The organism is Paenibacillus sp. HWE-109 (assembly GCF_022163125.1).
In the GTDB taxonomy this organism is placed as follows: Bacteria; Bacillota; Bacilli; order Paenibacillales; family NBRC-103111; genus Paenibacillus_E.
Genome location: NZ_CP091881.1, coordinates 2,249,190 through 2,306,860, shown reverse-complemented (window position 1 = coordinate 2,306,860; position 57,671 = coordinate 2,249,190). Strand labels below are relative to the sequence as shown.

Genomic DNA, 57,671 nt, shown 5'->3' with positions numbered 1-57,671 from the left:
TAGAACTCATCCGTTGTATCCACACTATGACGAATTCTCGCAATAGACTCCATAGAATCCAATTCACTGCGCAGATGAACGATTGCTTCCATCGCTTGATCTTGGTCGGCAAACGAAGAAGCTTGTTTAAATTGTTCCAAGAGTCCTTTGAATTTGGCTTCAAAAGCTTGAAAGTCAGGCCTTTCATACTTAAAATCTTGAAATTTCATGCGAATCTCTCCTTCGTCCTTGACTATTTACTCCACTTACATGACAGCGATGCTGTACGGATACAATTCACTAGTCATCAGTTGATTGGCGACAGCTGGATCCTGCTCCATGATCAATCTGGCTTCTAATTCATTATCTACGCGCAAGATCACGATGCCAAATGTTTTCTCGTCAGACGTTTGCGTTCGTCCTGCTAAAATAAGCTCTCCCGCTTCTTTTAATTGCAAAAGATACTGAAAATGCTCTTCTATAATATTGTTTTCTTTATCCGTCCAAATGCTTCGATCTAGATAAGCAGGCTGCAATCGTATGACATATATAAATTCTTGCTTATCACTCATCCTTCCTGCTCCTTCCTGTTCAAGTTTGGCAATTGCCAATCGATTTCTTCCCTGTTTTGTTCTATCAAATAAGCATTCACCTTGGAAAAAGGTTTACTGCCAAAAAATCCGCGATACGAAGACAGCGGACTAGGATGTACCGATTTGATTATATAATGCTTTGTTGTATCGATAAGCCGTTCCTTCGCTTGGGCATGACTTCCCCACAGCACGAAGATGACGGGTTGTTCACGATCGCTTAGCGTTCGGATGATGTTATCCGTAAACATTTCCCAGCCTTTTCCCTTATGGGAGTTCGGAGTATCCTCACGTACAGTCAACACCGTGTTCAGCAGAAGAACGCCTTGATCAGCCCATTTCTTGAGGTAGCCGTTATCCGGGATGAAACAGCCAAGATCGTTCTGTAATTCTTTGTATATATTTTGCAAGGATGGCGGTGGTGTTATACCTGGTTTAACGGAAAAACTGAGGCCATGCGCTTGGCCTCTTCCATGATAGGGATCCTGTCCCAAGATAACAACTCTGGTATCTTTGTATGAAGTGAACTGAAGGGCCGCATAAATCTCATTTTGTTCAGGAAAAATGGTTTGCGTCTGATATTCAATTTCCAGAAAAGCACACAGGCTTTGGAAATAGGGCTTCTCAAATTCGAATCTCAGGCAGGAAGCCCAATCGTTCGTTAAGTGTGATAAGTCACTCACGGCATGTCTCCTTTATTCCGTTTCGACTCCCAGTTCCCCGGTATCGATGTTTTTCAAAACAATCCGACCATCCGCTGCTGTCCCGTCAGCCAGAACGAGCTTGAGCTTCGTCGTTTTCCCTTTATTGACTAACGCTTGAACTTGCGCATCTGTTAAATTCCGCCCAAAGCTTTCTTTCCAAATCACGAATTTGCAGCCTTCCTTATAGTGTGAGCAGCCATAGCCTTTGCGGCCCATGAATAAAGTGCCTCCGCAGCCTGGTCTAGGACAAGTCGCCAGGAAAGTGCTTGCGCCATCCGTTTGTTTCGCTGCGGCTGTCTTCTTGGGGGCTGCCGCTTTCTTGGCACTACTTTCGGAGGACGTGGAAGATGATCTTGCTGCTCCCCGTTTAGCTCCTCCTGCCGGAGGCGTCTCCCCTTCAAAAGCATCTTTGGAAGCTTTGGTCTGCACACGAACCTTGTTCACAATCAAGGTTGCAAACTTCTTCACATTGAGCATGAACTGCTCGTCCGATGCCGTACCACGGGAAATTTCATTCAATCTGCGTTCCCATTGCCCCGTCATCTCTGGCGATGTCAGCAGCTCAATACCTGCGCCGCGGATAAGCTCTACAACCGTCCGTCCCTTTTGCGTCAGCACAATTTTCTTGCCTTGCATATCAATGTACCCGACCTTTTTGAGTCGTTCGATCGTTGCAGCTCGCGTTGCAGGTGTGCCCAGGCCGGAATCTTTCATCGCATCGCGAAGTTCTTCATCCTCTATCTGCTTGCCCGCGCTTTCCATCGCTTTCAACAGGGTTCCTTCGTTAAAATGCTTAGGGGGTTGCGTGTCCTTCTCTTTCACAATTGCATCATGACAAATGACATTGCCCTGAGGATCTACAGTAAATGGTTCGCTAACCTCCACTTCCTCATCCTCTTCGTCGTCTTTGTCCTTGCCTTTCGAAGCTTTAGGTTTTTCCTTCTTCTGATCGGCATAAATGACCTTCCAGCCCAAATCGAGCAGTTCTTTCACTGTCGTCTTGAACATCTCTTGCTCCACTTCCGTCATCACGGTGTGAACCTTGTACTCGGCTGGCGGATAAAACTGAGATAAAAAACGTCGGACAATTAAGTCATATAGCTTCTGCTCATCTGGACTAAGCCCCGAAGCTTTGCGATTCGTCGGAAGGATGGCATGATGATCTTCTACCTTCGTCGGATTGCAAATAAATTTGTTATTTTTATGCACCAGATTGCGGTTAGCCCCTTGCACTAAATCGTTATACGCAGTCCCTTGCAAAGCAGACAACGATTTATGCATTTCGGGAATATTTTGTTCCGTCACATAGTTCGAATTCGTTCTTGGGTATGAAATTACCTTGTGCTTCTCATACAGTGCTTGTGCCGTATCCAGGGTCTTCTTAGCAGAGAAAGCGTATTTGCCGTTCGCCTCACGCTGAAGAAGCGTCAAATCATATAATTTGAACGGATATTCCTTTGTATCCTTCACTTCATACGAAATGATGCGTGCTGGCTTCCCTTTGACCTTGGCCGCGAGAGCTTCAACTTTGGGTTGATCTGTCAATCGCTCGCCTTGCCACATGCCGCGATAAGTCGTTTCGCCTTGGGTAAAATGTCCTTCCAATTCATAAAATTTGAGGGACGAGAAAGCTTCAATCTGCTTCTGGCGATCATAAATAAGCGCGAGCACCGGCGTCTGAACACGGCCTACAGAGAGCAGGACATTATGCTTCGTTGTAAATGCGCGTGAGCCATTCATACCAATCAACCAGTCTGCTTCACTGCGAGAGCGGGCAGCGCGAGTCAAGTTTTCGTATTCTGCGCCGTCTTTCAGTGTAGCAAAGCCATGTCGAATAGTTTCCGACGTTAAATCGGAGATCCATAGGCGTTTCACAGGCTGCTTCAGTCCCAAATGCCGCTGAATCAGTGAAAAAATGTGCTGTCCTTCCCGCCCCGCATCACAAGCATTGACGAGCTGATCACACTTCTTAGCCAGTTCTGCGATCACTTTCAGTTGATCATAAGTCCTTGGATTGGGAATCAGCTTGAATTCATCCGGAATGATGGGCAAGTGATTGATGTTCCATTTTTTATATTTATCATCATATTTATCCGGTTCAGCCAGCTCAATTAAATGCCCGATCGCCCAGGTGATGATATATTGTTCACCTTCCAGATAGGACCTGAGATTCTTGGCTTTAGGTTCTATTGCGGCGGCTATATTTCGCCCCATATCAGGTTTTTCCGCAATAATTAAAGTCTTCAAAAGAGTATCGCTCCTTATAAAATCTATCTAGATAAACGGGAATCTGTTGACTCAGTTTATCCCACTTTATAGCCTGCTGCAATATGAATACAGGTGAAAATTTTAGCCGGCTTATTTTTTTTGAAGAATTTCGCATATCACAAGGGCGTTTCGTAGGTTCGACGATGAGCCATTTCCAGACGTCAGAAATCCTATTAAGGGAACTGTAAGCCGCTATTTAGACGAACATCAGGGATGCTAGGGTAGTAGCGGAACTACAGGGCCTTATTTCCACGAAATGAGCTAAATTTCACAGCAAACAGCAAAATAGCGCCCTGTAGTTCCCTCAGACACCCTATAATGCCACTTTTCTCCAAAATAGCGAACCGTAGTTCCTTCATCTCTACGCGTGGCAGCCTGGGCTAACTCTGTGATTACTGCAAACCATTTATGGCTGTCACAGTGTACGTCCTATTGATGTTTATTAACACTGTAGATTCATAAAAATACCGTCTAACTTAGTCGGATAATGTTAATCGTGGCACCAGGCGGAGCTAGCCTGTTTTTTCGAACAACTATTTTAAAACTAGAATTTTCCGGTTTGTTCTAAATACCTTTTATTGTGAAGGATAGAAGGATGTGTGGGGTTATATGAAAAAGCAATATCATGATGGAATTTCACTTTGTCCAGATTTCCGACACGGTCATAGCATAGACACAGCTGTACGTGAGGCAGCCAGGTCCAAGAAGAATGATCAAAAGTCCCCATTACTTCAGTTGGTTTCGTGGATTTCGCCGCTTGCTCATACCAATAAATCGCTTGATGATAATCAAGTTCACTTAGGTAAACCGCTCCAATTCGGCAGCAGCAATCCGCACGAGGCAAGTCATATTCAAATGTTCGAAATAACGCGAGCAACTGCTCCTCTCTCTGGCCCAAATGACTGTAACACTCACCTAAATGTAAGGAAGCTGCTATTTTATCTTCTTGCCAACCTTCTTCCTCCAAGAAGAGTTCATAGTACGTAATGGCTTCCTCAAAGCATCTATGTTCACGCAATTCATTGGCGAAATAATAATGATCACGTGGCGTAAAGAGTTGGCCATCTTCTATGCGCTTCCTATAAATTTGCAAATTGCGGTCCGTATGCGCTTTGTCTTTGCGATGGGTGATGGCAACTTCACTATGATAAACAGAACCGCTCGCAGCCAAATATTCATGAACAGCACCGATCCACTGAAATTGGCATGCTCGACGCACCAATCGATTTCGCCTCAAGCTATGTGTCACATTATGATTCTCATCGAAGCTTAAATGGTACGCCATCGTCACACGATCAACTTCCGAATCCAGACCGCCTATTAACGACAAAAAGAGTCCGCGATCTTTTTCCGTGAGCGTATCATCGGCATCGAGCCACAAAACATACTGCTGCGTTGCTTTGGAAAAAGCAAAATTTCGAGCTGCAGCAAAATCGTCAATCCACGGAAAATCATAGACATGATCTGTGTATGTAGCGGCTACTTCTTTGGTCCGATCCGTTGACCCTGTATCCACAATGATAATTTCATCGGGAATACCTCTTACGCTATGCAGACAAATGGGAAGGGCTTGCTGTTCATTTTTTACGATGATGCATAAGCTGATGGTGATTTTCCGGTCACTGGCCGTCAGTTCCTGATAACTTTGCCGAAATGCATCAACGCCGGCCAGATCAGCCGCACGATAGATATGATAAGCAGGATAATGGGTGTCCACATGAAGTGTGAACCCTAATGCGCGTGCCCGGATACAGAAGTGTCTGTCTTCTCCCCAGAAGGACAAATTGGGTATTTCAGCGAAACGAACGCCCGCCTGTAAGGCTTTACTGCTTATTAGGGTACAAGCTCCAAGTCCTCCTACTTCATAGATGCCCGGCACTCGCAATTGATGTAGAAACTCCCACATGCGGATAGCCGATTCTTGATCTGTTAATGTCTCTTTTCTTTCTTTTCGGTACAACGTATATTGGTCGCTTATCCACACCTGAGGCATCTCACATGTATCTGGCTGCCACTTCGTCCAGTAAATATTTGCGATAATATCTTTATCTGCAAGCAAGATTTGTTCTAAGGTATGTGGATGCAAAACCAAATCAGAATCGATCAGAAACAAATAATCAAACTGATGTTCCAAGGCGTATTCGATGATCGTATCTTTCATCCGCGCTACTTTCCATATCGCATCTTCTTGCCAATAATGCGTAATTTCATCTTTCACATATACATGGTCGTGATTCGCTTCATGCTGGATCTCTGTACTGCCTTGCTCGATTTGAAATTGACAAAGCAATTGGCTCGCAGGGTCATCCACATTATCATCAATGAACAAATAACTTACCTCAACGGTCATTTTCTCCAGGTCTGCGAGAGAACGTAAAAAAGGCGAAAGAATGTCCGCTGTTTGTCGGACAGGGCTGCTAATCAATACTCGTTTAAGCGAACTCATATCGATCGCTCCTCTCGCCTGATCGAGGCAAAATAAGCTTGATTGTGCACAATACTCGGATGAGTAGGATTGTAAACAGCCGCAATTTCATTGTGGAGTTGTGCTCTTGAGGTATCTCCCAATCGGTCGTAGCACAAACAGAGCTGCAAATGCGGCAGCCATGTCCATGCTGAATAATCAACAACGCCAGCGTATCCCTTGGGTTCTCCTAACGTTGTGGCTGAATGAAACCAATGCACCGCCAAATCCAAGCGCTGCTCTTCCAGGAACAAAGCGCCTAACCGACAACACATTTCCGCTCTCGGTTTACCATACAGAAGCGTCTTTAACAAGGATCGGATTTGCAGCTTACGATTCTCCAGCTTGGCGTAGCAGTCCCCCATTTTCAAACAAGCCGCGAAACAATCCTCACTCCACCCAAGCTTCGTAGCAAGAAAACGTTCATAATAGTCAATCGCTTCTTCCTTACAGTCATGATCTTTCAGTTCATTGGCGAAATAATATAAATCACGCGGTGTGAATGATTCATTAGCCGCAGCGCGCTGCCGATATATTCTCAGATTGCGGTCTGTATAGGGTTTATCTTTTTTATGCGTAATGGCGATGTCGGAATGTATGATGTTCCCGCTCACCAGCAAAACCTCATGCACAGGGCCTTCCCAACGAAAGCCGCAGGCACGTCGAACTAACCGGTTGCGCTTGAGACTGGTCGTCACCTGATTGTCAGCATTAAACCCTAGATAATAGTGCATCATGACGCTGTCTACCGAGCTTTCCAAGGTTCGTTTTAGTTCCATAAACTTCAAACGGTCCTCTTCCACTACCTCATCATCCGCATCCAGCCAAAGAATATAGTCCATATTTGCTTTCGAAAAAGCGAAATTCCGGGCTTCACCGAAATTATCATTCCATGCCAAATCAAAGATTAGTGCACCGAAAGCGGCGGCTGTCTCCTTGGTCCGATCTGTGGAACCGGTATCGACAATGATGATTTCATCGGCAATATCTCGAATGGATTGCAAACAACGGGCAAGAGATTGCTCTTCATTCTTGACGATCATACAGAGGCTTATCGTTATCAACGGGCTATTCCTCCCATTTCACAAGTTGGGGATAGACATCGAGAATGGATTCATATTGTTCTTTCCATCCATACTGAGCGTCTGGATCAAGTTTCATATATCGTTCATACTTCGATTTCCGGTCCTCCGGCTTCGCCCAGCCGTAATGCTTGACTCTCGCCGCATGACATAGGTAAGTGAACATTTGGATCGTTGCTGGGAATCGTCCGCAATGCTGAGGCGTTTCCCGCCATAAATAAGCGAAGTTCGGTTTATATCGCAGAAGGAAGGGCCGATAAGTATGATGTGCACTCCAATAGGCATCTTCCCGGTAGCTGCTCTCATTCCACATATCGTACAGGCGAAAATAAATCGCATCCTGTTCACAATGATCGATTAAAGGCCTTACTTGATTAGCAAATTGATCGTCCATGATCTCATCTGCATCCAAGTTGAGAATCCACTCCGGATTGCTCTGAATCGTGGCCTCCCATTGCTGTTTGCGCAGCTGCACTTCATTAGAGAAGCGGGATTCGGTATTTTGTATCACATGCAGCGGAATCCCGGAGAGCAGTTCCTGACATATCGCTACCGTGTCGTCTGTACTGCCATCATCAATAATAACCGCCTCATCAATCCAGTCCCGGTGTTTGCTCAGAGCATGGACGAGATAGCGTTGACTTTCGTTTTTCACAATCATCGACAAGGTCAATTTACTCATGGCGGTGCCCTGCAACGCCAAAAATTTCATGTCCATGCCACCCAGACTGAAGACTAATCATCATTTTAATTTTATTCGTTTCCTTCATATTGGCGAGATGGCTTTGAATTAGTGGATTTAGCTTCAAATCTCGTTCAAGCCGAGAAGGCTCTTCTCGGGAGAACAAAGAAATGAGCTCATAATCACACTGGCTCAGAAGCAGTTCCAGATGCTCTTTTCCATAGTGAAATAAATGATCAACTTCCATCAACAGCGGGGAGGAAGTCCCCAGCATCGCGTTGGTTAACGAATGCTGGTTAGGCACGCTAAACAACACTTTTCCGCCAGCATTAAGCCTTTCTTTCACTTGTTTCAGAAAGCTTTTGGGATTCGAGATGTGTTCAAGCACATGCCAGAAAACAATCGCGTCGAACGTTTCTCCCTGTTCCAAAAGGGATTGCGTCCAGAGCTCATTCCGCAGATTTAAATCATAACGTTCTTTGGCATACTCACAGGCGACCCCAGATGGCTCGATACCCGTCACCTGCCAGCCCGCATCGCGAGCTAACCATAGAAATTCACCAGTTCCTGATCCAATTTCGAGCAGTTTCCCCTTTTGACGTGAAAACATATCCAGCAGCAGTACACCGAAAGAAGCATGCTCTCGCAAGGTATCAATCGCATATCGATCCCTCATGGCTACCCAATCGGCATCATAGATCTCGCGAATTAACTGCTCTGTCTGAATACTAGAAAGCTGCTTCCGGTAAATCAAATCACATTCGCTGCACCTAATAAGCGTAAAGTTGGGATAACTATGATACGGCACACTTTTGGGGGCTTCGCATAAAGGACATGACTCCATCTACAATCCCTTCTTTCATGTTATTGCTCTTGGCTGCATATCTATGGCACTAAGTCCCTGCACCTAACCTGCACGAACAAGGGATAACCGGAGGTGATCTCGAATGAACCAACCGACGATTTCGCTTTGTATGATCGTGAAAGATGAAGAAGCGCAGCTTGCATCCTGTCTCCAAAGCGTGAAGGATTGGGTTACGGAAATGATCATTGTAGATACTGGTTCTACAGATCGCACCAAAGAAATATGCGAATCGTTTGGTGCCAAAGTATTTGACTATACATGGAACAACCATTTTGCTGAAGCTCGCAACTTCGGTCTTGCCCAAGCCAAAGGAGATTGGATACTCTATCTGGACGCAGATGAAGAGTTCGAACCTCTTCATGACTTTGCGCTGTTTGCGCTGTTCACACAGCTCACCCAAGAACAAGCAGCTATTCTTACTGTGCATTTAATTAATTATATTGGCGATCATCCAAATGAAGACGAAGCATTTCATATTGCTCATCCACGTTTTTTCCGCAATCATCTTGGCCTGCGGTTTCAATATCCCATTCATGAGACACTCAATGCGGAGCAAATCTTCCCTCAGCAGCACTTATCCGAGATTATGGGCCATATTCCCTTAAAACTGCTCCATCGCGGCTACATGCCTGCCATAACTGCTCAGAAGAATAAATATCAACGCAATATGGCACTGCTGAATCAAGAAGCGAATCAAGCATCTTCCAACCCCTGGGTTGAATATCACATCGCAAGCGAGTATTACAGAGTTCAGCAGTACGACAAAGCTTTCGAGTATGTGAATTTGTCTATTGTACGATTCATTCAGAGCGGCTTGATGCCGCCTTCTCTCCTGTACAAATTAAAGTATGCCATCCTCTTCAGCACAGGAAGCATAGATGGCGCGTGGCCAGGGATCGATAAAGCCATTGCGCTTTACCCTGATTATGTTGATCTTCATTTCTATAAAGGGGTCATTTTTTACTTGAAAAAGTGGGCTTCTAGCGCATTGGATGTATTCAATCATTGTTTATCAATCGGGGAACCAACGGGACAGCATTTGACCTTAAAGGGTGCCGGAAGTTTTCATGCTTGGTACTACATAGGTTTGTGCTGGGAGAGTCTGGAAAACAATCAAAAGGCTGTTCAAGCCTACCAAGCTGCCTTGGAGTTGTCACCAACCTATACATTGGCAGCGGAGGCTATCCAACATATACAAAAAAAGCAAAGCTTATGAGGGAATCCCCTTAAACTTTGCTCTCATAATAGAAATGTTCGGCATGTATCGTCTCACTTAGTTCGAGTATGCCGTACGAGTACTTGGGCTGTCTCCTTTTGTCCGTTGGAGAACCGGGATTAAACATCAAGATACCGTCGATGGTTTGCTTATAAGGAATATGGGAATGCCCGAAAATAACCGCATCCGGCCGCTCGGTTTGGAAGGCTTCTCTTGCTCGCTCTTCGGTTGTTTTGCGAAATCCATCTCCGTGAATGAGTCCTATTCGATACCGGCCAAGCGTCAATATCTTCCTCAACCCATAACGATCGATGATGTCTGGACCATCATTATTTCCTGCCACAGATTCACAAGGTGCTATCGCTTCAACTAAATCAATGACATGGTCACTCACCCAATCCCCTGCATGAATAATCAAATCTACACCCTGTAAACCACGTATAAGTTCATCTGGCAGCTTGGGGACCCTCGCTGATAAATGGGTGTCTGAAATAACGCCAATCCGCATGATGATCGCTCCTTTATATAAATACTCGCCTCTATTGTAGCATATTCGAAGTTTACGCGGCAGTTTGGTACAATGAAACATACGTACTTAACTACGCCAAGGGGGACAACAATGATGAAAGAACCCATCGTTATACAGAACAAACTAAGGGAAGCAATGGGACATCTCGAAAAAAGGTTTATGGAACGCGAAGAGCTTATCCGTGTCTTGCTCTTGGCTATTATGAGCGGAGAACATCTTCTGTTGGTAGGACCTCCGGGCTCAGCCAAATCACAATTAGCACGCGCCGCGGCAGAGCTGTTTGGGCAAGAGCCTTATTTCGATTATTTGTTGACGCGCTTCACAACGCCGGATGAACTATTCGGTCCTGTTTCCTTGCAAAAGTTGAAAAATGACGAATATATTCGACTTACCGAAGGTTATTTGCCAAGTGCTCGCTTCGCTTTCTTGGATGAAATATTCAAAGCCAACAGCGCCATCCTCAACTCGCTGCTGTCGGTCTTGAATGAACGAATCTTCTTCAATGGCCGTCACAAGCAAATCTCCCCTCTGCTCTTCTTAATGGCCGCCTCCAATGAATTGCCAGAAGATAACGAACAGTTAGCCGCTTTGTATGATCGCTTTCTGTTTCGCTTCGAAGTCGAATACGTCAAGCAAATATCCAGCTTCGAGCTGATGTTTCAAGCTCCTACCACACCGGTACCGGCCTTGTTAGCGACCGACATGGTCAAGCAGGTCAACCAGCAAGCGGCTGATGTCCAATTGCCGGAATCGCTCATTTATATGCTGTTCCAATTGAAAACGGCTCTAGAAGAAAAAGAATACGTGCTTTCAGATCGTCGCTGGCATAAGATTGGCCACACCTGGAAAATTTCAGCAGCCATACACGGACGTTCTGCCGTCAACGTTTGGGATACGGTGCTGACCCCTCATCTGCTTTGGGATTTCCCAGAAGATTTGGTTGACATCAGAGCGATCTTCGATACGTTGTTTCAGGACATGCTGAAACGAGAAATGGAGCAGGAACTCCCGCTTCTTACGTACAATTTAACTGTTAAAAAGTGGTTGGACAAAGAAGACGAGCTGCATGCCTTCCAATTCAAAAAAGAGATTGGCGGCGCTCTAAACAAAGATGCCGCAGAGCGTTTGAAGGCTACGACAGAAGAATGTCGAACGGAACTCGAAGAAACCGCACGGAGTCTTCGCGGCAGACTGGTTTCCTGGCAGGAAAAAGAGAAAAAATTACCGGAATGGATAGCGTCACAGTCCATTTTCCTGCAGCATCCTGATCAATATGCCGTGAAGTTCACTCATTTGCGGATTCAAGGCGAACGTATATTACAAACTATTCAAGGCTTATATCGCACCCTTTTTGACCGTGAGATACCAGGTATTGTTTACGACTATACGCTATAAGAGGTTACTCCTATGATCATTCGCTGTACACGAGTAGACAGATATGTGTTCGATGGCTATGTTCATTCATCGCGAGTTGCCCAAGAATGGATGCGTGAAGCCTTACGCCAAGCACCTTGGTTTACGTTGGAGTTGTTTGCCGACTTCTTTATGTGCTTTTATCTAACGAAGCCTGACATCGATGGCACCGCAGAGGAAACGTCCTTTCATCGCTGGATGATTCTGACGCTGCGCAAGCAGTATTTCTATGTATCCATCCATCCACGCACCATCGGACAGGTAAATGCTTCTTTCAAAACTGCGCTAAAGGCGCTGATGTGGCTGACAGAGTCCTACGAAAAAGAAGTGAAAAAACGTCAAAAAGAACAAAAAGACAGCGGCATTGGCCTGGAGAAAAAACAGCAGCAAAGCGGACAGGACGAAAACAACGTCAGCGAGCGGCTATCTGAGAAGCAGATCGAGAAGCTGCGTCTAGTCGGCTACACACTGCAGCAAGGCAAGCGCGCTGTCGAAGATAAGCAAGAAGCCGTTGATTCGCGGCCGCTGCTTGCGGAGGAGATTCGCGCGTTGAAGCAGCGGATTGCCGCGCTGCAAGACGAAATGCGCACCGAGTTCATGAAGCGCGACAAGCTGAAAGCCAAGCTGCGCAAGGCGGAAGAGGAACTCGACCGCCGAGAGCGGCAGCTGGACCGCATGAGCGCGCGCGAGCTCGCCGCCATGAAGCAGATCGAGGACGAGCTGGGCGAATGGCTCGGTCGAGCTTTGAAAGAGACGCTGTCCCTCGAAGAGACAGACAGCTTCAACGTCCACGAGCTCGTGCAAGCGAGTCAGCGGCTCGCGAACCGGCGCTGGGGCAGCGAGCTTGGCAAGCTGCGTCGACAGACGTTCGAGCAGTACGTGCAGTGGATCGAGAAGCTCAAGCGGAGCAAGGATTTGGTCGCCTTCCTGCAGGAAGTGGGACGCAATGTCCACCACCTGCGCGTGCAGCGCAAGAAGATGCGCTCCCCCTTCGTGCCGGAATCATACGATGATCTGCGCCAATCCGGCGATATCGCGCATTTGCTTCCAAGTGAAGCAAGTTTGCTGGCCGACGATGATTTCGAGCCTTATTTTCTATTCAAATGGATGGAAAACAAGCTTATGACTTACAACTACACGGGCTCGATTACGGAACCGCAGAAAGGCCCGGTCATCTGCATGCTCGATACCTCGCATTCCATGCGCGGCAACAAGCTGCGGCTGGCGCAGCTGTTCACGGCGACCTTCGCCTCCTTCGCGCTTCTTGAGCGGCGGGATTTCGTTCTGCTCCTATTCGGAGCGAAGGGCGAACTCATTGAGCATGTGCTGTCTTACAAACGTCCCGATTGGGAACGTTTCTATGGACTTGCTCAACTAGCCTTCGGCGGCGGCACGAATTTCGACGCTCCCTTAGAACGTGGCATGGCTATCATCCAGCACCAGCCGCAGTTCCGAGACGCCGACTTCGTGATGGTCACCGACGGTGTCGGCCAAATCTCCAAGCCGATTCAACATAGACTTGGTGTTCTCGGCCAAAAGAAACAGCTTCGCCTGCATTCACTCATCATTGGATCAGCCAGGCAGCATCTGGTTCAGACCTATGAAATCGTCGGCGTTTCCCATCAAGTGCGCTTCGCAACCGCTTGGGATCTTCAGGATCCTGTGAAGGATGAACTTTTACTGGATGTTTTTGCAAATCGTTCCTTGAAGGTACGCCGCTAACGCAAAGAGGTCTATTTCCAAAGTAGATAAAACTACTTTCGAGACAGACCTCTTTGCCCATGCTATTCGTAGGCATACCCTTATGCCCTTATTAATTCTTTGATCGTCTTCAACGAGACGCCTGTTTGGTGATATACCTCAATCAAGGTAGCTCGTGGATGATTTCGCATGAAATCCTTCACTTTGTGCGACTCAGCTATTTGCAACTGAAAGCAACTGTTACAGCGTTTCTGGTAACTCGTTATGAAAACTTGACCGCATTGTTCGCAATTGCAAAGTGTCATTCGTCCACACCTTCCTAGGCATCTACCAGCTTGCTGTATCTACAGATACAGCATTCGCAACGCCTTTCTCACTTGTGGGGGTCGCATACATTAGGCCACATCACGCCATCCTGCCAACCGAGGACAAATGCCTCCCACCGACGATTTTCCGGGAAGTTTGCCAGATCTCCGAATGATTTCTCAATCGCGATATGCTGCGTCGCATGCGCTTTTAGTGCGGCTGCTTTCATCGTCCACCAACGTTCCGTATCCACGCGAATGGAGGGTGTATGACCGCTCGCTATCAGCGAAGCTGAAGCTGTATAGTAAAGTTTGCGCACGCTCGGACATTCGCCGCTTAGCACAGCGGCCGTCGTGGCTTTGGAAATCGTCACATGATCAGGATGACCATTCCCGCCGTCCTCAGAGAATGTAAACAGGTACGCCAGTTCATGCTTCTGAATAAAAGCAATAACACCAGCGACTAATGCCTCAAAATCAATTGTTGCCAGTTGACCATCCGGCCACCCCAAATGCTCAATATGAGCAATGCCCAGTATCCCTGCAGCTACTTTCATTTCTTCCTCACGCAGCCGCGCTAATTCCGTGCGATCTTTGGCCCGCTCCAAGCCTTGTCGGCCTGCGTCGCCACGAGTTGCCAGCAATAAGGCAGGAGCTTCCCCCTTGTCTGCAAGTTCGCGAATAAGAGCAGCGCTAAGAAAAGTTTCATCATCCGGATGTGCATAGATAAATCCATATCGAGTCCCCATATGTTCACACTACTTTTCATTGAATTTGGTAAAATCATTAGATTATGTAAAATCAGCTGGCGGATATCTTTTTTCTATCCGATAAATAGCCTGATCCAGCGGTATAAGAGACTGTTCTTGTTCTTCACTATCCCATAAATACACGAGGTTTGTCCACGGCTCGGCACTGCCAACTTCCAGAACAAAACAAATCCCCTGTTGCTCAGCTACTTGTTTCCAGTCCTCATCCCTGCCGTTAGCCGTTTGAAGTTGAATGTCTGCCAATCTCAGTTCTTCAATAATAGCAAGCAAGGCTTCAGACCTATCCGAAAAAGGAGTTACAAGGAGTACCACAGCCGATTCATTTCCCATGGAACTAAAGTGTGTTAATTCCTCTTCCCAGTTTCTTTGGTTTTGACGTTCATTTTGCATCTTCGCACCTTCCCCTTCTCAACGAGATAAAAAAACGCGCCGGACCTATGGTCCTGCGCGAATTGTATCCCGCAGGGAGGCCAACGCGAAATGCGTTAGCCCACCCTGATCATTCCAGGTATGTGCTAACGCCTATCAAAATAATGAAATTGTACGAACCGAATACGAGTTGTCATATGATTCGACTCCTTCATGTCATAATTAACCTGATTATAACGAGCAACCTGTCTAGATGCAACTATCTTTTTGGCCTAAGCCAACAAAGCCTCAATATCCGGGGTAATTTCAGCCGGTTCTGTCCGTGCTCCGTACTGTTTAACAACGTTGCCATTCGCATCAATTAAGAATTTGACGAAATTCCACTCAATTTCCCCTGTACGATAAGGCTCTGGGGTATGGCTTAGCAAATAGGTATACAAAGGATGTGCGTTCTCACCTTTGACATCCAATTTAGCAAACAGCGGAAAAGTTACGTTATAGTTGAGCTCGCAGAAGCTTTGAATTTCTTCATTCGTACCTGGCTCTTGACCAGCAAATTGATTGCAGGGGAATCCAAGTACAACCAAACCCTTATCTTCGAACTGCTCGTACAAACTTTGCAAGCCTTTGTAATGAGGAGTCAGTCCACAAGCACTCGCCGTATTCACAACAAGCAGTACCTTGCCTTTATAAGCAGAAAGCGACTTCTTCTCACCGTTAATCGTCTCAACCTCGATATCATATAGGGACATATTCTCTACTCCTTTATACATAATAACTACAAGTCCCAGTATACCATTGTTTGCCACTGACACCCAAATGTCGTGAGGACGGTTTAGCTTCCCATATACTGACAGGTATGATATATTGTTTACCTGTTTATTTCGAAAATCATTCGTTCATAAACAACATCTGATCTTAGGAGGTAACTGATCTTGGACACAAAGACTCAAAGTGCCTATCAAGAAGAATTGCAGCGTCTTGAGCAAACGAATACCGAAATCGATAAACAACTTGCACGGCTTCGAAGCACACCTGTTTATTATGGACCGGATTTAACGGAACAAGCTTTGGAGGTTGCTCGGGAGAATGGCCGCCATAACTTGACCAAGGCGATAGACGAACCGTATTTCGGACGTCTTGATTTCCAGGAGAATGGCATGGCTGAGGCGAATCCACTCTACATTGGCAAATCCGGCGTCGAAGACGAACGCAATGGTCAACTGCTCGTCATCGATTGGCGTGCGCCCGTTGCAAGCCTATTCTATTCATTTACTGGCGGACTCGATGCCGCATCGTATGATTCCCCGGATGGCCTCATTGAAGGCCTCGTTTATTTGAAACGAAACCTCGTTGTCCGCAAACAAATTTTGCAGCGGGTCGTGGACACGTATGATCGCACAGAGGACTCTCTATCTGTTGGTGATGAGTTCCTGCTTTATCGATTAGGTGAAAATAAGGATAACAAGCTGCGTGATATCGTTTCCACGATTCAAGCAGAGCAAGATCGTATTATACGTGCCGTCAAAAATACGGCATTAATCATTCAAGGAGTTGCCGGAAGCGGTAAAACAACCGTTGCTCTTCATCGCCTTGCCTTCCTCCTTTATCAATACCGGGAACAAGTGCGCGCGGAGCGGATGATTATTTTTGCGCCTAACTCCATGTTCCTTGATTATATTTCCGGTGTACTGCCAGAATTGGGTGTGGGAAATATTCAACAAAGCACTTTCACGGATTGGGCGCTTGATGTGCTGGATCACGAAGTCACGATGGCTGATCAGGCGTTGACCCTGCAAACTTGGTTCTCCCTAGGAAGCAAAAGGCCCCCAGTTGACGACCAGGCGCCCGGCAGATTCAAAGGATCTATGGCATTCAAAATGTACTTGGAAGATTGTCTGACCAAATTCGAAGCCTCTTACGTGCCTACGGTGGATTTCAGCCCCTGGGACGGAGCCAAGCTGCCGATTGCCTCTATTCGCGAGTGGTTTTTCGTTGAAAACAAACACTATCCACTTGTCAAACGACGTGAACGGGTCGTTGCCCGTATCAAACGGTGGATGGACATGCAGCTTGATAAGATTTGGGAGCAAAGCAAGAAAAAAGAACTCAAAAAGAAATCAAGTCAAAAGCTGCGTACCTATTTGACGGGTTGGCCTGAGCATTCTGCCTTTACCTTCTATAAAATGCTATTTTCAGACAAAAGCCGTCCAGATAGCCTTCCCGTTGATTTGCTAGCACAGATACCAGCGTCGATTATCACTGCATCCCTGAAAAACTTCAAGAAAAAAGAAGTGCAGTTGGAAGATCTTGCTCCACTCCTTCATATCCATACACGCTTGTACGGCATCCCCTCTGATCGGCTATTCGACCATGTTGTTATTGATGAAGCACAGGACTTCTCACCTTTCCAGGTTGCCGTGCTTGATAGTTATACTAGAAATAGCTCCTTTACAATCCTTGGCGATTTATCACAAGGGATTCATGCCTATCAAGGCATTACCGACTGGAAGGAATTTTCCAGTTTATTTCCGGCAGATGCAACCGCATATTTCGAACTTGAACGCAGTTATCGTTCTACGATGGAAATTATCCAGTTTGCCAATACTGTCTTGCAACGCGGGGTCGAACATCCGCTCCTTGCCGTACCGGTTTTCCGCAGCGGCAACAAGGTTCACGTCTTGCAGACGGATCTCAAAGGTAGGCTTCCGCTGCTTCTACGTGCGATTGCTACACTGAAACAAGGCAGCTCAAGTACCATAGCTGTTGTTGCCCGTACCGAGAAGCACGCGCTGGAGCTGCATGAGGCATTGACCGAAGCCGGTATCGAAACGAATCTCATTACTTCCAAACAGCGTGTCTATCGCGGCGGCATATCCGTCCTCCCTGTCTACCTCACCAAGGGATTGGAATTCGATGCTGTTCTGCTGATGGATGTTACGGCTGGGCATTACGAAACGAGCTTGATGGATGCCAAGCTGCTGTACGTCGGCTGTACTCGGGCCCTGCACGAACTGTGGTTGATGGCTCCAGGCGAGCTGTCTCCACTCGTTTCTATCGAAGACGAGGAGATCGTAACGACAAAGGCTCCTGCTTAATCTAATGTGTGACTAAACGCATACAAAGAAATATGGATTTACCTCTTTACAACTAACAAGCTGACGCTGGAACTTATCCGGCGTCAGCTTGTTTCGTTTTTCGACACTTAAACTGGTTTCATATACCGTAATAAAACACACCGAATGCGTAGCACCGTGCATTGAGTTCAAGATGCAGGGCCCCTACAATTAAGTAATTACTGGAAGTAATCCCTTAGTTTTACTGATCGAAAGGAGGTGATTTGAGCAACAGGTTGGTTCTCGAGTTAAGCAGTTCGATATGAACAATTTGAGGAGGAATGAATGTTGAATGGAAAGCAATTTATGAGTTCAAACAAAACAGCCAAATGGTGTTGTATGGTCATTCTAGTTCTGGCCATACTGCCACTCTATGCCAGCTTCAGTTCCGCTGCTACCAATCTGGCGGCGGGCAAGGTTATGAGCGCCAGCAGCTATAATCAAACGTATGCGGCAGGCAACACGAATGACGGAAATCCTTCAACGTACTGGGAAAGCGCCAATAATGCTTTCCCTCAGTGGCTTAAGGTTGATTTAGGCAGCGCGGCCTCGGTCAACCAAGTGACCCTCAAGCTGCCAGCAAGCTGGGGAAGTCGCAATCAAACGGTATCCCTCTTGGGAAGCAGCGATGATGTGACTTATACAACTTTGAAAGCATCGCAAACGTATACATTTGATGTCAATAGTGCCAACACCGTGACAATCGTGTTTAACGCTGCGAGTGTTCGATATCTCAAACTCAATTTTACCGCCAATACCGCCTGGCCAGCCGCCCAACTCGCTGAATTTGAAGTGTACGGCGACGCGGTAACTCCCAATCCTACACCTACGCCTACGCCATCTCCTGGCACAACCACCACTTATCAAGCAGAAAACGCAGTATTAAGCGGCAGCGCAGCCGTTACGACGAATCATACCGGTTACCAGGGTACAGGGTTTGTTGAGGGCTACTGGGCACAAGGCGCAGCCACCACCTTCAACGTGAACGCAGCCTCAGCCGGCTATATGGATGTAGCCCTGCGTTACGGCAATGGATTTGCCGCTTCCAGCATATCGCTGTATGTCAATGGCACGAAGGTTACACAGAGTACCCTGCCTACTACTAACAGTTGGGATACTTGGCTGACCAAAACAGAAACCGTATATGTAACGGCTGGCAGCAATACGATCGCCTACAAATATGATGCAGGAGATGGGGCCAATATTAACCTGGATCAAATCACCGTTAGCGCTTCCAGCGCTCAGAAACCGGATCTCACGGTAACGAATATAGGCTGGGCGCCAAGCGGAACCCTTACAGAGGGGGCGAATGTGACTTTTCAAGCAGAAGTAACGAATTCGGGTACAGCCGCTACCGCCAATGTGCCACACAAAGTTTCATTCCGTATCAATGGCAATGAAATTGCAAGCGGTACAGCCTCTACGAGTATCGCCATCAATGGGAAAACGACAATAACGGCATCAAGCCCTTGGCTATCCTCTTCGGGGTCGTACGCCATCGTTGCTGTTGTCGATTCGGATAACACGATCAATGAATGGAATGAAACCAATAATTCCTATACCAAATCTTTAACAATCGCGCCACTGCCAGGACCTGATTTAATTGTGCAAAATGTGAGTTGGTCGCCAAGCAATCCGCAGCCTGGCAATGCGGTAAGCTTCACGGTAACCGTGAAAAACCAAGGAGCCGATCCAGCGAATGGCGCTATTGCCGCTCGCGCAGTCATTGGTTCAACCACGCTGAACGGCAGCTTATCTGGCGGGCTTGCAGCAGGAGCTGTAGGTACTGTCAGCTTATCAGGATCTTGGACGGCTGTGAATGGATCAACACCGGTCACAGCAACCGTCGACCCGGCTAATACCATAGCTGAAGTAAAAGAAACGAACAATACCTTCAGTAGTTCGATCGGAGTTTCCACCGCAGGGCCTGCGCTGCCATACGCAGAAGTTCAAGCCGAAGATGCGGTCACCAATGGCACCATCATCGGACCTGATCGCTCCTATCCTAGCTTGGCTGGCGAAGCATCGGGACGCAAAGCGGTAACGCTAAGCGCTCAAGGACAATATGTAGAATTTACAGTCCCCCAAAATGCGAATTCAATCGTGATGCGCTACAGCATCCCTGACAACGCAGCCGGTACGGGCATTACAGCACCACTTGCCTTATACATCAATGGCGTGAAACAATCCGATTTAACGCTTACGTCCAAGTATGGCTGGATCTACGGCGGTTATCCGTTTAATAATAATCCTGTCGATGTCCGCCCCCATCATTTCTATGATGAAGTAAACCGTTTGGTCAGCCAAATGACGCCAGGAACCAAAGTCAAAGTACAAGTGGACTCTGGCAACAATGCCGGATCGTATACAATTGACTTGATGGATTTCGAACAAGTTGCACCAGCAGCGACTCAACCAACAGGCTCCTTATCCTTAACAGCAGATTTTGGCGCAGATCCGACAGGCGCTGTCGATGCAACAGCCGCAACACAAAATGCGGTAAACACCGCTTCCGCCCAAGGCAAAGTTCTATGGGTGCCGCCTGGCACCTATACCATCAACACGCAAATTCTTGTTAATAACGTAACGATTCGCGGTGCAGGTATCTGGTACACTAAATTCCATTTCACAAGCTCAACAGGGAATAGCGAAGGATTCTATGGTAACTATGCGCCAAATCCGAGCACGAACGTCCATCTCTCCGATTTTGCTATTTTCGGTGAGGTCATGACGCGGATTGACAATGATCAAATTAATGGCATCGGCGGAGCTTTAACGAATTCCACGATCAGCAATCTTTGGATTGAGCATACCAAGTGCGGAATGTGGCTGGACGGACCGTTCGATAATTTGAAAATCAGCGGCGTACGCATTCGCAATCAGAATGCAGATGGAATTAACTTCCACAAAGGTGTCACGAACTCATCTGTCACCCAATCCTTTTTCCGCAATACGGGCGATGACGCTCTGGCCATGTGGAGCGATTCAAGCGGCAACGCCATCCCTAATGCCAACAATGCTTTCACTTTCAATCGTGTAGAGTTGCCCGTTCTCGCTAATGGCATCGCCTTGTATGGCGGTACCAACAATGATGTTACCGACAATTATGTTGCTGATCAGCAAGCGGAAGGCGGCGGCATTCATGTCGGAAATCGATTCTCTCCGGTTACGCCTGTCAGCGGCATCACCCACATATCGCGCAACACCATCATTCGGAGCGGTTCGAGAGACTACTACAATGGTTGGAATTTCGGCACAGGCGCGCTCTGGTTCTTCGCGTTGGATCAGCCTTTGAATGGAACCATTCTTGTGGAAGACAACAAAATCATCGACAGCAATTATGAAGCGATTCACTTCATAGGCTCAAACATCAGCAATATTACTTTCAATCGCGATCAAATTATCGGAACTGGCACTTATGCGATTGAGAATAGAGCTAACGGAGGCTCCGTCACCTTCAACAACGTGACAGCTACGGGCTTGGGCAGAGGCAGCTATTTTGGCAATGCCAATGGCTTTACCATTGTTCAAGGACCTGGCAATTCAGGATGGAGTGCAACTCCTGTCCTGATCGATCCTTATCCTACACCTGTTTATTCACCTGTTGTCTATCCATAGCGCAAAAAGCAGCTGCCAAAGGATCTAATTCCTTTGAGCAGCTGCTCTTTTGGCTTCTTTTAATAAGCGATCAACACGCCACCTTCGCCTGCATAGGTACCGATCACAGTTCCCATGTTTGAGAACAGCACCGTGCGGAACGGATACTTCTCCAGCAGTTGACCTAACACTTCGCGCGCCCGCTCCTCGCAATTGCTATGAGCAACTGCAATCACATCTTTCTCGAAATCATGAACAGATTCGCCTACTTTGGAAATCATACGCTTCAGCGCCTGCTGGGTACCACGAATCTTCTCGATGACTTCAACGGAGCCTTCCTCGCTAGCTTTCATGAGCAGTTTAATGTTCAAAACAGAGGCTACCGCCCCGCGAACACGATCTAGCCTGCCACCTTTAATCACATTTTCCAATGTATCCAAAAAGAAATAAGTGCCGGAAGTTGCAATAGAACATTTAATTTTTTCGACAATTTCTGCAAAAGGGACGTGCGCTTCTGCCATTTTAGCCGCTTTGTACACCAAGACACCTAAGCCCAGCGAAGCCGTCCTTGAATCGATTACCTCAATCTGGCCTTTGTAGCCTGCTTCCAGCAAAAGCTCCTTGCCCATAAGCGCATGATGATACGTGCTGCTAAGCGCAGAAGAAAGACTAATAACAAGAATATCCTGACCAACATCGGCTGTCTCATAATTCGCAAAGAAATGAAGCGGAGATGGGCTTGATGTCTTAGGCAAGACACTCTCTACCTTCATTCTTGCATAAAAGTCGCAGAGTTCCATCTGCGGGGACATGCACTCCTCTCCAAAGTGCACAGATAGTGGAACGACATTAATCCCGTGCTCCTCTATGATCATTCTTGGGAGGTCGCAACTGCTGTCAGTGATAATCTTGATTGTCGTCATGATGTGTCCACTCATTTCTTAGTTTTTGGCGAATACAATGCCAACTGTACGTGGGCCGCAATGACTCGATACAACACAGCCTGTATCCGTAATAAACACTTGCTTCACCCTTGTATGTCGTTCAATCTGTTGTTTGACGTAAGCCGCTTCATCCGCTGCCGAAGAATGTGTAACGAACAGGAAATCCGTGTTCATGTTGTCTTTGTGCTTCAATGCATTATTCAAAAGCTGATCTAGCGCTTTCTCTCGTTTGCCCCTTACTTTATCCGTCGAGGTCATGGCTCCGTCAATCACTTTCACAAGAGGTCTGATTTTCAGCAGACTTCCCAAAAAATGCTGAACACTTGAACACCTTCCGCCTTTATGCAAATATTCTAACGTATCGATAATGAATTCCACTTCGATTTTGGCGGTTAAGGACATAACCATTTCCGTGATTTCCTTACTGCTTTGGCCATCTCTAGCGGCTTGAGCCGCTTTCAACACTAGCAGACCGATTCCCGTTGATAGATTTCTAGAATCAATCACGGTTACTTTTCCATCCGGATAATTGGCAGCCGCAATAGCTGCATTTTGAACCGTGGAGGAAAGCTCCGAGGAAAGTCCGATATACACAATCTCATCACCGCTGCCAATAATTGGCGCAAAAGCTCGTTCAAAATCAGCCGGTGAAGGTGCTGCCGTTTTGGGCAGTTTTCCCGTTTGTTCTACAAGCTCATACAATCTATCAGCTTTAATCGAAACCCCATCCTGATAGGATTGGTCTTCAAAAATAACATAAAGAGGCACGCTCACAATTTGGTAGCCTTGCAGCAGCTCATCACTTAAATCACATGTGCTATCTGTACATATACGTACTCGAGTCAATTAGGTTTCAACCACCTTATCTATCCATTAATTCATTCACTGGAAAACTCATTCCTCCAAAATGAAGGATAAAGCATTGTTGCGACGTCCAATCTATAAGGTAACAAGAAATTGCTTGCAGAAAGAAGGAATAACATGGAATACTCCATTCAAGAAGAGCGCGCTAACGCCATCAGTCATGGTGTAGGGGTCTTGTTAAGCATCGTAGCCCTAGTCATGCTTATCCTGCAAGCCTGTCTACATGGCAATGTATGGCATATTGTAAGCTTTAGCATTTTCGGAACAGCGCTAGTCACTTTATACACATGCTCCACCTTGCTGCACAGCATTTCGCAACCTCGATGGAAAGATCTTTTCGAGATTTTTGACCATTCGGCCATTTATTTGCTAATCGCCGGCAGTTATACGCCCTATCTCCTCGTAACGTTGAGGGGCCCGCTTGGCTGGTCCTTTTTAGGCGTCATTTGGGGCTTGGCGCTTGTTGGCATTGTGCTGAAAATTTTTTATGTGAAGCGGTTCATCCTCGTTTCAACACTTTGCTACATTCTCATGGGATGGCTGATTGTGCTTGCCTTCAAGCCTTTATACGTCCATCTGCCGTTTGGCGGAATTGTATGGCTGGTCATCGGCGGACTGCTGTATACGTTTGGTTCGATCTTCTATGTATGGCGGCGCATCCCTTATCACCATGCAATCTGGCATGTGTTCGTGTTAGCTGGTAGCGCCTGTCACTTCTTCTCCGTCTTTGGGTATGTCATCGCATCTTAATTAGACGATTAGCTGCTGCAGTTGGTCTAGAGAAAAGGCTTTCTCAACCTGCTGCGCCAGCGCATCATACCCCTGTTCATTAGGATGAATGGCATCCTCAGATAAATAGGTCCCGTCTCGCCCCACGAAGGCATCGTACACTTGCACGATGCGAACATGCGGCTGCTCTAGTTTACGCAAAAATAAATTAAACCGCTGCACCCAATATGCAGCATCAGGGATCTGAGGCAATGGGTTGTATAACCCAATTAATGCGATATAGCAAGGTGTCTCGATGCCTTTACGCAGTGCTTTGATTTGACCCATTAATTTCTTATAGTTGGCTTCATACGTTTGCAAAGCTGTCTTCAACAACATGGGGTCGTTCTGATAAAAAAACGGAATAGCGGCTTGAATCAAATCATTCCCGCCTGCCGTAATTGTTATAATATCCGCTTCCTGAACGTCCTTCTGAATAGTTGGGTTGGACCCCAGCGCCTCAAGCAGCTCGGTGGTCGTGGCTCCGTTCTTGCCAGCGTGATGCAAGTGAACAGGAACGTTCAGCAATCTCTCTACCTTCTGCCGATAGATCGATACGAACCCAAGACCTTCCGGTGCTCCGAATCCCACGGTTAGTGAATCGCCAAATGCCAAATAATTGATGATCGTCTTTACCATTCCTACCCTCTCCCTAAAGCCAGACGTACCATAGTATATGCGTCAGCGCCCAGTTTGGGAAGGGACACTCTCACTAGTCTTTGACAAGTTTTTTTAAACGGTTACATGCTGCTGGACATACGCTTCGATTTGCGCCTTTTCGGAGTAAGTGAATTGAAATTCACAGTCACAGCCTTCGTCATGAAGCACGATTTGCACAATTTCCCCTTCCAAATTACAAATAACGAGAACGGATGGATCGATTAGATCCTCTGGCCATGACTCGCCCTCAAGCAAATGAATGCCCAGGAAAACGTCTTTCCATTGGCCTCTCAACTCCGACTCCGTAAAAGAAAGCGCAAAGCGGTGTTCTACATGTTCTTCTCCATATTTCATCATCTCTTATTCCCCCTGAATGGTTTCGAAGAAAACCTGCTGTCTGCAAGTCCAAATTGGCTCACCCATTGTAACCCAGCCGGTGGCAAAGTGGTAGTTTATGCTTCTTTATACTACAATGGAGTTAAGTACCTTTCAATAAAGGAGCACATCTAGATGAAATCTGCTATTGCACAAACCATTGACCATAATGCTGATCGCTTCAAAGCTGTTTCCAGTTTTATTGGGGCAAATCCGGAACTCGGGCATGAAGAATTTCTAGCGTCAGCCCGCTTAACGGAGGAACTTAACCATCATGGTTTTCACATTGAACGAGGTATCCTGGATATTCCGACCTCCTTCCTAGCCTCCTACGATTCAGGCAAAGCCGGCCCTGTCGTTGCCTTTTTAGCTGAATATGATGCCTTGCCTGATCTTGGTCATGCTTGCGGCCATCACTTGATCTGTATGATGAGCATCGGCGCAGCGATTGGACTCAAATCCGTCCTTGCCGAAACAGGAGGCAGAATCCGTGTCTATGGCACACCTGCCGAAGAGACCAAAGGAGCCAAAGTTCCGATGGCAGCAGCCGGGCTTTTCAAGGATGTCGATATTGCGCTTATGGCTCATCCCTATTATACGTATGAGAGATCCGGGGAATCCCTCGCCATGGATGCGATACAGTACGAATTCTTCGGACGTTCCGCACATGCTGCCGCTCAGCCGTATGAGGGAATTAACGCGTTGGATGCCGTGCTGCAGCTATTCAATAGCGTTAACGCACTGCGTCAGCAAACCAAATCCGATGCACGTATTCACGGCATAATCAGCGAGGGCGGCAAAGCTCCTAATATCATCCCGGACTATGCTGTTGCCCAATTCTACGTCCGTTCCGCCTCGCGTGCATACACGAACGAACTGGTGCAGAAAGTTCTGCATTGTGCAGAAGGCGCCGCATTGCAAACTGGCTGTACACTCAAGAGCTCATTCTATGAATACTCGTATGATGAACTCCGAACCAATGAAACCTTATCTGAGGTGTTTAATGATCAATTGCTCGCAATGGGCATTGAACCGCAAGCTATCGAAGTCGGCAAAGATCACGGTTCCCTGGATCTCGGCAATGTATCCACCCAGTGCCCGACGATTCATCCCTTTGTGAAAGTGGTCAATGAGAAGCACATGCTCCACACGAAGGAGTTCCGTGATCTGGCGCTGCAAGAACCTGCGCTCAATGCGATGATTTTCGCAGCCAAAGTGTTAGCTAACACCGCGTATGAAGTGCTCAGCACGCCAGAGTTATTGCAAAAAATCAAAGCGGAATTCGCCTCCGCGAACAAATAGCTTTGAGAAACAAAAGCCACATGAGCTTGAGTATTCTACTCAAACCTATGTGGCTTAAACAATTATTTCTTTTCATTGCTGCGCAAAAACATTCCGACACCGACTAATAACACACAGCCCGCAAGCAATTGCACGGTAGTAATCGTTTCGCCAAGTATGAAATAAGCCAGGATGGACGCACCAAGCGGCTCCCCCAAAACAGTCATCGAGACAGAGGATGCCTTCATATATTTCAGAAGCCAATTGAACACATAATGTCCAAATACGGTAGGAACAATGGCTAACAGCAGGAAAATCCCCCACTCTTTGGGCACATAGTCCGTGAAAGATACTCCGCTATACACATTGGTAACGGCAAGAACTAGCCCTGCGAATAAGAAAACGAAAAAGCTGTAAACAAACGCAGACATGTGCTCTCTTATGCTTTTGCCTAATAGCATGTGCAGCGCTACCGCAAGAGTACCCAACAACGACAACATATCCCCTTTGAGCGCGATACCAGAAAACTGAAAGTCTCCCCATCCGATACAAACAGCGCCTGCAATCGCTACACACATCGCAATTAATGCGTGACGACTTGTCCGCTGCCCATACAGCAAAAAGGCCCCAAATAGAACAAAAATGGGTTCTAGCGTTAAAATAGCAGTTGAACTAGCGACTGTTGTGAAGCGCAGAGAATCCATCCAGAATAGAAAATGCAGTCCAAGCGCTATGCCGGATATTGCTGTTTTCAGCCAATCCCTCCAACGAACCTTGGCAATTTCGACACGGTAGTTCCAGAGAAAAGGAAGCATCAGCACGTTCGTCATCAGCAGCCGATACATCGCGATAATAGCAGCTGGCGCTTCTGACCAGCGCACGAAAATGGCAGAAAACGAGATTGCAACAATACCGATCAACAGAAAAACGGGAATCGGCACTTTGGTTTTATTCATAGCATTCATGTTGTAGAGCTCCTTGAAGTTGATTACCTGCAGTACATTTAACCCAAATAAGTATATAGGAGGATCCGCGGCTTGCCAATCCTTTTTAAACATTGTTCAATTCTTCCAACACACAAAAAAAAGCTCTGAAATTCTACCTAGTCACGCCTAGGCAGTTTCCAGAGCTTCTCACCAACAGGAAGACGATTAGTCTAAAACAGCGGTAATATGTTTGTTCGTAACAGACCAATGGGATGTATTCCATACGGATTCTTTATCTTTGAAATAAAGAATTTGCGGAGAGGCATGCTTGATGCCAAGATCCTCTGCAATTTGGTTCGAGACAGGACGGGATTCAATCACTTTCACCAAATAGTAATCCACATCGCCATTAGGTTTGCCTGACAAATATTGCTCATACTCGTCGAGCGCGCTTGCGCTTACCGGACATGTCGTGCTGTGTTTCAGGACTACAGCCGGTTTATCAGAGGAGCGTTCTAGAATATCCTGCCACTCTTCAACAGTCGTTAATTCTTTCCATGTAGACATATGAACAACTCCATTTCATTAAATAATTATTTTATAGATAATAATAATTATAAAGTAACACAGCCTGATATGCAAATCGCAGAACTCGCGTCAGCGGCTAGTGAACTGGTATAATCTTCATAAAAGAACCTGAACTTCGGACAGGAGGAACTTATGCATTCACCACCCCCGATCTCAAGACGCTCTTTTCTCAAGAAAGGCGCTGTGTTTGCAGGCTCCCTGCTGGCATCCGGCGGTTTACTCGGCAGTTACTCCGGTTACGTTGAGCCCAAATGGCTGGAATTCAAACGCTTGACACTTACTTTTGATCGACTACCCAATGCCTTTCACGGGCTCAAACTCTTGCAATTCAGCGATTTACACATCGGCCATCACTTTGATCTCAACAATCTCAAACATATCGTTGCCCTTATCAACAAGGAAAAAGCCGATATTCTCTGTTTTACTGGCGATTTATTCGATACCCATGTCATTGAAGATGCTGCTTTAACCAGTGAAATTCTAGCCAGCCTGCAAGCTCCGCTTGGCAAATGGTCCGTTCTCGGCAACCACGACAAATGGAAAGGCCCCAATCTGACCTTGCCGATTCTCCAGGACGGCGGGTTTCAATCGCTTGTAAATGCTTATCAAACCCTCACCTACAAAGGACAATCCATTCAGATCGCTGGCGTGGAGGATATGCTGACAGGCAAACCGGATATTAAGAAAACGTTAACCGGCTACAATGCCCAAATGTTTACCTTGCTGCTCTCCCATTGTCCTGATTTCGCAGATCAAGTCGGCAGCTATGCCATCGATCTGCAATTATCCGGTCATACGCATGGCGGCCAGATACGCTTGCCTTTCGTAGGTGCCGTCATTACTCCACCTCGTGGCAGAAACTATGTAATGGGGCTGCAAGAAGTCCCCAATTCATCGATGCGTGTATATACCAATCGCGGCATCGGTACAACGACCCTTCCATTTCGACTGCTGTGCCGACCGGAAATCACTATCTTTACGTTAGAAAAAAGAAAACCCTGAGCGCTACAAGAAAGCGGCTCAGGGTTTCTATTTTACTGTCTGACATGTAGGAATTGACGGAATAAGAAGACAGCTTTTAGTTTCAATAAGTCATTGACCTTTTTGAAATCTACTTGCAGTAAATCGCTGATTTTTTCTAACCGGTAAGTAACTGTATTACGATGTATGAATAATTGCTTTGCTGCCTCGCTCACTTGACCATCATTCCGAATAAAAACTTCCAATGTGCGAATCATTTCTTGAGAGTACTCCGCATCTTTTTCCAACAAAGGGCGCAAGGTTTTGGCACAATAGTCCTCCATCATACTGGCGGAAACATGCTGAAAAAGGTGGGCAAATTCAATGGTTTCATAATGCAAGATACGATCCGGCAAACCTAGCTTTGAGCCCATTCGTTCCGTCTCCATGCATTCGTGATAAGCCTCTCTGAGCGCTGGCGGCTTTCCTTTCGTAGAGCTAGTGTAGAAGAACATTTCACCTGCTTCTTCCACGCATCCAGAATCGCCAGCATATTTGGTTAACAGTTGAGCCAACTCTTCTTCGGGAAACCCTTCTGACTGGATAGAAGTATAAATGGAAAACAGCCGATCCTTGAGTACAAAATGATTGCCTCGCAGATTGTTCGATTTGGGATGCGACTCCATGTACGTTTTCATTTTTTTCAATTTGCTTTGCAATTGATCTTCCACGTGATCGGGTTTACTTTTGCTAATCACACATTGGTAAGCACCAGTAAAGAGCGTTAGTCCTCTAGCCTCTGCTTGCTCCATGAATTCCTCTAGCGGCGTCCCCTTATCTAAATAGCGCATCAGCATATTCTGCAAATCACGCTGTGCAGATGCTTCAACGTGTGAACGGAACGTATAGCTCATATGAAAAGTCAAAATATCCGCTGCTTGCTGAAACAGTCCCTCTTCTACATTGGCTAGGAGGACAGTGTCCGGCATAATCAACAAATGCCCTAGCAGCTCCTCCTCTTGTTGATGGAGGCCAACGCGATATGCGCGGTCTTTGCCGGCGTACACCCAGCCTGACTTGCGCTTCAGCGGCCAGTTTTGCGCTAGATGTTCAGGGCTCCAACTGCTAGTGTTATACAGAATTTGTCCTCTAGCCCCTACTACAGCCATCGGATAGCCTAGAATTTCACTGATTAACTGGAACATAGAGAGCATGTTATCCTGTTTCAAACCGAATTGCATCAGCTTGGTTTGTTTCTCAAGTACCGTTTGCAATAATTTCGTATTCCTTCTATATTCGGCATTGAACAGAGCGTTCATTTGATCTGAAAATGTAAATTGAAAGGGCATTTCAATAATAGGAAAGTGCAGCCGATCGGCTTCATCCACAACAACCTGCGGCAGTTCCGTCCAAAATCTGCCCAGTTTGATGCCTAAACCTGCTGCTCCTCGATCGTTCAATTTGCGTAATAAATTAACCGTTTCCTGCGGACTATCCTTCATAGCGAATGCGGTGGTGAAGAGCATCTCGCCAGATTTGGTCCAATCCGCGATATCTGGAGCGTCCATGACATTAACCGATTTCACGATTCGGGATTCTCCTTGCTTCCCTGCAACCAGCTTCGCTTCCGTTAATGGATATATAGCTAATGCCTCACGAATGGTAAGATGCATTGTAACTCCCCCTTATGCCTTTTTAACGATTATAGGATGACGATGCACGATCAGTCAATGGATTTATGTTAGTATATATGACATATATGATGTAAATATGAAAATTTTATGACCAATCGTCAATTTAATGTTATGTTATATAACATTATTCGAGTTTGTCATAATGATTTGCTTATGGTAAGTCACCTTTTTATTAGCTTGTCCCTACCGAACCCCATTCCCCTTATTTTTGATCAAAAAGCATCAAATCGCAGCTGTAATGAATTCTAAAAGCGTTACTTCGATTAAAATCTCACCATTCCACCAATTTTCTAATCTATAACGCCGTTTTAGTTCGTTAGATCAATATCCATACTGTATTCTCGTCCGTAAGGACAGTACAGTTCATTAGATCCAAACCCATGCTGTATTTTCGTCCGTAAGGACGGTACAGTTCATTAGATCCAAACCCATGCTGTATTTTCGTCCGTAAGGACGGTACAGTTCATTAGATCCAAACCCATGCTGTATTCTCGTCCGTAAAGACGGTACAGTTCATTAGATCCAAACCCAATGCTGTATTTTCGTCCGTAAAGACGGTACAGTTCATTAGATCCAAACCCAATGCTGTATTTTCGTCCGTAAGGACAGTACAGTTCATTAGATCCAAACCCATGCTGTATTTTCGTCCGTAAAGACGGTACAGATCGTTAGAAAGTGGTGGAGGTCGATAGGCGGTAGTTCCCTCTGCCCAACAAGAAAAACAGCCTCGCTTCCCTGAGAAAAGGACCTCTTAAAAGCATCGAATCCTTTTAAAGGGAACTCAGGTACGCTATTTAATGAAATAGCAGGGTTGCAAGGGTAGTAGCGGAACTACAGGGTCTTATTTTCACAAAAAGCGCTGAATTTCCCATCAAAATAGCAAAATAGCGCACTGTAGTTCCCTCAGCCTCGCGATAATCACACTTTCAGCTCGAATAGCGAACTGTAGTTCCCTTTACCTGGCATAATGTCACTTTAGGCATGAATTGCGGCCTGAGTTCCCTTATCTCCGCGCGAGGCAGATTGGATAGCGCCTCGATTACGCCAAAACATATCAATAAAGAAAAGACTAAGCCGAAGGCTAAGTCATCTACAGGGTCTCTACAGTTGTCTTATCTTCCGCACGTCAAAAAAACCATCAAGGAAAACGACCCTGACGGCCCTTTTGTGAATAATTCGCAGCACGGGCACGCTCTCAAATCACCCGGAAAGTCCCCGTCCCCATCGTTCCCAAATTACCCTGTTGGTCAACGACACGACCTTGCGTCGTCAGCATTTTGCGCGATTGATGAATAAGTTCTGCAGTTACGAATAACCGACCTTCATACAGCGGAGAAACGAAGTGAACATTGAGATTAGTCGTTACTACCTTCTCTTCCGGTCTCGCCATCATGACAACAATCCCCATAGCATTATCCAGCAGTGAAGACAGCACGCCACCATGCACGATGCCAATCGGATTCAAGTGGTGCCTTTTGGCATCCAATGCAATCGTTACAACTTGATTTTCCATACTCACGAACTCACAGCCAAGAAACCCCCAAAAGGTAGGCTCCGCTGCCGCCGCTAATTGCTGCAATCTTCGATTCATCTGCTCCTTGAACTCATCCATCGGATTTCCTCCATTCCTAGTATCGGTTTCCCCTCTTATGTTCGCAAGTCAATTTCATGAAGTCAATCCTTCCTTTCTTCTTCCAGAAGCTGTCGCCGCAGCACTTTGCCAATCATCGTCTTGGGCAGCGATTGTCGAAATTCTACTTTGCGAGGCACTTTATAAGCGGCCAATCGTTCCCTGCACCACAGCTCTAGTTCCTTGGCTGTTAACGACATCCCTGCTTTCAAAACAACAAAAGCCTTCACGGTTTCACCGCGATACTCATCAGGCACGCCTGCTACCGCAGCTTCCTGGATAGCGGGGTGCTCAAACAGCACTTCCTCGATCTCGCGCGGATAAATATTATAACCACCTGCAATAATCAGATCCTTCTTGCGATCTACAATGGAGAAGAAACCGTCTTCATCCATCCTCCCCATATCTCCTGTATAGAGCCATCCGTCTTGAATCGTCAATGCCGTCTCTAGTTCTCTGTGCCAATAACCTTTCATGACCTGTGGCCCTTTGATGAGAATTTCTCCAATTTCACCTATAGGCATCTCCTCACCGCTATTCACATCAACGACCTTCGCCTCTGTATCCGGGAGTGGGATCCCTATGGAACCTATCTTCCGATAGCCCCAAATGGGATTGGCATGCGTGACAGGGGAGGATTCTGTGAGCCCGTAACCTTCAATTAATCGGCCGCCAGTAAGCTCCTCAAATTTCTCTTGAATTTCCAGAGGGAGTGGTGCTGAACCGCTTACACAAACATTGATGGAAGAAATATCGACTTCTTTCACCCGCTTATGGTTGATTAAAGCAATATACATCGTTGGAGCACCAGGGAAAATCGTCGGTTTCAACTTGTTTATCGTATCCAATATCAAATCGATATCGAATTTGGGGATAAGTATCAGCATCCCAGCACGCAGCATGGATTGATTCAACAGCACTGTAAGCCCAAACACATGAAAACAAGGAATAGCACCGAGAAACCGTTCCTCCCCCATACGAATGCGATAACACCAATGACACGTTTGATACGTATTGGCGATCAAGTTGGAATGCGTCAACATGACACCTTTGGACAGACCAGTCGTGCCACCCGTATATTGCAGAAGAGCAATGTCTTGATCAGCATCCACATCCACGCAAACGGGAGCGGACGATGCTTTGCGAAGCAGTTTCTTAAAGTTGTAAATGCCTTCACTATAGCTGACATCCAGCTTGGCGCCGTCTTTCTTCATTTTAATCGGATAGAGGAGATTTTTGGGGAAGGGCAAATAATCCTTGATAGACGTAACGAGCACGTGCCGAATCATCGTTTTCCCCTTCGCTTTCTGCACGCGTTCAAACAATAAATCGAGCGTAACGATGACCGTTGCCCCGGAATCGGAGAGCTGGTGAACCAGCTCTCTTTCTACATAAAGCGGATTCGTCATGACAACAATTCCGCCCATCATCAGCGTTCCGAAATAGGCAATAATCGCGGAGGGACAATTCGGCAGCATAATCGACACGCGATCTCCCGCATTCACACCTAACCCTTTCAACGCATTAGCAAAACGATAGGACGCTTCCAGAACTTCCCGGTAATTCAGTGTTTTCCCCATAAAATATAGGGCTGGCTGGATCGGAAACAACTCCGCGGAATCCACTAACAACCTAGCCAGATTGTGTTTAGGATACTTGTAAGTCGGCGACACTTCTTCTGTGTAATGCTGCAGCCAAGGTTTTGCCCCACTCATACAACAACCATCCCCTTCAGGTTCTTGACATCGATGACTATACGATGAATTTCTCACCCTGAATAACACGTGCGGCGATGTCCCGTTTCAGACCAACCGTATTCACACTGCTGCGTCTGGTAAGCTTCTTCAGAATAGATAGCTGCGTCCTCAGCACATCCCCTTCTTCCATCGTACTAAGCGCTTCCTTCGCATATGCCTCGATTTTGTCGAATGCCTCATGAACGAATATCGTCGTCATCTGAATCGCATTCTTCGCTTTGTCTTCCCCTGACTTGGCAATCAGCTTTTGTGTACGCAGCAAACCGCTTTCTGCGGCAAATATTTGAATCATCATATCCGCAAGATTGCTCAGCACTTCCTGATTTTTCTCCAAAGCCATGCCGTACTTCTGCACAGCCAGCCCGCCAACCATCAGGAACACTTTCTTCGCCATCGCAACCAGATGAATTTCTTCTGCCAACGTTCCCTCGAAGGTTTGACCTGGTACAAGTGAAAGCAGTTCACCTTGGAGCTCTTGCGCCTTTTGCAGCAAAGGCAGCTCGCCTTTCATTGCTTTCTTCACTAATGTGCCTGGGATCAGCAGTCGATTGATTTCATTCGTCCCTTCGAAAATCCGGTTTATGCGAGAATCACGATAAATCCGTTCTACTTTATATTCTTGGATAAAACCGTAACCGCCATGAATTTGAACCCCTTCATCCGCCACGAAATCCAATACCTCAGAAGCAAACACCTTATTGATCGAGCATTCCAACGCATATTCAGAAATCCCTTTAGCCGAAATTTTACCCGCTTCCAGACTCGTATAATCAATATCTTGAAGAATATGATCAAACAAACCGGAGGTTCGGTAAACCATGCTTTCCAGCATATACGTTTGAACGTTCATTTCAGCCAATTTTTTACCAATTAGCGGGAATCGTGAGATCGGCGTGTTAAACTGTTGACGGGTATTGGCATACTTCACGGACAATTCCAGCGTTTCCTTTGCCGCTCCGACACAGCCGGTAGCAAGTTTGTATCGACCAATATTGAGAATGTTAAAAGCAATCAGATGCCCTTTGCCGATCTCGCCAAGCAAGTTCTCGACAGGCACAGGCACATCTTCAAAAAAGAGCGGACGTGTCGACGAACCCTTGATCCCCATCTTTTTCTCTTCAGGTCCCATCGTGAAGCCTGGATCGCCTTTTTCCACGATAAAAGCGGAGAAATCCGTGCCATTGATTTTGGCATAAACAATGAAAATGTCAGCAAAACCAGCATTAGTAATATACAATTTGGACCCATTCAGAATGTAGGATTTCCCGTCGTCAGAGAGACGCGCCGTCGTTTTTGCACCCAAAGCATCTGAACCTGATGTGGGTTCTGTTAAGCAATAAGCCGCAATTTTAGCGCCTGTCGCTAAATCCGGTAAATACTTCTTCTTCTGCTCCGGTGTTCCAAAAAAGACAATGGGCAGCGTCCCAATGCCAACATGCGCCCCAATGGACAAGGCAAATGAGGACGCTCGAGCCAAGTTCTCGCTAATCACCGTCGAACTCAATTTATCAAGCCCCAGTCCCCCGTAGATCTCCGGCACGTCCGCGCCTAATAATCCAAGCTCGCCTGCGCTGCGCATCAGTTTCACCGTCAAGTCATAGTCGAGCTTCTCCAGATGCTCATCATTAGGCAATACCTCACCTGCAACAAAATCCCGAGTGGTCTCAGCAATCATCCGATGCTCTTCCGTAAAATCCTCCGGAGTTACAATGGACTGAAAATCGGCATCTGCAATCACAAAACTCCCGCCTACAACTTTATCAGACATGCGTCATCTCTCCTTTGAAATAATTGTACAAGGGTAAATTTATTGCGACAGTTCGTTATTTAGCTGCTACTCAGCATGGTTGCTGCCTCTGCCACGATAGAGGGAACGCTGTTCCTCTATTTCGGCGAAAACTAAGCCGGATAAACCTCGAATACGCCAGCAGCCCCCATTCCGCCACCAATGCACATGGAGACTACGCCGAATCCGCCACCCCGGCGTTGCAGCTCATGGATCAAGCTAGTGGAAAGTTTAGCCCCTGTGCAACCTAACGGGTGCCCAAGCGCGATGGCGCCTCCGTTTACATTGACGATCTCTTCGTCGAGCCCTAACTCGCGAATTATATGCACGCATTGCGACGCGAATGCTTCGTTAATTTCAAAAAGCTTCACTTGTTCCTGCGTGATGCCTGCCATGTGCAAGGCCTTCGGAATGGCCTTCACGGGGCCAACACCCATAATTTCCGGCTCCACGCCGGAAAGCGCAAAAGCCCTGAACGCCGCGAGCGGCTTCAACCCGAGCGCTTCCGCGCGCTCGCGGCTCATCAGCACGGCAGCCGCTGCGCCGTCGGACGTCTGTGACGCGTTGCCCGCCGTCACGGAACCCCCCAAGCTGAACGCAGGCTTCAGCTTGCTCAGCCCTTCCACGGATGTATCGGGGCGAACGCCCTCATCCGTGGCGAACACGAACTTCCGCTCGAACGCTTTGCCGCGTTCGTCGATGCCCTTCACGCTCGTGCTGACCGGCACGATCTCATCCACGAACTTGCCAGCGGCGATCGCCGCCGCCGCTTTCTGATGGCTGCGCGTTGCGAAGCCATCCTGCGCTTCGCGCGAGATGCCGAAGCGCTGCGCGACTTCTTCGGCAGTGTGACCCATGCCCATGTACACCTCGGGCATGCTCTCCACAAGCCCCGGATGCGGCGAGAGCTTGAAGCCCGTCATCGGGACGTGGCTCATGCTCTCTACGCCTCCGGCGATGATCACCTCCGCGTAGCCCAGCATAATGCGCTCCGCTGCATAAGCAATGGCCTGCAGCCCGGAGGAACAGAACCGATTGACCGTAATCGCCGGAACGGTCACGGGAAAGCCCGCATAGAGAGACATCGTGCGGGCGAAGTTCAGCCCTTGCTCGCCTTCGGGCATCGCGCACCCGATGATAATATCTTCGACATCACCCTTGTCGAGACCGGGAACCCGCCGAACGGCTTCCTCCAGTACGGCTTTCCCTAGATCCTCCGCCCTCGTTTGAGCGAAGCTGCCTTTCTTCGCGCGTCCGACAGCGGTGCGCGTAATCGATACAATGACGGCTTCCTTCATCGCTTTCACCTCAAATTGGAATAGTGGTTGAGTGATCAGTTTCTAAGCGCTTTTCCCTTGGAGAGCATATACTGCATGCGCTGCTGTGTTTTTATTTCACCGCACAGGCTAAGGAATGCCTCACGCTCTAGATCCAGCATGTATTGCTCCGTAACCAACGTGCCTGCCGGTACATTGCCGCCGGCCAGAACATGAGCAAGCTTATTCGCGATCAATTGATCATGTTCACTGATATATCCACCTTGCCGCATCGTGTAGGCAGCAATTTGCATCACCGCTTTGCCATTCTCACCCACGACGCGAATTTTCTCTTGCGCTTGCGGGATATAACCAGCCGCATCAAGACGAAGAACTGCTTGCTTCGCTTCATAAATTCGGTGATCCGGATTCACAACAACAGTATCTGAAGCGCTCATATAGCCCAGCCGTTTGGTGTCATGCCCGCTTGTCGACACTTTCGCCATCGCCACCGTTTCAAAAATCGCATTGATCCAGGGCTGGAGATCAACCTCAGGATCACGAACCGCTTGGCTCGCTCTGAGAGCCAGTTCCTTGCAGCCTCCACCGGCTGGAATTAATCCAACCCCTACCTCGACGAGCCCATAATACGTTTCCGCCGAGAACAAGATTTGATCCGCTGGCATACAAGCCTCTACACCGCCGCCGAGCGTCATTTTGTGAGGAGCCGCAACCACGGGTTTATCCAAGCTTTTCAGTTTCATCATGGAATTTTGGAACAGACGAATAATGCCATCCACTTCATCCCATTCGCCATCCTGCGCTTCCATCAACAGCAGCATAACGTTAGCGCCAACACAGAAATTCTTGCCTTCATTCGCCACTACAAGGCCGCGATAATTGCAGCGTACTTCCTCAACACTCTGCTGAATCATCGTTAGAATATCAGCCCCAATCGCATTATTGGGAGAATGAAACTCCAGACATGCGACCCCGTCGCCAATATCGATTAAGCTTGCTCCGCTATTGGCGCGGATCACTTTCTTCTGCTGCTTGAGCGCTGCCAAAGAAATTAGTTCAGGCCTGACTTCAAACCCTTGAAACTCATTTTTCAAATAGTAAAAACTCTGCCCTCCCTTATGCTCATAGAAACTGTCATGACCACCTGCAATCCAATCTTTAACCCACTCCGGCACCTTGCTGCCTTCAGCTTCCATTCGCTCTACAGAGCGTTTCAGTCCGATCGCATCCCAAGTCTCAAATGGTCCCAAATCCCAGTTAAAGCCCCATTTAAGCGCATTATCAATCTCTACGATGGAGTCCGCAATCTCTTCCAGCTTCTCAGCCGAATAGAGCAGCACAGGTTTCAAAATGTTCCACGCCAGCATCGAATAGCGATCTTTGGCCCCCAGCAAAGCCTTGAGCTTGCCAGCCGTCCCTTTGGCCTGCTTCGCAGCCTCCAAGGAACCGGAACTTATTTTCCGACTAGCCGAATACGTCAACGTATTTAAATCTAAGACTTGAATTTCTTTGCCAGCCACAGATTTCACTTTTTGATAAAACCCTTGGCCCGTCTTCTCCCCAATCCAGCCATTCGCCACCATCGTTTTCAGAATAACCGGTGTATCAAAAACCGCCTTCTCTTCAGGGTCCGTAACCAAGTCAAACACATTGCCCGCCACGTGAACAAAAGTGTCCAGTCCCACCAGATCGAGTGTACGGAAAGTTGCGCTTTTGGGCCGCCCCATGGCAGGACCTGACACAGCGTCAACTTCTTCCACCGAATAACCACCTGCAAGCATCTCACGCAAAGTAACGAGCAGCCCATAAGTTCCTATCCGATTCCCAATAAAGTTAGGTGTATCCTTGGCTTTGACGACGCCTTTGCCCAAGTTCTTCTCACAAAAATCTGACATAAACGCCACGATAGCAGGATCTGTCTCTTTATTGGGTATAACCTCAAGCAATTTCATATAACGTGGCGGATTAAAAAAATGAGTGCCCAGGAAATGCTTCTTAAACTCCGTACATGTCTGTTCAACCATCGCATTGATCGATATTCCTGAGGTATTCGAGGAGACGATTGTGCCAGGCTTCCAGACCGCTTCTATCCGGCTTAACAGTTGCTGTTTGGCTGACAAATTCTCCACAATCACTTCAATGATCCAGTCGACTCCACTCAGCTTTGCTAAATCATCTTCCAGATTGCCTGGCGTTATGCGCTCAGCGAAATCTTCACGGTAAAGCGGTGCCGGATTCGTCTTTTTGAGCTTATCTATCGCGCTCACTGCCAATCGATTCCGCACCCTCGGATGCTCTAAAGAAAGGCCAGCCGCCGTTTCCTGCGGCAATAATTGAAGCGGAACCACATCCAGCAGTAACACGGGAATGCCTGCATTCGCCAAATGGGCAGCAATGCCGGAGCCCATCACGCCGGAGCCGATAACGGCCGCTGTACGGATCTTTGTCATATGGAAATATCCTCCTACATGAGTTTTTCGGTTTTCCCAAACACCGATAAGGCAAGAATTTCAGCGATATCTCGCGCTTTAACTCGCTCCTCGACCTCCTTGAGCTTCGTTCCATCCTCCACCATCGTCAAACAATAAGGGCAGGCCGAGCTGATAACGGTCGGATTTACACTCAAAAGCTGCTCCGTCCGCGCCACATTCACGCGTGTTCCTGCGGTTTCTTCCATCCACATCATCCCACCGCCTGCACCGCAGCACATGCTGTTCTCACGGGAACGCGCTTGTTCAACCAGTTGCACACCGGGGATCGCCTTAAGTATGCGGCGCGGTTCTTCATAAACCTCGTTATAGCGGCCCAAATAACAAGAATCATGGTAAGTAATGCGCTCTTGCACTTCATGCAGCGGCCTCAGACGCCCCTCCTTCACCCACACATCCAACAGCTCCGTGTGGTGGAAAACTTCAGCCTCGAGACCGAAATCGGGGTATTCATTTTTAAAAGTATGATACGTATGCGGGCACGTCGTTACGATTTTCTTCACCTTATACTTCTGAAAAGTCGCAATATTATCCGCACACAGCTGTTGGAAAAGGAATTCATTGCCCATACGTCTCGGGGTATCGCCGGAATTTTTCTCTTCATTGCCCAATATGGCAAATGAGATGCCGGCTTCTTTCATTAGTTTCACGAATGCATGCATAATTTTGCGACTGCGATTATCGTAAGCTCCCATAGAACCTAAGAAGAACAAATAATCAAATTGCGGATTCTCCTTGACCGTTCGGATGGCTAGTTCATCTTCGGGATCTACCTCTTTGACCCATTTCACGCGATCATTGCGGCTGATTCCCCACGGGTTTCCTTGCCTTTCGATATTTTGCAGCGCACGTTGGCCGTCATGCGGCATGCTGCCTTGCGTTAAGACGAGATGTCGGCGCAGATCGATAATTTTATCCACATGCTCATTGCCGACTGGACATTGATCCTCGCAATTACGGCATGTCGTACAAGCCCACAATTCTTCTTCCGTAATAACACCACCGATAAGCTCAACCTCCAGCGGATTGTGATCACTATGGCTGGCAAAAGCAAGGGCCGGAACCCACGGAGATTTGGATGTAATGGCAGCGCCTTTTTCCGTCAAATGATCCCGCAGCTTCGTAATCAAATGCATCGGGGACAGCATTTTCCCCGTCGTATTGGCTGGACATACATTCGTGCAGCGCCCGCATTCGACACAGGAATAGAAATCGAGCATCTGCTTCTGCGTGAAGCCCTCTATTTTGCCGACCCCGAACGATTCCGCATCCTCGTCTTCCAGATCCAGAGATGCCAGTTTGCCAATTGGCTCCGTACGGCGAAGCAGGATATTAATCGGCGCTGTAATAATATGAAAATGCTTGGATTGCGGCACGTAAATCAGAAAAGATAATAGAATTAATAAATGCATCCACCAGCTGACATGAAAGCCAATCGTTGCACCTGTATGGGACAGGCCTTGGAATATGGCGGCAAATAAAGATGAAATCGGAGCAAATCCCGAAGTTGCAAGCCCCTCGCGCACGCGTTCAAAACCTCCGCTCACAACAACCGAGAGCATCAAGAAGAAAATAAAGAATACAACGATGCTTGGTTTCCATCCGCGTTTTAATCGTTTCAGCTTCTCCACATACCGTCGATAAGTGGCGTAGCTCATAGCCAAGAGAATCAAAGCTACCGTAACTTCCTGCATCAATGTAAAGTAATCATAGCCGGGGATTGGTAACCCATGGCCAATTAATCCTTTCAGGATGAGATCAAGCGCACCTAATTGCAGAATAATGAACCCATAGAAGATGACAATATGCATGACACCGCTCTTCTTATCCTTGAGAAGCTTGGTTTGACCAAACACCTGAATAGCGAATTCCTTGAGCCGCGCTTTGGCTTCTTTTTTCAAGTGCACGGATTTCCCAAGTTTGATGTACAAATACCGGTGATACACAACTCGGCCAAACAGGTAAATCGCGCACCCTGTAACCGCTAAAAACAATAGGAACTGAATAATGCTACCTATCATGGAGCAGCCTCCTTGCCGTTGTGATAATTGGGGCGATAAGAGCCTTTTGAGACTTCTATTTCGCCGTTTAGTAGGTCTTTGGGGAAGATACGAGTCTTTAAAGGCTGCTATTTGTGTAAAAACCCCTTCTGGAATCCCTTTTCCCATTGGATAAGAGCCTTTAAGGACCTCTATTTCAACTTTTAGTCCCGACATTTGTGTTTTAGAAGCCTTTAGAGACTTCTATCTCGTTTAAAAGCCCAACCCTCAAATTTGCTCGTTCTTGCTCTTGCTCTCGCTCTTGCTCTTGCTCTCGCTCTTGCTCTCGCTCTCGCTCTCGCTCTTGTTCTTGCTCTCGCTCTTGCTCTCGCTCTTGCTCTTGCTCTTGCTCTTGCTCTTGCTCTTGCTCTTGCTCTTGCTCTCGCCCTTGCTCTTGCTCTTGCTCTTGCTCTTGCTCTTGCTCTTGCTCGTGCTCGTGCTCTTGCTCTTGCCCTTGCCCTTGCTCTTGCTCTTGCTCTTGCTCTTGCCCTTGTACCCCACACTTGCACTTGCATCAACACCCACCAAGAAACCGCTTACATTCAAGCATCGTAAAAAAGCAAATCCCTTATCCTCTTATTCACAGAGTCGAAAATTGCTTCAATGTTTGCTGTAGGCCCACTACAATTCTTACTTGCTTAGATAAGCTGAAGAAGTCGTTGACAAGGCGTACTACGTATTTTATGATGAACTTACGAAAATGAATGAGTATTCATTCACCGATATTTGTATCTTAACACCGAGGTGATCTCCTTGACAAGTAGCAAAAAACCAGACAAGTATTATGCCATTCTCGAAGGTGCCCTGAAAGTATTTGCCGAGAACGGGTTCCACAAATCACAAGTTTCTCGCATCGCCAAGGAAGCCGGTGTCGCTGACGGAACGATCTATCTCTACTTCAAGAAGAAGGAGGATATTTTGACCAGCCTGTTTCAAGAAAAATTAGGCGAACTTGTAGAGAAGTTTAATCAAGCTGTGGGCGAGCACATGTCAGCCCGAGCAGCACTGATGAAAGTTTGCGAAATTCATTTCAGTGAGCTTGAAAACAACATTCATCTAGCCTACCTTACTCAGATCGAGCTTCGCCAGAGTGATATGCTCCTTCGCCAAGAGATTGGTCTGGCACTAAAGAGATATATTATCCTGATCGAAAATATATTAGAAAGAGGCAAGCGCGAAGGGAGCTTCCGTCCTGATTTTGATGTGAAACTTGTGAGACTGCTCATATTTGGCGGTATGGACGAAGTGGTGACTTCTTGGCTCATTTCTGGTCAGAAATATTCCTTAACCGCTCAGGTCGGCCCCACGATTGATTTCTTCATGAAAGGCATTGAGCCATAAGGGTCTGTATATCATGTATATTCAGGAAGGAGCTTGACTATGGACATTTTTGTATTAGTAAAGCAAACGTTTGATACCGAGGAGAAAATCGTCCTGCAAGGGGGCAGCGTGCAAGAGGACGGCGCTAAATTTGTCATCAATCCGTATGATGAATACGCAGTAGAGCAAGCTATCCAAATTCGTGATGATCTTGGGGGAAAAGTAACCCTGCTTTCGATTGGCCCAGATCGCACAGCGGAAGCACTCCTAACTGCGCTAGCTATGGGTGCCGACGAGGCTGTCCTGATTACTGACGAACGCATTCTAGGAGATGAGTATGAAGTTGCGGAAATTCTAGCCGGCTATTTGCGCAACCAGTCCTATGATCTTATTCTTGGCGGCAATTTCTCCGTGGATAACGGAGCAGGCCAAGTCGCCGTCCGCCTCGCCTCTTTGCTCGGATTACCTCATGTTGGCTCTATTACGAAATTGGACATCGAAGCAAGCAAAGCGGTAGCCCATCGCGATGCCGAAGGGGATGTTGAAATCATCGAAGTGCCGCTGCCTGCCTTATTCACGGCGCAGCAAGGTTTGAATGAACCGCGCTATCCTTCCCTTCCCGGCATCATGAAAGCCAAGAAGAAACCTTTTCAACATCTAACGTTGGATGATATTGAAGGCTCAGCATCAGCAGTTGCCAAAACGACACAAATCGAACTTGCTCTGCCCCCGGAACGCAAAGCGGGGCGTATTCTCAAAGGGGATTTGAACGCGCAGGTATCGGAACTTGTGCAAGCACTACGCAACGAATCCAAAGTGATCTAAGAAGGGGAGGCTATTCCTATGGCGAAAACATTTCTCGTTGTTGCTGAAGCACGTGGAGGCAAACTGCGTCAAGTATCCTTTGAGGCCTTGCGAGCGGCCCAGCTATCGGCTGCTGAGGGCGATAGCATCACCACCGCTCTGATCGGCGGAGCCGGAAGCCAAACACTCGCTGCTGAACTCGCCGCTTACGGCGCTTCCAGCATCTACGTGGTGGAAAACACCGCGCTTGACCACTACAGCCCAGAAGCTTATGCCAGTGCCCTTCTTGCTGTTGCGGACACGGTCCAGCCTGGCGCTATTTACTTAGGCCACACGGCCATTGGCCGAGATCTAGCTCCCCTCGTTGCGGCCCGCCTCGCCGCCGGGCAAATCTCAGATGTCACCGCTATTGCGCGCAGCGGCGACACCGTGCAGTTCACTCGACCGCTCTATGCGGGCAAAGCCGTCGAAAAGAAAGCGTTTACCGACCCAGATGACACTTGGGTCGTGACGATCAGACCGAACAACATCGCAGCTTCAGAGCCTGACGCTTCGCGTCAAGCCTCCGTGATCGATGTTGCATATCCAGCTCCCTCCCTGCGCAGCATCGTCCGGGAGGTCGTGAAGAAAACGTCCGGCACCATCGACTTGGCAGAAGCCAAGATCGTTGTCTCCGGCGGACGGGGCGTGCGCAGCGCCGATGGGTTCCAGCCGCTCGAAGAGCTGGCTGCCGTCTTGGGCGGCGCTGTCGGGGCTTCCCGCGGAGCCTGCGACGCGGGCTACTGCGAGTACGCGATGCAAATCGGCCAGACCGGCAAGGTGGTGACGCCTGAGATCTACATCGCGTGCGGGATTAGCGGCGCCATCCAGCATCTTGCGGGGATGAGCTCATCGCGTGTGATCATCGCGATCAACAAGGACGCCGAAGCGCCGATCTTCAAAGTCGCCGACTACGGCATCGTCGGCGATCTCTTCGAGGTCGTGCCGCTGCTGACCGAGGAGTTCCGTCAGCTGCTGAAATAGCAGCTTCCATAACCCGCCCCGATAGGATGATTTTGCTGTCGGAGGTGGGTATTTATATGTTCTCGGCTTGATATCACTCCCTTCTTTCCAGTAAACTCAACATACAAACAACGAAGAGGAGTGCTTACAGCCAATGACGCCTACCGAAATCGTCCAACGATTTTTCCGTGACGTGCGATCCGGTCTGCTGCCAGATGCCGCCCATACCTATATGGCCGAGCAAGTGCTGGCCCACCAGATAACGTCCGAAAACGAGACAACCGTTCACCGTACACCTGCCAATTATGCCGATCATGTAAGAGAAATGATCGCAGCTTATGGCGCGTTTGAGTTGGAAATCCAAGAATTGATTGCCCAAGATGAGCGTGTTTATGTTCGATGGAAACAAACCGGAACCCATGTGGGAGAAGTTGATGGCTTCCCGCCGACGGGCCAAACCATCGTTGAGATCGCAAGCGCTGTGTACCGGGTCCATAACGAACGTATCGTTGAGTACTGGATACAAATTGATCGCGAAGGCATTCGCTTGCAACTCCAAAATAACGCCTGATCCCGCCGGTTCACACTCATACCTGTGAAATATGGCTACTTGGGCTAGTGAGATGAGCTAAATGAGCTTCTTAGAAGCGAAAAATCTTGTAAAAGGAACTACATTACGCTATTTGGGCAATTATCTAGGATTATATGGCAATAGCGGAATTACAGGGACTTATTTCCAATAAAAGCGCTAAATTTCACAGCAAATAGCAAAATAGCGCACTATAGTTCCCTCAAACTCGCTATAATGCCACTTTTGGCTGGAATAGCGCACCGCAGTTCCCTCTCATCTCTGCGCAAGGCAGTTGAGGCAACTCCTCGATCACTCCTCAAAGAAAAACAAACGACTCATCTTGAAATGAGTCGTTCAAAAATAATCTCATATGCCATAGGTTTACCATGACCATTATAGTTTGTTGGTAAAACCTGCACTAACCTCCATCCTTCTTTGGCGTTTTCGTCAATGGTTTCCCGATGCTTTGCGGAGGAGAAAAATCCACCTAATGATGTTTCTACATATTTGTATTCGTACAATCCGATTTCCACCCTTCTTACCATGTTTATACTTAATATTACGGTTTCTATTGCTAATTGTTTCTTCGACCGATAAACGCGAGTGAGAGCAAGCTGCCGCCAAATAAGATAACGGTAATAACGATAAGCGACAAATGCATTCCCTCAATAAAAGATCCTTTTCCGCTTAGAATAGAACCGAGGACGGCAACACCAAGCATCGCACCAATCTGTCGGCTTGCATTCAGCGCACCTGACACGGCCCCGGTCTGTTCTTTGGGGACAGACGCGATCACGGTCGCCATCAAAGCGGGAAGTGTCAAGGACACCCCGAAACCGATCAGCAGCAAACCGATCAGAGTAAGGGCATAACTCGTGTTTACATTCAACCACACTAGCAGCAGTGTCCCCAGTGCCCCAAGGCTGAACCCGACTGTCATCGGAATTCTCGCTCCGATCCGACCTACAATTCGGCCGGTAAGAATCGGATTGAAGGCCAGTGGAATCATCATCGGCAGGAGTGCGAATCCGGCTAAATGAGCCGATAATCCTAACATCTGTTGAAAGAACAATGGCAGGACAAAAAGAATTCCCGACAAGCCGTAATTAATGGCCATCCCGGCAATCATTCCTGCGGATACGGTAGCATTCCTGAACAGCCTAAGCGGAAGCAGCGGCGCCTTGCCCTTCATTTCAACAATCAAAAATAGGGTGGCACAGAGCAGTGTCAGACAAAATGAAGCGATAATAACTATGGAATTCCATCCGTAAGTTTCCCCTTCCATAAGAGCGAAGGCCAATGAAGCAATGGCGATAATGGCCATGATTTGGCCTGCCAGATCAAAACGTATCTGCGGCTTGCGGGTTGTTTCGCTGACAAGCAGCGAAGTCATGATCAAGCTTATGACGGCAAGCGGAACGTTAAGAAGGAATATGCTGCGCCAACCGAGCGAGTCAACCAAGAGTCCGCCAACGATAGGTCCCGCCGCCATTGCTGCTCCGGTAACGGCTGCCCAGACACCAAGAGCCCTGGCACGTTCAGATGGTTCGGGAAATGCATGGGCAATAAGAGTAAGCGAGGCCGGCATCAGAGCCGCTCCTCCCAAACCAAGTATCGAGCGCGTAACGATAAGCACATGAAGTGACGGTGCGGCTGCCGAGAAAGCCGATGCCGCGAGAAATAGGAGCAGACCACCGATATAGACACGCTTGGCTCCCAGTTTGTCTGCAAACGCACCCATCGATAGCAGAAATCCCGCAAAAACAACCGTGTACGCGTTGACAACCCATTGAAGTCCCGCTAATCCGCCGCCCAAATCAGCACGAATGGCAGGCAGCGCGACGCTCACCACCGTCGTATCCAGGAGTACCATAAAGTATCCAAGTGAAATTCCGAGAAGCAGATGACCTTTGGCCAACATGCCGGTCCTATTGAACTGTAATTGCCTCACTTTCTCCAAAGCAAGTCCTCCCTAGATTACATTTTTAAATTATCTATCTTCCACTTTGAAAGTGTAATTTAAAATGTATACTAGTATAAGATGAGGGTTTATCCTAGGAGTATTTCTCCTATGCTATATAACTGACTAGGGGGCAGGTATGAAGTGACAGAACAATTAAACAATGAACGGCTTCTTGAGCTTGCGCAGTTTTTGCGGACTCGGCGCGCCCGAATTTCACCCGAGCAGGCCGGCTTGCCTGCTAGCGGGCGTCGCCGCACACCAGGACTTAGGCGCGGGGAAGTAGCGCTCCTCTCGGGCGTTAGTGTGGATTGGTATACATGGCTGGAACAAGCGCGGAACATTCAGGTATCATCTCAAGTCCTCGAAAGCCTTGCGCGTACACTCCAGCTTGATTCAAGCGAGCGGAAACATTTATTTCTGTTGGCCTTACAGCAGCTGCCTCCGGAACTGACTTCGGCAGAAAGCACCGTTAGTCAGACGCTGCAGAGCTTCCTAGACCTGCAAGGGACTAGCCCGGCCATCGTCACCGATCAACGCTTGAATATTGTTGCATGGAACAAGATGGCTTGCCTGATTTACGGGAACTATGAAGTTATGTCGACACGCGAGCGCAACTCCGTCTGGCGGACGTTCACTTCGCCGCATGTCCGTCAATTGCTTCAGGAAAACTGGGAGTCGCACGCCCGGCACCGTTTGGCTCATTTTCGCGCCAGCTATGGGAAATTCGTAGGCGATCCTTGGTGGATGGCATTCATCGAGGAACTGAATGAGGTAAGTGCGGAATTTAGGGCATGGTGGCCACAGCACAATGTTTTGAATGGCCCGGAAGGAAAGAAAATCAATCATCATCCTACGGCTGGATTGCTCGTATTTGATCAAATTTCATTTCTTGTATCGGACTCGCACCACCTTACCGTCACCATCAATATACCGTCAAAGGATGACGATACAATCTCCAAGCTAGATTGGTTAATGGCCGCAAGGTCTGGCGAACCATCACCCGGACATTAAGGCGATCCGCGGGTTGATAGCCGGCCGGTACGCTAGCAACGGATAACGCCTCGCGGGCGATCGGTTATTGTGATAGATAATAAGCATAGTCCAACGGTCTGCTATAAATTTTACGTCTGTAGCACCTGAGGTCTTTGTATATATTTTTTTGGGGTTTTCCGTTAAGCTCGATAATCCATAACTTGCTTTGTTCGTCTATTGCAAAATCTACACTCAATTCTCCCAAAGAACCCATCAGAGTTTCCGTTTCTCGTGCGGCCTGTATACTAATCTCATGCAGGGATCGAAGGATCTCATTGATTTTATCCGGTGAACATATTTGCGGAAGAATTTCTACAACATCATAAATGGTTTCACACATACTCGTGTTAAAGTAGTGTTCATAAGCCAATCTAGATGTAATGGCGGAAACCGTCCATTCGCCAAGAATGCCTTTTTGAACAAGGACACGGATATCAAAATACTGATGATCGAATTGACTCATACGAATCCCTTGCTGCACCATGTATTTCTTCAGGTTGAGTACATCCAATTTTTCCTGAATGTCCTCATTTTTTCTGCAAATATATCTTGGAGCCATGCTATGCAACGAGATGTGAGTATCTCCATTATCCGTTAGTTCAACCCGATACACAGACTTACCCTTAGCTCCGTAAGATGGTTTAATGAATATCAGTTTATATTTCTCTAATAATTCTGATATATTCACTTCATTATATATAAATGTGTCTGGAACATAGGTTGTAAGATTTGACTGTTTTAAGTTGTTATAGACATGCCATTTATTAAAAAAATTGATACTATTAAAACATTTGTTTCTACCAATTGCCTTTTCTAGACGTTGAATAGTTACAAGCTTTTTGTTAAAACATTGGTTATAAACGACATGAGGAAAAGGAAACGAACTTTGCTTCCAGATGCCATTCTTCAAGCTAAGTCCAATAATACGTCGTTCCTTCCAATGTATATCTGCAGGTGTAAAGACGTACAGTTTCAGGTTTAAATTGTGATAACGTTGATAAAGCCCCAAAATTCTTTTTCTACTTTTTCTTTTAGTTACCATAATACCTACTAACGGTTGATTCTCCAAACTCATCACTCCCTTGCACTTGCTCTATTTATTAGCTAATGCAGGAATTGACATAATGTTATGGACAAGAACATACATGAGCAGAAAATCAGCGAATTTACTAATCTATCAGCCTAAATTTTAGTTTATAGGTACTAGCTGTGCTCATTCTATATGCTTGTAATATGATACATTACGTTTAATCATAAGGAGTGAGACTATGGGAAGATGTAATTGTCCACCAGGGCCACCTGGACCCGAAGGTCCGCGAGGGCCTCAAGGGCCTCCTGGACCAGCAGGAGCGCAGTTGTTACAAGAACTGGGAGGAGCAATCGCAGCGGTTGGACCTGCTGGAACTGCTGGAGCGCTTGGACCTGCGGGTCTTTCAGGACTTGTAGGAGCAATTGGTCAAGCGGGACCTGCGGGACTCGCAGGAATTGCAGGAGCACTTGGAGCAGCAGGGTTGGCGGGACCAACAGGCCCAGCGGGACCAGCAGGTTCAGCGGGACCAGCAGGTTCAGTAGGACCAGCAGGGCCCGAAGGAGCAGCAGGACCAGCAGGAGCAACAGGAGCAACAGGACCAGCAGGAGCAACAGGAGCAACAGGACCCCAAGGCATACCAGGTCTAGTTGGAGCTACAGGTCCGACAGGACCATCAGCAGGAGGAATAATTCCATTTTCAACGGGGATCATCCTAAGTGGTGCTACAGTCGTATCAGCTGCTCCGATTTTAATGGGTTTTGGCAGTCACACAGTAGAAGTTATAGACGCTTCTGGAGAATCAACGATGCCGCCAGAAGCAGGAGGTTTTGCTTTCCCAATTCCTTTTGCAGGTACCGTTCAAAATCTGCAAATAAGTGCAGATTTATTGGTAGCTTCTGTTGCTTCAATAAATACGCTCGGTCTTCAATATGAATTTACAGTATTCCGCGCATCTTCAGTTCCTAATAATGGGATTGATCACAGTTCTTCACCCTACGTAACAACGCTACTGACTAGTTCGGTTAGATTCGGATTTCCGAATACGGTTATTACACCTGGTAACCCCTCTGGTTTCCGTACCGCAACGAATAGAAATGTCGGGGGCTCATTAGTCGTAGCTGAGGGTGATCGTATTGGTATTCGGGTAAGGACGTTAGCGGAGACAGATCCATCAGCAGCTGATATTACTCAACTCTCCTTTAGTGCCAGTCTCTCTTATACTCCTTCTTAATCCACATTGTGCAGTCATTTATCACCGTACTTCAAAAGGGACCCCTATCCAAAGGCTCCCTTTTGAACGTAAATTTAACCAATCCTAGACTACCGTTGTTTCATCGTACTATCGTTTCCCCTCCGAAGAGCAGCTACCTGCCTATTCAGCCACTCACTAATATCCGACATCACTTCTTCCCGATTCACTTCATTCAACATTTCATGTCTGCCGCCTGGATACAGCTTGCTGCTTACCTTCTGTAGTCCAATGGCTTGGTACATGGCAAGCAATCTACGAACCCCTTTTCCATGACCGCCAACAGGATCTTCCTCACCGGAGAAAACGAAAATCGGCAAATCTTTACGAATTCGGCTTACATGCGAGGGTTGATGAATCTCTTTCAATCCTTTGAAGAAGTCACGGAAATAACCGGACGTGAAGATCACCCCACAATAAGGATCGTCCACATACCTATCTACTTCCTCAGCATCACGGCTAAGCCAGTCAGACTCCGTTCGGTTCGGAGCGAATCGTTTATTGAAGGCTCCGAAGGATAAATTAGTCAGCAGCTTGCTGCGATGATGATCGCCGCGAATAGCCGCTTCTAGGCTTGCCACAACGATGCCAACTTGCAGAACAGGTCCTTCCTTGCCGTTAGTCCCAGACAAAATGATGCCTTGAACATGTTCCGGATTCTCATTTACATAAGTAACCATGTAAGACTGGGTCAGAAAAGAACCCATGCTGTGCCCCAATACATACAATGGAATATCCTTTGCATGGCGAAGCCGGATTTGCTCCGTGATGCCGCCCATATTGGCTGCCATGCTGTGAAAGCAATCCTTGCCAAATTTACCGACATTCTCGGGTACTCCAGCCGTTAATCCGTGACCGAGATGATCATTCGCATAAACGGCATATCCTTGCTCCGTCAATGTTTCTGCTAATCTTTCATATCTGGCCGCAGTCTCCGACATCCCATGTGCAATTTGCACAATTGCTTTTATAGCATTCGCCTCATCCGGCAACCATTCATAGACATAGTGTTTGTTCATCTGTGCATCGTTCCAATGGAAATATTGCTTCAGCATGCTTGATCCAACTCCTATCATCGTACACGCACACGATGTTTGTTTGCGCTTTCCCTCTCAGTATACCGTTTCTATTTCATGAAAACAGCCCCCTTTCCGAAGAAAGAGGGCTGTTCCTATAATTTAAAATAATTGCTATCGCGGCGTCTATCCTTTACTTGTTTGCTTGACTGCTTTCACTGCCTGGAGCTGTGATGACTGTTGAGATGACGCATCAAATCGCTTTCTTTCTGTCTTATCAATTTGGGCAATCTTCCCATCATGGACCACAATTTGAACGGAGCCGTATTCTAACCCATTTAGCATTTGCTTAATTCTGTCCACCCAAACATCATCTAACTCCAATGGTTTCGCCATCTCAATTCCTCCGCTTCTTTTATATCGTCCAGTCGTTCCAATCATTTTTTTGTTTGTGAAGAAAGGTTAACCAATTTCCTGTTTTTTCAAATAGTTCTTTGGTTGAACCATTCGTTGAGTACGTATGATCCGCTTGAAAAATCAAATCTATTTCGCATTGACCTTCATTTCTCAGCCAGAACATTTTCTGATATAACGGCGCGTAATCAACGGGTACCGTATCATCTGCAGTTCCATGCATGACCAGAACATCACCATTAAATTTGCGCAGCTGCTCGAAGGGTTGATGCTGTGACAACGAATCAAAGAATCGACTTGTCAGCAAGTAGCCATGATGATCAATTGCTCCTCCAAGCGGCAGTTTCTCGTAGTCACTCTTGCCTACGATCCTTACAATATCGTTGTGCGGGTGAGCTACAGCTGACCAGAGGACAAGCGTTTTGATCCGGCTATCCTTAGCTGCTGTCAGCACGGCCGTTGCACCACCTAAGCTGTGACCGACCAGAATAACCCGGCTTAGATCCACACAATCAATGGTCAGTGCATAATCAATGACACTTCGTGTTTGCTCGATAAGCACATCAAGTCCGCCCGCGCCATAGTCGCCTGTGCTTTCCCCGCATCCGCCATAATCAAAACGCAGGACCAAATATCCTTGCGAGCTAAACTCACGAGCTGCTTTCACAAACAGCCGATCCACCCCTATCCGGCTCCCGATAAAACCGTGACAGATGATGATAAGCGGCCAACGTTGACAGTCTGCTTTGGCAGGGACTGTTTGATTCGTCGGGTAATGCAGCGTTGCGGCCAATTCGACGTCTTCGCTTTTAATTGTGATTGCGTGCTCCATGATGTTAACTCCCTTTCGTGATTGCATATAATTCCGATAAAATTAGTATGGATTAATTGTTATACCCATATTAGCATCCCCAAGGCAGAGGTGTCAATCCTATTTTTAACATATTCCCAGCAAAAAATTCTGTACGTGAAAAGACTCTCAACTTGCTTCTGCACAAGTGAGAGCCTTGCAAGATCATCCTCCGGCTGACTTATGAAAATGATTATCGGAATCTAATTTTGTACTGGTAATAAATCGTGCAGCCAATGCAGTAGCCCAGGAGCGCAGCTCCCGCGGCTAAAAGGAGGAAACCTGTGAAGATATACCCTGCAATATTCCACCCTAGCGCAAATGCTGCCACTGAGAAGGTAAGGAAGATAACTGCCAAGGCATTGTTAAACTTCGTTAACTCCGTTGCCTGTGTTTCTTTGCCCTTCGTCAATAGAAATGGCTTCGAAATCGTGACAAACAGATTCCACTTCCCGCCCCCTATCAGTCCCACAACCTGAATGGCCCATAGCAAGGCCACCAACCAAGGTAGTTGAAAAGCAAATGCGAGCAATACACCAACCACAATACCGGTTTGATTCGCTTTCACGTAAGCCATTGGGATCTCTTTCATCTTATATCCTCCTTATTTCAGCAACAGTGTACCCGCGGAAAGACCATGAATTCTTCTTGGCTGTGAAACTTTAAATTGAAAATGCTTCTACAGCTGATATTCGCGCTTGTTCATACGGTTTCTTAACTAACAAGCGATCCAAGATCGTTTTCTCAAAATAAGCGAAACCGCTATCATGTTCTCTGGGCCTAGCCAGTGATATTTTCAAATCCAACCCTATTTTCCCTTCTTCAATAATGATTACGCGATCCGCCAGTGCAACAGCCTCACTCACATCATGCGTGACTAACAAAACAGTAAATTGCTGCTCTAGCCAGAGCTGTTCGATGAGCTGCTGCATTTCGATCCGTGTCAAAGCATCCAACGCACCCAACGGTTCATCCAGCAGCAATAACCTTGGATTGCCAGCCAATGCGCGAGCTAGGGCTACTCTCTGTCTTTGACCGCCAGAAAGCACAGAAGGCCAATCATCTTGCTTGTGTTCAAGGCCAACCTGCTGCAAAGCTCGATAAGCAATTTCCTTATCACCTGACTTAACACCAATCCGGACGTTATCGATATTCTTTTTCCACGGGAGCAATCGATGTTCCTGGAATAACACCCTGGTGTCTTCATGAACGCCCTGAATCGATTGGGCATCGAGCAGAATAGCACCACTTGTAGCTTCGTCCAATCCTGCGATCAAACGCAGCAGCGTGCTCTTGCCGCAGCCGCTGCGGCCAACAATAGCAACAAATTCTCCTTGTCTGATGTTCAAATCAATGCCGGACAATACTTGAGTAGATCCAAATGCTTTATTGACATTGCGTATATTGAGATGAATTCCTCCAAGTTTACTGCTCATGACCGCACCCCTTATTTGGATTATTGACTATGCGTTAGTTAACGAGAAGACTCCCATTCCGTGCCCAACATCGTTGGCAAGAATGGGAATCTCCAGTCATCTGGTTGACTCTTTCCTCACAAAATAATAATTCATACCCGTTTACTTGGATATAAGTTGAGTCTTATACTATCATCGTGAATTCCACTCGTCAATGATAATTTTCCAAAACCGAATCACTTCATCTTATAGAATGAAAATAGATTGAAAATTTTAATTTCTTGAATAAAAAGTCAGTTGATGTATTGACAAATAAGTCCAACGACTGGTATATTCAATTTACTATTCCGAGTAAAAAGGTATGATTAATAACAATAGGTGGTGTAACGTGGGAAATAAGGTGTTTAAAGCTACGGTTCGATCTGTGCTTATTGGCTATCTGATTGTACTTCTGCTTATCCCGATTGGATCCATTTATATGAAAGGATTTTCATTAGGATGGGACCCCTTCTGGAAAGAAGTCACAGGACCGCTAGCCTTGAAATCGATTTTGCTTACAGTTAAGCTCAGTATTATCTCTACTATTATTGAAGCGATTATTGGAACCATCATTGCTTATGTCCTTGTCAGATATACATTCCGAGGCAAAAGCATTCTGAACAGCATGGTTGATCTTCCCTTCTCGCTGCCAACTTCCGTTGCTGGGCTAATGTTCCTTACCCTACTAGGACCTTCAAGTCCACTAGGTGTTTGGCTGGATCATTTTGGCATCAAGCTGCTTTATAATCAGACAGCTGTTGTCATCGGACTTGTCTTCGTGACATTCCCATTCGTTATCCGGACCGTTCAGCCACTATTGGAACAGCTCGATCCCGCTGAAGAACAAGCAAGCTTTACGCTGGGTGCAGGTAAATTTTACACGTTCCTGCGAATTGTATTCCCTGCCATTTTCCCCGGTATTATCGCCGGCAGTATGCTCGCATTTTCACGATCGTTAGCCGAGTTTGGGGCCATCTCCTTAATTTCCGGTAATTTGCCGGGCAAAACAATGGTCGCCTCGGTCTATATATATGGTGAAACACAGAACTTCAATCCCGAAGGCGCAGCCGCCATTTCGATCGTACTCCTTACATTGTCCGTCCTGATTCTATGGCTGATCAATGTATTGACTCGCGGAAAGGGGCGACTGGCATGAGAAAAGTTTTAATCACCATCTCATTTCTCGTTATTTTACTACTCATTATACTTCCGTTTCTGGGGATTGCCTTTGGCGCATTTGAAGATGGCTTTCAAGCCTTCATTGATTCGCTGAAGCGGCCAGAAGCTTTGCACGCTTTGAAAATTTCAGCCATTATCGTCGTCATCGTTACCCTTCTTAATACCATAGTAGGCGTATATGTTTCCTTAGCTATCGTTCGCGGCTCTTGGATTGCCCGTTGGTTAAAACCCATCATTAACGCAATCATTGATTTACCTTTTGCCGTCTCACCTATCATTGTCGGTTTAATGGTTATTTTAATCTTCGGACCGAATACGGCATTAGGCGCTTTTATGGAAGATCATCATATGAAAATCGTTTATGCCATTCCCGGCATGGTTCTGGCCACGATGTTTATCACGTTCCCTTTAATGGTTCGCGAAGTTGTGCCTTTGCTTGAAGAAATCGGCACCCAATCGGAAGAAGCTTCTGCCACATTAGGCGCTGGTCCTTGGCGAACATTCATTCAAATCACATGGCCAGGTATCCGCTGGGGCGTTCTCTACGGGCTCATTCTTACCGTGGCAAGATCGCTGGGCGAGTTCGGTTCCATACTGGTCGTTTCCGGCAACATTATCAATCAAACGCAAACCGCTACAACACTTGTCTATCAAGATGCTGAACAATTCCAACTCGTTGCAGCCAACAGCTTGGCATTCGTTCTGGGACTCATCTCCATTTCAATTCTACTGACACTTGAATGGTTAAAAAGAAGAAGCGAGCATTTGCGGAATCAATAAGGGGGAGCATTCCTATGCACATCGAGGTCAAAAACTTAAACAAACATTTCGGACAATTTCATGCCATCAAAGATGTTAATTTCAGCATTACCAAAGGCCATCTCGTCGGCTTGATCGGACCTAGCGGCGGCGGTAAAACGTCCATTCTTCGCATGTTGTCCGGTCTTGAGTCTCCTACCGCTGGCGATATTTATTTCGATGGCAAACTTGCCACTCATCTTCCCGTTCAAGAACGAGGTATTGGTTTTGTTTTTCAGAGTTATGCTCTTTTCAAGCATATGACCGTCTTTGATAATGTAGCTTATGGGCTTAAAGTTCTGAAAAAACCAAAAGATTTCATCCAAGATCGGGTCACTTATTTGCTAAAACTTATGGGTCTTGCTGGCAGTGAGCGCAAATATCCGCATCAGCTTTCCGGTGGACAGCGTCAGCGCGTTGCTTTTGCCAGAGCGCTTGCGCCTGAACCTCAGCTGCTCCTGCTCGATGAACCGTTCGCTGCGATTGATGCCAAAATCCGCAAGGAGCTGCGCGTTTGGCTGCGCAACCTCATTGATGAATTTAAAGTAACGACATTGTTCGTTACCCATGATCAGGATGAAGCGATCGAAGTTGCTGACGAGATCATTCTCGTTCAAGGCGGCAAGATCGAACAACAAGGCAGCCCATGGGAAATTTACACGAAGCCTGCTTCTTCCTTCGTAGCTTCCTTTATCGGTGAATCCAACATTATCTCGCAATATACCCCTCTCATTGGCTTCCCATATCTGCAAGAAGTACAGCAAGATGGCCATTGGCTGCCAGATGTTAATGTGATGATTCGTCCCGAATCCATCGAAGTCCGCTCCCGCGATGTAAGCCATTTGGCAACTGCCGGAGAAAAAGGAACAGTAACTCACATTCATTTCCGCGGAGATTCATGGTATTTGGAGATTGATACTGGTTCCCTCAAACTATTTGCTTATCAATCTGTGAAAGAAAAGATTTATCAACCTGGTGATGAAGTTAATATTCTTATCCATCAGATTTCTGTCTTCACCAAAACCGAGAACAAAGTCATTGAAAATCAGGCGAAACAAGATCCGCTGCCTGTTTTTATATAACCAAATCATATAAATTAGAAGGGGAGTTATCAGGATGAAAAATTTCAAATCTCTAGGCTTAATCACAGCAACATTATTTACAGCGAGCATTGCCCTTACAGCTTGCGGCTCAGGCACAAGCACCAAAACGGCAAGCAGCCCTGCTCCGTCAGCAGCAGCAACAACTGCGGCTACAGCAGCGGCAAGTACGACACCCAAAGCAGATGGCGGTAAAGTAAC

The 57,671-nt window shown here is 47.0% G+C and carries 53 protein-coding genes (2 of these 53 cut by a window edge); 18 read left to right on the top strand and 35 right to left on the bottom strand.

The features are described from left to right. The 8 genes from LOZ80_RS09250 to LOZ80_RS09215 all read right to left on the bottom strand — a co-directional run. A protein-coding gene (locus LOZ80_RS09250) for a M3 family oligoendopeptidase (protein ID WP_238171154.1) crosses the window boundary here: on the bottom strand, nucleotides 1-209 show its 5' end (the start). The gene continues 1,486 nt to the left of window position 1, outside the view; the window shows 209 of its 1,695 coding nt (coding positions 1-209); it begins with the start codon at nucleotides 207-209; its stop codon lies off the left edge, out of view. A gap of 36 nt (nucleotides 210-245) precedes the next feature. Then, on the bottom strand, nucleotides 246-551 hold the full coding sequence (locus LOZ80_RS09245) for a YciI family protein (RefSeq protein ID WP_238171153.1): 306 nt from the start codon (nucleotides 549-551) through the stop codon (nucleotides 246-248). Beyond that, the gene (locus tag LOZ80_RS09240; protein WP_238171152.1) at nucleotides 548-1,252 is read right to left on the bottom strand and encodes a uracil-DNA glycosylase; all 705 of its coding nucleotides are present in this window, start codon (nucleotides 1,250-1,252) and stop codon (nucleotides 548-550) included. Before LOZ80_RS09240 ends, LOZ80_RS09245 begins: the two co-directional genes overlap by 4 nt. 12 nt (nucleotides 1,253-1,264) lie before the next feature. Beyond that, on the bottom strand, nucleotides 1,265-3,520 hold the full coding sequence (locus LOZ80_RS09235; protein WP_238171151.1) for a type IA DNA topoisomerase: 2,256 nt from the start codon (nucleotides 3,518-3,520) through the stop codon (nucleotides 1,265-1,267). Nucleotides 3,521-4,085: 565 nt separating this feature from the next. Next, a complete protein-coding gene (locus LOZ80_RS09230) occupies nucleotides 4,086-5,987 on the bottom strand; it encodes a glycosyltransferase (RefSeq protein WP_238171150.1) in 1,902 nt (633 codons plus the stop codon). After that, complete coding sequence (locus LOZ80_RS09225) at nucleotides 5,984-7,069, bottom strand: glycosyltransferase family 2 protein (protein WP_238171149.1); 1,086 nt, start codon at nucleotides 7,067-7,069, stop codon at nucleotides 5,984-5,986. The genes LOZ80_RS09230 and LOZ80_RS09225 overlap by 4 nt, the downstream gene beginning before the upstream one ends. A 4-nt stretch (nucleotides 7,070-7,073) precedes the next feature. Further along, nucleotides 7,074-7,799, bottom strand: coding sequence for a glycosyltransferase (locus LOZ80_RS09220; protein WP_238171148.1), 726 nt, complete (start codon nucleotides 7,797-7,799; stop codon nucleotides 7,074-7,076). Further along, on the bottom strand, nucleotides 7,762-8,613 hold the full coding sequence (locus LOZ80_RS09215) for a class I SAM-dependent methyltransferase (RefSeq protein WP_238171147.1): 852 nt from the start codon (nucleotides 8,611-8,613) through the stop codon (nucleotides 7,762-7,764). Before LOZ80_RS09215 ends, LOZ80_RS09220 begins: the two co-directional genes overlap by 38 nt. Nucleotides 8,614-8,716: 103 nt before the next feature. On the opposite strand from LOZ80_RS09215, the gene LOZ80_RS09210 reads away from it, so the two are divergent. Then, entirely contained in the window at nucleotides 8,717-9,850 is a 1,134-nt protein-coding gene (locus tag LOZ80_RS09210) for a glycosyltransferase (protein WP_238171146.1), read from the top strand. Between the two features lie 10 nt (nucleotides 9,851-9,860). On the opposite strand, the gene LOZ80_RS09205 is transcribed toward LOZ80_RS09210, so the two are convergent. Next, a complete protein-coding gene (locus tag LOZ80_RS09205) occupies nucleotides 9,861-10,358 on the bottom strand; it encodes a metallophosphoesterase family protein (RefSeq protein WP_238171145.1) in 498 nt (165 codons plus the stop codon). Between the two features lie 114 nt (nucleotides 10,359-10,472). On the opposite strand from LOZ80_RS09205, the gene LOZ80_RS09200 reads away from it, so the two are divergent. Then, nucleotides 10,473-11,774 carry an AAA family ATPase gene (locus LOZ80_RS09200; RefSeq protein WP_443147057.1) on the top strand — a complete coding sequence of 434 codons (1,302 nt, stop codon included), beginning with the start codon at nucleotides 10,473-10,475 and terminating at the stop codon, nucleotides 11,772-11,774. Between the two features lie 12 nt (nucleotides 11,775-11,786). Further along, on the top strand, nucleotides 11,787-13,514 hold the full coding sequence (locus LOZ80_RS09195; protein ID WP_238171143.1) for a hypothetical protein: 1,728 nt from the start codon (nucleotides 11,787-11,789) through the stop codon (nucleotides 13,512-13,514). 352 nt (nucleotides 13,515-13,866) lie between these two features. Here LOZ80_RS09195 and LOZ80_RS09190 read toward each other — a convergent pair whose 3' ends face one another. The 3 genes from LOZ80_RS09190 to LOZ80_RS09180 form a co-directional block, all read right to left on the bottom strand. Beyond that, nucleotides 13,867-14,547 carry a PIG-L deacetylase family protein gene (locus tag LOZ80_RS09190; RefSeq protein WP_238171142.1) on the bottom strand — a complete coding sequence of 227 codons (681 nt, stop codon included), beginning with the start codon at nucleotides 14,545-14,547 and terminating at the stop codon, nucleotides 13,867-13,869. A 42-nt stretch (nucleotides 14,548-14,589) separates the two neighbouring features. Further along, complete coding sequence (locus LOZ80_RS09185; RefSeq protein WP_238171141.1) at nucleotides 14,590-14,958, bottom strand: hypothetical protein; 369 nt, start codon at nucleotides 14,956-14,958, stop codon at nucleotides 14,590-14,592. Nucleotides 14,959-15,209: 251 nt separating this feature from the next. After that, nucleotides 15,210-15,689, bottom strand: coding sequence for a glutathione peroxidase (locus LOZ80_RS09180; RefSeq protein WP_238171140.1), 480 nt, complete (start codon nucleotides 15,687-15,689; stop codon nucleotides 15,210-15,212). A gap of 183 nt (nucleotides 15,690-15,872) precedes the next feature. Here LOZ80_RS09180 and LOZ80_RS09175 point away from each other — a divergent pair, with 183 nt between their 5' ends. Both LOZ80_RS09175 and LOZ80_RS09170 read left to right on the top strand, forming a co-directional pair. Continuing rightward, entirely contained in the window at nucleotides 15,873-18,035 is a 2,163-nt protein-coding gene (locus LOZ80_RS09175; protein WP_238171139.1) for a HelD family protein, read from the top strand. Nucleotides 18,036-18,338: 303 nt separating this feature from the next. Continuing rightward, nucleotides 18,339-21,671 (top strand): CARDB domain-containing protein, encoded by a 3,333-nt coding sequence (locus LOZ80_RS09170; RefSeq protein ID WP_238171138.1) that lies wholly within the window; start codon nucleotides 18,339-18,341, stop codon nucleotides 21,669-21,671. Between the two features lie 59 nt (nucleotides 21,672-21,730). Here the strand turns inward: LOZ80_RS09170 and LOZ80_RS09165 are convergent, their stop codons facing one another. Together LOZ80_RS09165 and LOZ80_RS09160 are read right to left on the bottom strand one after the other, a co-directional pair. Then, on the bottom strand, nucleotides 21,731-22,573 hold the full coding sequence (locus tag LOZ80_RS09165; protein ID WP_238171137.1) for a DegV family protein: 843 nt from the start codon (nucleotides 22,571-22,573) through the stop codon (nucleotides 21,731-21,733). 18 nt (nucleotides 22,574-22,591) lie between these two features. Next, a complete protein-coding gene (locus tag LOZ80_RS09160) occupies nucleotides 22,592-23,440 on the bottom strand; it encodes a DegV family protein (protein WP_238171136.1) in 849 nt (282 codons plus the stop codon). Nucleotides 23,441-23,575: 135 nt separating this feature from the next. On the opposite strand from LOZ80_RS09160, the gene trhA reads away from it, so the two are divergent. Beyond that, nucleotides 23,576-24,208: a PAQR family membrane homeostasis protein TrhA gene (gene trhA, locus LOZ80_RS09155; RefSeq protein WP_238171135.1), complete on the top strand. Its 633-nt coding sequence runs from the start codon at nucleotides 23,576-23,578 to the stop codon at nucleotides 24,206-24,208. On the opposite strand, the gene LOZ80_RS09150 is transcribed toward trhA, so the two are convergent. Together LOZ80_RS09150 and LOZ80_RS09145 are read right to left on the bottom strand one after the other, a co-directional pair. Then, complete coding sequence (locus LOZ80_RS09150; protein ID WP_238171134.1) at nucleotides 24,209-24,865, bottom strand: GDSL-type esterase/lipase family protein; 657 nt, start codon at nucleotides 24,863-24,865, stop codon at nucleotides 24,209-24,211. 93 nt (nucleotides 24,866-24,958) lie between these two features. Continuing rightward, a complete protein-coding gene (locus LOZ80_RS09145) occupies nucleotides 24,959-25,243 on the bottom strand; it encodes a hypothetical protein (RefSeq protein WP_238171133.1) in 285 nt (94 codons plus the stop codon). A gap of 153 nt (nucleotides 25,244-25,396) precedes the next feature. Here LOZ80_RS09145 and LOZ80_RS09140 point away from each other — a divergent pair, with 153 nt between their 5' ends. Next, the gene (locus tag LOZ80_RS09140) at nucleotides 25,397-26,563 is read left to right on the top strand and encodes a M20 family metallopeptidase (protein WP_238171132.1); all 1,167 of its coding nucleotides are present in this window, start codon (nucleotides 25,397-25,399) and stop codon (nucleotides 26,561-26,563) included. Nucleotides 26,564-26,625: 62 nt separating this feature from the next. Here the strand turns inward: LOZ80_RS09140 and LOZ80_RS09135 are convergent, their stop codons facing one another. Further along, nucleotides 26,626-27,507, bottom strand: a complete 882-nt coding sequence (locus LOZ80_RS09135) for a DMT family transporter (protein WP_238171131.1) — start codon at nucleotides 27,505-27,507, stop codon at nucleotides 26,626-26,628. A gap of 186 nt (nucleotides 27,508-27,693) precedes the next feature. Continuing rightward, nucleotides 27,694-28,035, bottom strand: a complete 342-nt coding sequence (gene ytxJ / locus LOZ80_RS09130) for a bacillithiol system redox-active protein YtxJ (RefSeq protein WP_238171130.1) — start codon at nucleotides 28,033-28,035, stop codon at nucleotides 27,694-27,696. 153 nt (nucleotides 28,036-28,188) lie between these two features. On the opposite strand from ytxJ, the gene LOZ80_RS09125 reads away from it, so the two are divergent. After that, entirely contained in the window at nucleotides 28,189-29,058 is an 870-nt protein-coding gene (locus LOZ80_RS09125) for a metallophosphoesterase (protein WP_238171129.1), read from the top strand. Between the two features lie 32 nt (nucleotides 29,059-29,090). Here the strand turns inward: LOZ80_RS09125 and LOZ80_RS09120 are convergent, their stop codons facing one another. The 9 genes from LOZ80_RS09120 to LOZ80_RS09080 all read right to left on the bottom strand — a co-directional run bounded on the left by LOZ80_RS09120 (nucleotide 29,091) and on the right by LOZ80_RS09080 (nucleotide 42,213). Further along, nucleotides 29,091-30,689 carry a PucR family transcriptional regulator gene (locus LOZ80_RS09120; protein ID WP_238171128.1) on the bottom strand — a complete coding sequence of 533 codons (1,599 nt, stop codon included), beginning with the start codon at nucleotides 30,687-30,689 and terminating at the stop codon, nucleotides 29,091-29,093. A 487-nt stretch (nucleotides 30,690-31,176) separates the two neighbouring features. Further along, nucleotides 31,177-31,344, bottom strand: a complete 168-nt coding sequence (locus LOZ80_RS09115) for a hypothetical protein (protein ID WP_238171127.1) — start codon at nucleotides 31,342-31,344, stop codon at nucleotides 31,177-31,179. Between the two features lie 561 nt (nucleotides 31,345-31,905). Continuing rightward, nucleotides 31,906-32,322 (bottom strand): PaaI family thioesterase, encoded by a 417-nt coding sequence (locus LOZ80_RS09110; RefSeq protein ID WP_238171126.1) that lies wholly within the window; start codon nucleotides 32,320-32,322, stop codon nucleotides 31,906-31,908. A gap of 62 nt (nucleotides 32,323-32,384) precedes the next feature. Further along, complete coding sequence (locus tag LOZ80_RS09105) at nucleotides 32,385-34,055, bottom strand: long-chain-fatty-acid--CoA ligase (RefSeq protein WP_238171125.1); 1,671 nt, start codon at nucleotides 34,053-34,055, stop codon at nucleotides 32,385-32,387. Between the two features lie 37 nt (nucleotides 34,056-34,092). Next, the gene (locus LOZ80_RS09100; protein WP_238171124.1) at nucleotides 34,093-35,865 is read right to left on the bottom strand and encodes an acyl-CoA dehydrogenase FadE; all 1,773 of its coding nucleotides are present in this window, start codon (nucleotides 35,863-35,865) and stop codon (nucleotides 34,093-34,095) included. Between the two features lie 131 nt (nucleotides 35,866-35,996). Beyond that, complete coding sequence (locus LOZ80_RS09095) at nucleotides 35,997-37,181, bottom strand: acetyl-CoA C-acyltransferase (RefSeq protein WP_238171123.1); 1,185 nt, start codon at nucleotides 37,179-37,181, stop codon at nucleotides 35,997-35,999. 35 nt (nucleotides 37,182-37,216) lie between these two features. Next, the gene (locus LOZ80_RS09090) at nucleotides 37,217-39,610 is read right to left on the bottom strand and encodes a 3-hydroxyacyl-CoA dehydrogenase/enoyl-CoA hydratase family protein (RefSeq protein ID WP_238171122.1); all 2,394 of its coding nucleotides are present in this window, start codon (nucleotides 39,608-39,610) and stop codon (nucleotides 37,217-37,219) included. Nucleotides 39,611-39,624: 14 nt separating this feature from the next. Next, nucleotides 39,625-41,670, bottom strand: coding sequence for a (Fe-S)-binding protein (locus LOZ80_RS09085; RefSeq protein WP_238171121.1), 2,046 nt, complete (start codon nucleotides 41,668-41,670; stop codon nucleotides 39,625-39,627). A gap of 246 nt (nucleotides 41,671-41,916) precedes the next feature. Next, a complete protein-coding gene (locus tag LOZ80_RS09080) occupies nucleotides 41,917-42,213 on the bottom strand; it encodes a hypothetical protein (RefSeq protein WP_238171120.1) in 297 nt (98 codons plus the stop codon). Between the two features lie 219 nt (nucleotides 42,214-42,432). Between LOZ80_RS09080 and LOZ80_RS09075 the strand changes: the two genes are divergently transcribed. From LOZ80_RS09075 to LOZ80_RS09060, 4 genes are all read left to right on the top strand, one after another. Then, a complete protein-coding gene (locus LOZ80_RS09075; protein ID WP_337951031.1) occupies nucleotides 42,433-43,029 on the top strand; it encodes a fatty acid metabolism transcriptional regulator FadR in 597 nt (198 codons plus the stop codon). A gap of 39 nt (nucleotides 43,030-43,068) precedes the next feature. Beyond that, complete coding sequence (locus LOZ80_RS09070; RefSeq protein WP_238171118.1) at nucleotides 43,069-43,833, top strand: electron transfer flavoprotein subunit beta/FixA family protein; 765 nt, start codon at nucleotides 43,069-43,071, stop codon at nucleotides 43,831-43,833. 18 nt (nucleotides 43,834-43,851) lie between these two features. Next, nucleotides 43,852-44,835, top strand: coding sequence for an electron transfer flavoprotein subunit alpha/FixB family protein (locus LOZ80_RS09065; RefSeq protein WP_238171117.1), 984 nt, complete (start codon nucleotides 43,852-43,854; stop codon nucleotides 44,833-44,835). 133 nt (nucleotides 44,836-44,968) lie between these two features. Continuing rightward, nucleotides 44,969-45,385 carry an ester cyclase gene (locus LOZ80_RS09060; RefSeq protein WP_238171116.1) on the top strand — a complete coding sequence of 139 codons (417 nt, stop codon included), beginning with the start codon at nucleotides 44,969-44,971 and terminating at the stop codon, nucleotides 45,383-45,385. Nucleotides 45,386-45,720: 335 nt separating this feature from the next. On the opposite strand, the gene LOZ80_RS09055 is transcribed toward LOZ80_RS09060, so the two are convergent. Beyond that, nucleotides 45,721-45,906, bottom strand: coding sequence for a DUF4177 domain-containing protein (locus tag LOZ80_RS09055; RefSeq protein WP_238171115.1), 186 nt, complete (start codon nucleotides 45,904-45,906; stop codon nucleotides 45,721-45,723). A gap of 53 nt (nucleotides 45,907-45,959) precedes the next feature. Then, nucleotides 45,960-47,336, bottom strand: coding sequence for an MFS transporter (locus tag LOZ80_RS09050; protein ID WP_238172937.1), 1,377 nt, complete (start codon nucleotides 47,334-47,336; stop codon nucleotides 45,960-45,962). A 153-nt stretch (nucleotides 47,337-47,489) separates the two neighbouring features. Between LOZ80_RS09050 and LOZ80_RS09045 the strand changes: the two genes are divergently transcribed. Beyond that, nucleotides 47,490-48,359, top strand: a complete 870-nt coding sequence (locus LOZ80_RS09045; RefSeq protein WP_238171114.1) for a helix-turn-helix transcriptional regulator — start codon at nucleotides 47,490-47,492, stop codon at nucleotides 48,357-48,359. A 64-nt stretch (nucleotides 48,360-48,423) separates the two neighbouring features. On the opposite strand, the gene LOZ80_RS09040 is transcribed toward LOZ80_RS09045, so the two are convergent. Continuing rightward, nucleotides 48,424-49,449 (bottom strand): YheC/YheD family endospore coat-associated protein, encoded by a 1,026-nt coding sequence (locus LOZ80_RS09040; RefSeq protein ID WP_238171113.1) that lies wholly within the window; start codon nucleotides 49,447-49,449, stop codon nucleotides 48,424-48,426. Nucleotides 49,450-49,735: 286 nt separating this feature from the next. On the opposite strand from LOZ80_RS09040, the gene LOZ80_RS39150 reads away from it, so the two are divergent. Beyond that, nucleotides 49,736-50,641 (top strand): collagen-like domain-containing protein, encoded by a 906-nt coding sequence (locus tag LOZ80_RS39150; RefSeq protein WP_283214747.1) that lies wholly within the window; start codon nucleotides 49,736-49,738, stop codon nucleotides 50,639-50,641. An 89-nt stretch (nucleotides 50,642-50,730) separates the two neighbouring features. Here LOZ80_RS39150 and LOZ80_RS09030 read toward each other — a convergent pair whose 3' ends face one another. The 5 genes from LOZ80_RS09030 to LOZ80_RS09010 form a co-directional block, all read right to left on the bottom strand. Then, entirely contained in the window at nucleotides 50,731-51,714 is a 984-nt protein-coding gene (locus LOZ80_RS09030) for an alpha/beta fold hydrolase (RefSeq protein WP_238171112.1), read from the bottom strand. Between the two features lie 147 nt (nucleotides 51,715-51,861). Then, complete coding sequence (locus LOZ80_RS09025) at nucleotides 51,862-52,071, bottom strand: YezD family protein (RefSeq protein ID WP_189013843.1); 210 nt, start codon at nucleotides 52,069-52,071, stop codon at nucleotides 51,862-51,864. Between the two features lie 19 nt (nucleotides 52,072-52,090). Beyond that, nucleotides 52,091-52,921 (bottom strand): alpha/beta hydrolase family protein, encoded by an 831-nt coding sequence (locus LOZ80_RS09020; protein ID WP_189013845.1) that lies wholly within the window; start codon nucleotides 52,919-52,921, stop codon nucleotides 52,091-52,093. Nucleotides 52,922-53,132: 211 nt separating this feature from the next. Continuing rightward, on the bottom strand, nucleotides 53,133-53,531 hold the full coding sequence (locus LOZ80_RS09015; protein ID WP_238171111.1) for a DUF4395 domain-containing protein: 399 nt from the start codon (nucleotides 53,529-53,531) through the stop codon (nucleotides 53,133-53,135). 70 nt (nucleotides 53,532-53,601) lie between these two features. Further along, nucleotides 53,602-54,375: an ATP-binding cassette domain-containing protein gene (locus tag LOZ80_RS09010; protein ID WP_238171110.1), complete on the bottom strand. Its 774-nt coding sequence runs from the start codon at nucleotides 54,373-54,375 to the stop codon at nucleotides 53,602-53,604. 367 nt (nucleotides 54,376-54,742) lie between these two features. On the opposite strand from LOZ80_RS09010, the gene cysT reads away from it, so the two are divergent. The 4 genes in view from cysT to LOZ80_RS08990 are tightly spaced (at most 34 nt apart) and all read left to right on the top strand, a layout consistent with a single transcriptional unit that may run on beyond the window. Beyond that, complete coding sequence (gene cysT / locus LOZ80_RS09005) at nucleotides 54,743-55,549, top strand: sulfate ABC transporter permease subunit CysT (protein ID WP_238171109.1); 807 nt, start codon at nucleotides 54,743-54,745, stop codon at nucleotides 55,547-55,549. Then, on the top strand, nucleotides 55,546-56,352 hold the full coding sequence (locus LOZ80_RS09000; RefSeq protein ID WP_238171108.1) for a sulfate ABC transporter permease subunit: 807 nt from the start codon (nucleotides 55,546-55,548) through the stop codon (nucleotides 56,350-56,352). Before cysT ends, LOZ80_RS09000 begins: the two co-directional genes overlap by 4 nt. 14 nt (nucleotides 56,353-56,366) lie before the next feature. Continuing rightward, on the top strand, nucleotides 56,367-57,452 hold the full coding sequence (locus tag LOZ80_RS08995) for an ABC transporter ATP-binding protein (RefSeq protein WP_238171107.1): 1,086 nt from the start codon (nucleotides 56,367-56,369) through the stop codon (nucleotides 57,450-57,452). A 34-nt stretch (nucleotides 57,453-57,486) separates the two neighbouring features. Continuing rightward, on the top strand, nucleotides 57,487-57,671 hold the 5' end (the start) of the coding sequence (locus LOZ80_RS08990) for a sulfate ABC transporter substrate-binding protein (protein WP_238171106.1). 934 nt of this gene lie beyond the right edge of the window; the window shows 185 of its 1,119 coding nt (coding positions 1-185); it begins with the start codon at nucleotides 57,487-57,489; its stop codon lies beyond the right edge, outside the window.

What these genes read in the sequence shown, in the direction of transcription:
- LOZ80_RS09020 (WP_189013845.1), bottom strand. Translation starts at nt 52,921, where the DNA reads ATGGAGCACGCAATCACAATTAAAAGCGAAGACGTCGAATTGGCCGCA.
- LOZ80_RS09025 (WP_189013843.1), bottom strand. Translation starts at nt 52,071, where the DNA reads ATGGCGAAACCATTGGAGTTAGATGATGTTTGGGTGGACAGAATTAAG.
- LOZ80_RS09210 (WP_238171146.1), top strand. Translation starts at nt 8,717, where the DNA reads ATGAACCAACCGACGATTTCGCTTTGTATGATCGTGAAAGATGAAGAA.
- LOZ80_RS09230 (WP_238171150.1), bottom strand. Translation starts at nt 5,987, where the DNA reads ATGAGTTCGCTTAAACGAGTATTGATTAGCAGCCCTGTCCGACAAACA.
- LOZ80_RS09200 (WP_443147057.1), top strand. Translation starts at nt 10,473, where the DNA reads ATGAAAGAACCCATCGTTATACAGAACAAACTAAGGGAAGCAATGGGA.
- LOZ80_RS09095 (WP_238171123.1), bottom strand. Translation starts at nt 37,181, where the DNA reads ATGAAGGAAGCCGTCATTGTATCGATTACGCGCACCGCTGTCGGACGC.
- LOZ80_RS09065 (WP_238171117.1), top strand. Translation starts at nt 43,852, where the DNA reads ATGGCGAAAACATTTCTCGTTGTTGCTGAAGCACGTGGAGGCAAACTG.
- LOZ80_RS09245 (WP_238171153.1), bottom strand. Translation starts at nt 551, where the DNA reads ATGAGTGATAAGCAAGAATTTATATATGTCATACGATTGCAGCCTGCT.
- LOZ80_RS09105 (WP_238171125.1), bottom strand. Translation starts at nt 34,055, where the DNA reads ATGAGTGGGGCAAAACCTTGGCTGCAGCATTACACAGAAGAAGTGTCG.
- LOZ80_RS09195 (WP_238171143.1), top strand. Translation starts at nt 11,787, where the DNA reads ATGATCATTCGCTGTACACGAGTAGACAGATATGTGTTCGATGGCTAT.
- LOZ80_RS08995 (WP_238171107.1), top strand. Translation starts at nt 56,367, where the DNA reads ATGCACATCGAGGTCAAAAACTTAAACAAACATTTCGGACAATTTCAT.
- LOZ80_RS09135 (WP_238171131.1), bottom strand. Translation starts at nt 27,507, where the DNA reads ATGAATGCTATGAATAAAACCAAAGTGCCGATTCCCGTTTTTCTGTTG.
- LOZ80_RS09070 (WP_238171118.1), top strand. Translation starts at nt 43,069, where the DNA reads ATGGACATTTTTGTATTAGTAAAGCAAACGTTTGATACCGAGGAGAAA.
- LOZ80_RS09110 (WP_238171126.1), bottom strand. Translation starts at nt 32,322, where the DNA reads ATGGATGAGTTCAAGGAGCAGATGAATCGAAGATTGCAGCAATTAGCG.
- LOZ80_RS09100 (WP_238171124.1), bottom strand. Translation starts at nt 35,865, where the DNA reads ATGTCTGATAAAGTTGTAGGCGGGAGTTTTGTGATTGCAGATGCCGAT.
- LOZ80_RS09015 (WP_238171111.1), bottom strand. Translation starts at nt 53,531, where the DNA reads ATGAAAGAGATCCCAATGGCTTACGTGAAAGCGAATCAAACCGGTATT.
- LOZ80_RS09190 (WP_238171142.1), bottom strand. Translation starts at nt 14,547, where the DNA reads ATGGGGACTCGATATGGATTTATCTATGCACATCCGGATGATGAAACT.
- LOZ80_RS09000 (WP_238171108.1), top strand. Translation starts at nt 55,546, where the DNA reads ATGAGAAAAGTTTTAATCACCATCTCATTTCTCGTTATTTTACTACTC.
- LOZ80_RS09125 (WP_238171129.1), top strand. Translation starts at nt 28,189, where the DNA reads ATGCATTCACCACCCCCGATCTCAAGACGCTCTTTTCTCAAGAAAGGC.
- LOZ80_RS09010 (WP_238171110.1), bottom strand. Translation starts at nt 54,375, where the DNA reads ATGAGCAGTAAACTTGGAGGAATTCATCTCAATATACGCAATGTCAAT.
- LOZ80_RS09090 (WP_238171122.1), bottom strand. Translation starts at nt 39,610, where the DNA reads ATGACAAAGATCCGTACAGCGGCCGTTATCGGCTCCGGCGTGATGGGC.
- LOZ80_RS09085 (WP_238171121.1), bottom strand. Translation starts at nt 41,670, where the DNA reads ATGATAGGTAGCATTATTCAGTTCCTATTGTTTTTAGCGGTTACAGGG.
- LOZ80_RS09030 (WP_238171112.1), bottom strand. Translation starts at nt 51,714, where the DNA reads ATGCTGAAGCAATATTTCCATTGGAACGATGCACAGATGAACAAACAC.
- LOZ80_RS09140 (WP_238171132.1), top strand. Translation starts at nt 25,397, where the DNA reads ATGAAATCTGCTATTGCACAAACCATTGACCATAATGCTGATCGCTTC.
- LOZ80_RS09170 (WP_238171138.1), top strand. Translation starts at nt 18,339, where the DNA reads ATGTTGAATGGAAAGCAATTTATGAGTTCAAACAAAACAGCCAAATGG.
- LOZ80_RS09060 (WP_238171116.1), top strand. Translation starts at nt 44,969, where the DNA reads ATGACGCCTACCGAAATCGTCCAACGATTTTTCCGTGACGTGCGATCC.
- LOZ80_RS09150 (WP_238171134.1), bottom strand. Translation starts at nt 24,865, where the DNA reads ATGGTAAAGACGATCATCAATTATTTGGCATTTGGCGATTCACTAACC.
- trhA (WP_238171135.1), top strand. Translation starts at nt 23,576, where the DNA reads ATGGAATACTCCATTCAAGAAGAGCGCGCTAACGCCATCAGTCATGGT.
- LOZ80_RS09120 (WP_238171128.1), bottom strand. Translation starts at nt 30,689, where the DNA reads ATGCATCTTACCATTCGTGAGGCATTAGCTATATATCCATTAACGGAA.
- LOZ80_RS09185 (WP_238171141.1), bottom strand. Translation starts at nt 14,958, where the DNA reads ATGCAAAATGAACGTCAAAACCAAAGAAACTGGGAAGAGGAATTAACA.
- LOZ80_RS09205 (WP_238171145.1), bottom strand. Translation starts at nt 10,358, where the DNA reads ATGCGGATTGGCGTTATTTCAGACACCCATTTATCAGCGAGGGTCCCC.
- LOZ80_RS09180 (WP_238171140.1), bottom strand. Translation starts at nt 15,689, where the DNA reads ATGTCCCTATATGATATCGAGGTTGAGACGATTAACGGTGAGAAGAAG.
- LOZ80_RS09220 (WP_238171148.1), bottom strand. Translation starts at nt 7,799, where the DNA reads ATGAAATTTTTGGCGTTGCAGGGCACCGCCATGAGTAAATTGACCTTG.
- LOZ80_RS09165 (WP_238171137.1), bottom strand. Translation starts at nt 22,573, where the DNA reads ATGACGACAATCAAGATTATCACTGACAGCAGTTGCGACCTCCCAAGA.
- LOZ80_RS09115 (WP_238171127.1), bottom strand. Translation starts at nt 31,344, where the DNA reads ATGGGTTTGGATCTAATGAACTGTACTGTCCTTACGGACGAAAATACA.
- ytxJ (WP_238171130.1), bottom strand. Translation starts at nt 28,035, where the DNA reads ATGTCTACATGGAAAGAATTAACGACTGTTGAAGAGTGGCAGGATATT.
- LOZ80_RS09145 (WP_238171133.1), bottom strand. Translation starts at nt 25,243, where the DNA reads ATGATGAAATATGGAGAAGAACATGTAGAACACCGCTTTGCGCTTTCT.
- LOZ80_RS09215 (WP_238171147.1), bottom strand. Translation starts at nt 8,613, where the DNA reads ATGGAGTCATGTCCTTTATGCGAAGCCCCCAAAAGTGTGCCGTATCAT.